Raw genomic sequence first — 55,750 nt, forward strand, 5'->3', positions numbered from 1 at the left:
CTCGTCCTTGTACTTGTTGTAGATGTACTCCGAGGCAAAGTGGTTCTTCACCACCTTGTCCTCCATAACCCCCATCCGCGTCTCCTCAACCGCAAGCTTCGCCAGCGGTATCCGCGCGTTCGCCGCCGCCAGGGCCGCACACCGGAAAATCAGATCAACACGGTCCTGGGAGAACTCCGCGTACTGCCTCTGCGCGTTCCGGACCTTGGAGACGAGGGCGTCGAGATCGGCGAGGGTGGAGATGGGCATGGCTTTCGGCTCCGCTGAAGGGAGGCGCCCCGTCTGGCGGCGCGGGTTGGTTGGCCGGACTATGGGGTGGGCCGGGGGCCGCCCCCATGACTCAGGTCAAGGGTTCGTGTCGTCGCCCGGGCCCTACCGCTTACGGCATAGAAACCGGAACCGCCGAGCCAACGCTGCGTTGCGAAGCGTGTAGCTGCGCGAAGCGTGTGCCTCCTGCCTGCCTTCGGATTCGGGAACCTCATCATGACCGACACGCGACACCGGCCCTTCCTGCTGGCCATGGCGATCCTGCTTGCCCTGATCGGCTTGGGGGTCGGCGGCGCCGGGGTGTGGCTGATCGCGCTCGGCGGCTCCTGGTATTATCTCGTGGCCGGCCTCGGTTTCCTGGCGACCGCCGCCCTGCTCGTGCGCGGCAAGGCGGCCGCGCTGTGGGTGTACGCGCTCGTGGTGCTGGGCACCCTCGCGTGGGCGGTGTGGGAGGCCGGGCTCGACTGGTGGCCGCTGGCCGCGCGCGGCGACGTCGTCTTCGTGCTCGGCGTCCTGCTGCTGCTGCCCTGGGTCACCCGCGGCCTCGGCCGCGACGACCCGTTGCGCCGGCCGGGCGAGCTGCCGCGGCCGGTCACCCCGTTCCGCCGCTCCGGCCTGGCGCTGACGGGGGCGCTGGCGGTCGCCCTGGTGGTCGCCGCGGTGTCGTGGTTCGTCGACCCTCACGACGTCGTCGGCACCGCCCCGGCGCCCCGCGCCGAGGTCGCCGGCGACGCCCTCGGCGTCCCGCCCGGGGAATGGCACGCCTACGGGCGGACCGCCTACGGCCAGCGCTATTCGCCGCTGGCGCAGATCACGCCGGAGACCGTTTCCGGGCTCCAGGTGGCCTGGCGCTACGACACCGGCGAGGTGGGCCGCCAGCCCGGGGACCCCGTCGAGACCACCTTCGAGGTGACGCCCCTGAAGATCGGCGAGCGCCTCTTCCTCTGCACGCCGCACCAGAAGGTCATCGCCCTGAACGCCACCACCGGCGAGGAGATCTGGCGCTACGATCCGGAGATCCGCGACCGGCTGGCGCTGCAGCACCTGACCTGCCGCGGCCTGTCCTATCAGCCGGCCTCCGCCGCGACCGTGACCGCCTCGCCGGTGCCCGGCCCGGCGGCCGAGGCCCGGGTGGAGGCGGCCCGCGCCGCCGTGCCCGACCTGCCGGTCGCCGCACGGAACGCCGGGCGGATGGCGGACTGCGGCGCCAAGCTCTTCATGCCGACGGCCGACGGCCGGCTGATCGCGCTCGATCCCGACAGCGGAGCGGTGTGCTCCAACTTCGGCGGCGGCGACGGGCAGATCAACCTGTGGGCCAACATGCCCAACGTCCGCCCGGGCGCCTACTATTCCACCTCGCCGGTGGCGGTGGTCGGCAACCTCGTCATCGTCGGCGGCACGGTGCTCGACAACGTCTCGGTCGACGAGCAGTCGGGGGTCATCCGCGCCTTCGACATCGCCACCGGCGACCTCGTCTGGAACTGGGATTCCGCCAGGCCGCAGCAGACCGCGCCGGTCGCCCCGGACGCCACCTACACCGCCAACTCGCCCAACAGCTGGTCGATCTTCAGCGTCGATGCGGCGCTCGGCATGGTCTACGTGCCGCTGGGCAACCAGCCGCCGGACCAGTGGGGCGGCAACCGCAGCCCGGCGGTGGAGCGGACCTCCTCCTCGGTGGTGGCGCTCGGCGTGGCGACCGGCGAGGAGCGCTGGATCTTCCAGACGGTCCACCACGACCTCTGGGACTACGACGTGCCCTCGCAGCCGACCCTGATCGACCTGCCGATCGGCGGCGAGATCGTGCCGGCCCTGGTGCAGCCGACCAAGCAGGGCGAGCTCTACGTGCTCGACCGCCGCACCGGCCGTCCGGTCCTGCCGGTGACCGAGGTGCCGGTGCCGCAGGGTGCCGCCGAGGGCGACCACACCGCCCCCACCCAGCCGGTGTCGGCCTTGTCCTTCGACCCGCCGCCGCTGAGTGGGGCCGACATGTGGGGGGCCACCCTGTTCGACCAGCTCGCCTGCCGCATCCAGTTCCACCAGCTGCGCTACGAGGGCCGCTACACCCCGCCCTCGACCCGGGGGTCGATCGTCTATCCCGGCAATTTCGGTGTCTTCAACTGGGGCGGCATCGCCGTCGACCCGCGGCGCCTGATCGCCTTCACCACCCCGGCATACCTCGCCTTCACCTCGGAGCTGGTGCCGCGCGCCGATGACGAGACCCTGTACGTGCAGGGGGAGAACCGGCCGGAAGGCAGCCTGCCGGCCCTCAACGAGAACTTCGGCGCGCCCTTCGCCGCCAAGCTGGCGCCGCTGCTGTCGCCCCTCGGCATCCCCTGCCAGGAGCCGCCCTGGGGCTACGTCGCCGCGGCGGACCTGACGACGGGCGACATCCTGTGGATGCACAAGAACGGCACGGTGCGCGACCTCGCCCCGCTGCCGGTGCCCTTCCGGATGGGCGTGCCGGACCTCGGCGGCCCCATCGTCACCGCCGGCGGCGTCGCCTTCATGTCGGGCACGCTCGACTATTTCGTGCGCGCCTTCGACGTGACCACCGGCGAGCAGCTGTGGGAGGACCGGCTGCCCGCCGGCGGCCAGGCGACGCCCATGACCTACGAAGGCGCCGACGGCCGCCAGTACCTGCTGGTGGTCGCCGGCGGCCACGGCTCGCTGGGGACGAAGATGGGGGATTCGGTGATCGCCTACGCGCTGCCGCGGCCGTGACGCGGGCCGGGACGGTGCGGCGGCGAGAGCCGGCCGCACCGCCGTGTCCTACTGCTCGCCGCGGCGCAGCCGGTCCAGCACCACCGCGACGATGATGACGACGCCCACCGCCAGGATCTGGTAATAGGCGGAGATGCCCAGCATGTTCATGGCGTTGGACAGCATGCCGAGGATCAGCACGCCGTAGAAGACGTGCAGCATGCCGCCGCTGCCGCCGGTCAGGGCGACGCCGCCCAGCACGACGGCGGCGATGGCCTGCAGCGTCAGGCCCGGTTCGGCGGTCGGCTGGGCGGCGCCGATCCACGCGGTGAGCACGAGGCCGGCGACGCCGGCGACGAGGCCGCTGAAGCCGTAGACCAGCATGGTGTAGAACGCTACGTCGACGCCCGACTTCAGGGCCGCCGACCGGTTGGAGCCGATCGCGTAGATGTAGCGCCCCAGCACGGTCCGGCGCAGGATGACGGCGCCCAGCAGCAGGACCGCCGCGGCGATCACCGCATTCACCGGCACCCCGGCGATGCTGGCGAAGCCGATCCGCTCCGTCAGCTCGGGCGGAATGTCGTAGATCGGCACGCCGTTCGCGAGGATCAGCGCCAGCGCCTGGGCGACCGACGCCATGCCGAGGGTGACGATCAGGGGCGACGTCCGGAGATAGGCGATGATGGCGCCGCTGATCAGGCCGGTGCCCAGCCCGATCACCGCCATCAGCGCGACGCCGCCCTCGACGCCGATGACCGGCATGGCCAGCACGCCGGCGACGCCGGCCAGCGACATGATCGACGACATCGACAGGTCGAGACCGCCGTTGATGATGGTGTAGGCCTGCCCGACGGCGAGGATCATGAGGGGGGCGAGCTGGCTGGCCAGGTTGGCGATGTTGCTGCCCGAGATGAACTTCGGCTCGACGGCGCTGACGCCGAGAACCAGGGCAAGGATGAAGGCGGGAAGGATGGCGTCGGCCATCTCGAACCGCCGGCGGCTCTCGCGGGCCTGGACCAGCGGCAACGCTCTGGAGCGCATCATGGGATCATCCTGCATGAGGGTTAGGCCGAGGCGGCGGACGGCGGGTCGTCGTCCGCCGCCGGCTTCCTGCCAAGGACGTCCGCCACGATCGCGGGCTCGTCGTCGAGCGTGGGCGGGCTGTAGACGTTCACGATGTGGCCGTCGATGATGGTGTAGACGGCGTCGCACAGGGCGATGGTCTCCGCGAGATCGCTGGACACCAGCAGCACGCCCAGCCCCTCGGCGGCGCGTTCGCGGATGAGGTCGTGGATGTCGCGTTTGGCGGCGATGTCGACGCCGGCGGTGGGGTCCTCCAGCACCACCAGCTCGGCGCCGCGTTCGAGGCAGCGGCCGAGGATGACCTTCTGCTGGTTGCCGCCGCTCAGGCTGGTGATGGGGTCGTCGGCGGTGCGGTAGCGGGTGCGCATGCGGGCCAGCTGCCCTTCCGTCCGCCGGCGTTCGGCGGCGTCGCTCAGCACGCCCGCCTTGTGATGGCGGCCCAGCTGGGTCAGCATCAGGTTCTCGCGGATGCTGCGGTTGGGCAGGATGCCGTTGGCCGCCCGTCCGGAAGGCAGATAGGCGATCCCCAGGCGCGCCGCGGCCGCCGGATTGCGGGGCCGGTGCGCGGCACCCCGCCGGGAGATCCCCGCCTCGCCCATCTCGCCCAGCCCGACCACCGCCCGGGCCATCCGTTCGCGGCCGCAGCCGACCACGCCGTAGAGACCGACGATCTCGCCCTGACGCACGCTGATCGAGGCGAGGCGGCCCCGGCGGGCGGGCAGCCCCTCGAAGCGGATGATCTCCGCACCGGGGCGGGCGACCCGGGCGGTGGCGACGGCGGCGCGATGCTCCCCCGTCAGCTTGGCGATCACGAACTCGGCGTCGATCTCCGGCGTCAGGGCGAAGGAATCGACGAGGCGCCCGTCCTTCATCAGGCTCACCTGGTCGGCCACCTCGACGACCTCGTCCACGTGGTGGGTGACGAAGATGACGGCGGCGCCGTCCGCCTTCACGCGGCGGATGATGGCGAGCAGCTTCTCCTTCTCGGCGACGCCCAGCATGGCCGTCGGCTCGTCGAGGATCAGCAGGCGCGGCTGCTGCGCCAGGCCCTTGACCACCTCGAGCAGCTGCTGGTTGGCGACCGACAGGGTGCGCACCGGGGCGTCGAGGGCGAAGGCGAGGCCGAAGCGGTCGAGCAGGGTGCGGCAGAGCGCCTCCTCGTCGCGCCGGCGCAGCCGGGCCAGCGGGTGGCGGCGCCGTTCCATGCCGAGGCAGATGTTCTCGCGCACCGTCAGGTGGGGAATGAGGGACAGCTCCTGGAACACCATGGCGACACCGTGGCGCCGGGCCTGCGCGGTGCCGCGCAGGGCGACCGGGGAGCCGTCGATCAGCACCTCGCCCTCGTCGGGCCCGTAGAGCCCGCCGAGGATCTTGCCGACGGTCGATTTGCCGGCGCCGTTCTCGCCCAGGATGCAGTGCACCCGGCAGGCGTGGAAATCGATGGAGACGCCGTTGAGGGCCCGCGTCGGGCCGAAGCTCTTGCTGACATTCCGCACCGCCGCCACGGGGGGCGTGGCGGCGGTCGGGGGAGGCGGGTGGGGCATCGAGGGTCCTCCTGGTTGCGCGCCGCGGCCGGGGTGTCGCACGTGATCGTCGCGGCGCACCGTCACAGGGCGGCGGTCGCCGTCACCTCGAACAGGAACGGCTCCTGCACCAGCCGGTCGACGATCAGCAGCGTCGCCGGCGGGTAGGCGCCGTCCGGGAACATCCCCGGGAACGCCCGCCGCCGGTATTCCATGAGCTTCGGGATGTCCTGGGAGTGCACGAGGTAGTAGGTGAGCTGGACGATGTTGCCCCAGCCGGCGCCGCAGCCCTTCAGGACCGCCCCGATGTTGGCGAACACCTGCTCGCACTGGCGTTCGAAGTCGCCGGCGCCCACCACCTGGCCGTCGGCCGAGGTCGAGAGCTGGCCGGAGATGAACAGGAGCTCCGATGCCCGGACCCGGGCCACCTGCGAGTACTGCCCGAGCGGCTTGCCGGTTCCCTCGGGATTGACGATGCGGATTTCGCTCATGCCCTGACTCCGATTGTATACTCGTAGGCAGAAAAGCGCCCGGTCCTTCGCCCGGGCTCGGGCCGGGCGGCGGCGGCGGCGGGAGTGGCCGGCGCCGCTGCGGCGCGGCTCACGCCAACGTCTCGCTCGGAGCGCGGACCACGGCCTCGACCTCGATCAGGAATTCCTCCTTCACCAGGCGGTCGACGATCAGCAGGGTGTTCGGCGGGAACAGGGGGCCTTTGAATATTTCGGGAAAGAGCGCCGCCCGCAGCGTCATGAAGTGTTCGATGTCCTGTGCGTGGACGAGGAACGTGGTGAATTTGACGACGTCGTCGTATCCACAGCCAAGGCCCTTCAAAACATCGCCGAGATTGCCGAAGACCTGATGAAACTGGGCGGCAAAGTCATTCTTTCCGGCGACACTGCCGTCCGCGGCAACGGACAGTTGGCCAGCAACGAAGAAGAGAGGGCCGCTCGGAACATGCGTTGCGTGTGAATACAGCCCCTGGGCGGGGCATGCGCCGTCCGGATTGACGTAGCTGATCTGGGTGCTCACGAATTCGTCTCCTTGATTACCCTCCGGGGCGGCCCATTCGCGGGCGCCGCCCAAACCTGACTTGCATCGTAAGGTTCATCGTGTATGATGCGCAACAGGAAATTGGATACACGTATTCTGTTCTGCGCGCGGCCGGTACGCCGGCTCGGCCGACCGGGCGCCGGTCGCCCGGCCGCAGGCGCGATCCAGCCTCGGAGTGAACGATGTCTCTCAAGGAATTCACGTTGGACGTCAGGGGGGTGAAGGCGCAGTGCTGGGAGGGCGGCGAGGGCTTTCCCGTGCTGCTGTTCCACGGCTCGGGCCCGGGGGCGGCCTCGCTCGGCACCTGGCGCTTCGTCTTCGAGCCGCTGATGGAGCGGTTCCACGTCTACTGCACCGACCTGATCGGCTTCGGCCAGTCCGGGCGCAAGCCTGAGCCGCCCTATTTCGACCTGGACCTGTGGCAGGCGCAGGCGGAGGCGCTGCTGGACGCCGTGCCCGGCGATGCGGTCGGCGTGGTCGGCCATTCCATCTCCGGCACCATCGCCATGCGGCTGGCGGCGCGGTCGCGCCGGGTCGTCAAGCTGATGACGACCGCGACCATGGGCGCGAGCTTCCTCCAGACGCCCTACACCGGCATGTGCTGGACCTTTCCCGAGACCAAGGAGGACCTGCGGCGCACGCTGATGGCGCTGATGCACGACCATTCCGGGATCACCGACGACCTTCTCGAGTCGCGCCTGAAGATCCTCCACGACGGCGTCTACGGGCCCTATTTCCGCAGCATGTTCGCCGGCGACAAGCAGGCCTACATCGAGGCGGCCACGGTGTCGTCGGAGGATCTCGCGCGGATCACCTGCGAGGTGATGATGATCCACGGCCGGAACGACCTGCTGTTCCCGGCCGAGGTCACGACGACGGCGCTGTCCCAGCGCCTGCCCCAGGCGGACGTCCTGCTGCTCGCCCGGTGCGGCCATCTGCCGGCCATGGAGCATCCCAAGCAGGTGGCCGGCGCCATGCGCACCTTCTTCGGCTGACCGGCCGAAGCCACGGATACCCGATCGATTCAAAAGGCGGAGCGAACAATGGCACGAGTTGTCACGGCGATCAGCATGTCCCATGCGCCGGGCGCGGTGGGATGGGCGGATTCGCCACCGGCCGATCAGCGCCAGCGGCTGGCGCAGATCCACGAGTCCCTGCGCCAGCGTCTGGCCGACGCCCGGCCCGACGTGATCGTCGCCTTCCTCGACGACCATTTCGAGAACCACTTCCGGACGCTGATGCCGACCCTGTCGATCGGCGTGGCGCCATCGCACAGCGGTCCGGCCGACTACATGATGGAAGCCCTGAAGTTCGACGAGAAGGTGGTCCTGCCCGGCTGCCCCGAACTGGCCGAGGAGATGCTGCGCAAGCTGGTCCACACCGGCTTCGACGTCGCCCGCATGGGCGAGATCGAGTACGGGAACAACCTGCTGGTGCCGCTGAAGTTCATCCGCCCGGAGTTCGACATACCGGTCATCCCGCTGTTCATCAACGTGTTCTCGCCGCCGCTCATGCCCTACGACCGGGCCTACGCGTTCGGCGCCGCGGTGCGGCGGATCGTCGACGAGATGCCCGACGACCTGCGGGTGGCGTTCCTGGCGACCGGCGGCCTGTCGCACTGGCCGCCGGTGTGGACCGAGGGCGCCCCGGAGGACGACGCCTTCCTGCAGCGCATGAAGCGCTACCAGAGCGAGGGCAAGGCCGTCCTCGCCGAGGACCCCGGCCTCTACTCCGACCTGGCCGGCTACGAGATCGACATGATGAACCGCAAGCAGTGGCCGCTCGGGTTCCAGCATCCCCTGGTCAACGAGCACTGGGACCGCGAGATGCTGGACGGCTTCGCCAAGGGCGACGTCGCCTACATGCGGGCCCTGACCTACGAGGAGGTCGAGGAGCGGGGCGGCCACGGCGGCCACGAGGTGCTCAACTGGGTCGCCCTGATGGGCGCCATGAACGGGGCGCCGGCGGCCATGGTCGCCTACGAGTCCGTGGTCGAGTGGATCACCGGGATGAGCTACGTCGCGTACGACGCGGCCGCGTGACCCTCCTGCCCGCGGGGCATGACGACGGGGGGCGGGACCATGTTCCGCCTCCTTTTTCATGCCCGCGCGTCCGTTGAGTCCATCGAGCCCCGGAGCCGATCGTGTCCGACAAACCCTCGTCCGCCGTCCCGCTGCTGGTGGCCGGCGCCTATTTCATGGAGATGCTGGACGGCACCGTGATCACCACGGCGCTGCCGCAGATGGCCCGGTCCTTCGGCGCCGACCCCGTCGACCTCAACGTCGGGATGTCCGCCTACCTGCTCACGGTGGCCGTCCTCATCCCGATCAGCGGCTGGCTGGCCGAGCGCTTCGGCGCGCGCCGCGTGTTCACCGCCGCCATCGCCCTGTTCACCGTCGCCTCGGTGCTCTGCGGCCTCAGCGACAGCCTGTGGACGTTCACGGCCGCGCGCGTCCTGCAGGGCGTCGGCGGCGCCCTGATGGTGCCGGTCGGGCGCCTCGTGGTGCTCGGCGGCACCGGCAAGCGGGATCTCGTGCGCGCCGTCGCCATCATCACCTGGCCGGGTCTGGTCGCGCCGATCCTGGGGCCGCCGGTCGGCGGCTTCATCACCATATACGCCTCCTGGCGCTGGATCTTCTTCCTGAACGTGCCGCTCGGACTGCTGGGCCTGGCGCTGGCGCTGCATCTGATCCGGACGACGGCGCCGCCGGCGCCGCGCCCCTTCGACTGGTGGGGATTCCTGCTGGTCGGCTTCGCCTGCCTCGGCCTGACCTACGCTGTCGAGCTGCTGGGGCAGCAGGCGGCGGGCGGATGGGCGGTGCCGCTTGCCCTGCTGGCGGCCAGCCTGATCGCCGGGGTCGCCAGCGTCCGCCACGCGCGGCGCGCCCGCCACCCGCTGATCGCCTTCGACGCGCTGCGCATTCCCACCTTCGCGGTGACGATCTGGGGCGGTTCGGCGTTCCGCATCGCCATCAACGCCATTCCGTTCCTGATGCCGCTGATGTTCCAGCTGGCGTTCGGCCTCGACGCCTACCAGGCGGGGCTGCTGGTCCTGGCGATCTTCGCCGGCAATCTGGCGATGAAGCCCGGCACGACGGCGGTGCTGCGCCGCTTCGGGTTCCGGACGGCGATGATCGTCAGCGGCCTGGCCAACGTGGCGACCATGTTCGCCTACGCCCTGTTCACGCCGCAGACGCCGACCGCGGTCGTCGTGCTCCTCCTGTTCGTCGGCGGGATGGCCCGTTCGATGCAGTACACCTGCGTCAACACCATCGCCTTCGCCGACGCCCCGAAGGACGGCATGAACGGTGCCAACACGCTCTTCACCATGGCCCAGCAGGTGTCGCTCGGCCTCGGCATCGCCGTCGGCGCCGTGGCGCTGCGGATCGCCGACGCCGTGGCACCGGCCGACGCGCTGGCCCGCTTCCACGTCGCCTTCGGCCTGGTCGGCGTGATCGCCCTGGTCGCCCTGATCGACGTGCTGCGGCTGGCGCCGGACGCCGGGGCCGCCGTCAGCGGCCATCGGCGCTACGCCGCGACGGAGTAGGGCACGCGAAAGGGGCGTGCCGGGCTGGCCGGCACGCCCCGTCCGGTCGGCGCGACCGGTCGCTGGCCGATTACTGGCCGGTCACTGGCCGGTCATTGGAACGCGTCGATCGACCAGTCGGCCGGCGGCACGTCGGTGAGCTGGTAGGGATAGTGCGGCGCGGTCTCCTTGGTCAGCACCTGCTGCGGGATCACCAAGGTCGGATAGGGCGAGCTCTTCACCTCGGTGAGGTTGGGCATGTCCAGCCCGTCGGCCTTGCGGATCGCGTACTGGACCATCAGGCGCCCCATCAGGATCGACGGCTCGGTGCTCTCGCCCAGCAGCGTGCCGTCCTCGAGCATCGGGAAGATCTTGGGAACGACGGTGCTGGACACGACGCCGACGTCCAGCTTGCGCTGCTTCACCGCCTGGGCCGCGCCCATGCCGAGGGTGATCTGGGGAGTGAAGAAGAACTTGGCGTCCGGATTCTTCTGCAGGAGGTCGGAGGCCTGGGACAGGGCGTAGGAGATGCTGATGGCGCCGCCGACCGGCCCCTCGACGACGGAGAGGCCGGGGCAGGCCGCGGCCGCCTCCTTGAAGCCCTCGGCGCGCAGATGCGCCCATTCGGCGCCGGCCGGGCCGGGGATCGACAGCGCCTTGGCCTCGCCCGCGCCCTTGCGGGCGCACACGAACTCGCCGAGGCCGCGGCCGATGCTGGTGTCGTCCTGCACGACGCCGAAGTCGACGGCCTTGCTGTTCACCGGGATGCCGCCGGCGACGACCATGATCCCCGCCTTCTTCAGCGAGGACAGGATGGGATCGTAGCCGTCGTAGGCGGCCGGACCGAGGACCAGGACGTCGATGCCCTTGGTCTTCATGGTCTGGATCTGGGAAAATTGCTGGGACACGTTGCCGTAGGCCCCGGCGACGGAGATCTGGACCACTTCGGCGCCCGACCGCTTCGCCTCGTCGGCGATGCCGTAGGCCATCCCCTTCCAGTAATCGTCCTGGAGATGGACGACGGTGACCCCGAAGCGCAGCGGCTTCTTGGCGGTGACCGGCTCGATCAGACCGAGGAAGCGGTCGGGCTCGGCGGCCCGGGCCGGCGCCGCCGCGAGCGTCGCGGCGAGGATGCCCAGCGCGGCCAGCGCACCGGCGGTGCCGTCCTTCAGTCCGCGGAACTTGACATGCGACCACATTGACGGAACTCCCTGTGATTCTTATGGCTGCATACCTGGATACAATTATCCTATTATCTCGCAGGCGCCAACAGGAATCGGCGTGCGCCGGCGCGCCGCCGTCCCGCGCGCGAAGCGGAAACGACGAACGCGGCCGCCGAATCAACGGCGGCCGCGGCGGCGGCGCATGGGGGGCGGGCGGCGGCGGGAGGGCGTCAGCCGGCGAGGGCCTGCTGCTCCTGCCGATGCCGGAGGAAGTTGATCACGCCGATGGAGGCGGTCGCCACATGGTGGCTGAAGGTGCGTTCGGCGAGGACGCTGTTGTGCGACCGCAGGGCGGCGACGAGCGCCAGGTGCTCGGCGCCCTCCATCTCCGCCCGCTCGTAGACGCGGTTGTAGAGCAGGAGATACGGCCGGACGGAGGCGCGGATCCGCCGGATCTCGGCGACGAGGCGCCGCCGTCCGCTGGACACGCAGATCAGGTCGTGGAACTCGTCGTGCAGACGCAGCCACTGCTGCGCGTCGGCGGACACGCGCTCCATGCGCTCCGCCAGGGCTTCGAGCTCCTCGAGCTGGGCGTCGGTGATGCGCTCGGCGGCGCGGCGGGCCGCCAGCCCCTCGAGAGCGGCGCGCATCTCGAACAGCTCCTCGACGTCCTCCGGCTCCAGCGGCGTGACGATGGCGCCGCGGTTGGGGCGGTTGGTGACCAGGCCTTCCGTATCCAGTTGCACGATGGCCTCGCGCACCGGCATGCGGCTGATGCCCAGGATACCGGCAATCGCCGCCGGATTGAGCTTCGTTCCGCCCGCAATGCTGCCATCCACGATGCGGTCGCGGATGTACTGGTAGGCGCGCTGCTGGGCGGAATGATGGGCGTCATCCTCACGGAAGGGCACCAAATCTCTCCTTTTCGAACCGAAGGCGGACGGTGTCACGCCGGTCCGCCGGCATTGGATGGTGATATACTCTTTCACCGTGCGATTGGGAAGACCCAAGCGGAAACGCTGTGCCGGAGCGGCGGCGGGCCCGGGGAGTGCCACCATGCGGCGCAGATGCGGGTGACGGCAACGCCGCAGGTTGGTCATTGACAGCGGGCGCCGGCCCGTGTTGTATCCAATTATACACGGATCAACGATGGAGCCGAAGGCATGAACGCCCTAGCCCCGCCGGGAGCGGCCACCTGGGATCGCGAGGAGATCTCGCTGGGCCTCAGCCCGCCGATCAGCCACTACACCGACGCGGTGCGGTTCGGGAACCTGCTGTTCGTGTCGGGGATCGCCCCCCTGGATGGCGATCTCAACGTGGTCGGCGCGGACGTGGTGGAGCAGACCCGCCACATCTTCACGGTCCTGGGCCGCATCCTCGACAGGGCCGGCGCGACGTTCGGCGACGTGCTGCGGGTGACGGTGTACCTCGTCGACGTCGCCGACCGGACGAAGATCAACCCCATCCGCCAGGAGCATTTCGGCGCCCACCGGCCGGCGAGCACGCTGATCGGCGTCCGCGAACTGGCGATCCCGGGCATGAAGGTGGAGATCGAGGCGATCGTCGGCCTGCGCCATGGCTGAGACCGGCCGAGGAGGGGACATGGACATGGAACGGACGTCGTCGGACAGGCGCGGCACGGTGCTGTTCGGCAAGGTGTTCGACGGCACGCTGGACCCGCCGCTGGACGACGGCGCGGTCGTCGTGGAGGGCGAGCGCATCGCCTGGGTGGGGCCGCGGGAGCGGCTGCCCGAGCGCTACGCCACGCCCGACCACGCCCGGATCGACCGGCCGGGGCGCAGCATCACGCCCGGCCTGATCGACGGGCACACCCACATCTCCTTCGGCAACGCCCGGTCGGAGGAGGAGCTCGCCCTCTACACGCCGGTGGAATACCGGGCGATCAGGGCCGCGGTGAACGCCCGGCGGGTGCTCCAGGCGGGCGTCACCAGCGCCTTCGACGCCGCGAGCACCTACGACGTCGCCGTGAACGTGCGCGACGCCATCGACGCCGGTCTGGTGGAAGGGCCCCGTTTCGTCGCCTCGGGCAAGCAGCTGACCACGCACCAGGGGCTGGAGGATTCCTTTCCCAACAACCTGGCCTGGCCGCCGGGACAGGCGGCGGTGCTGATCAGGAACCGCGACGATCTGGTGGAGGCCGTCCGCTACCAGGTGAAGGACCGGGTCGACTGCATCAAGGTCTCCGGCTCCAACGACCTGATGATCACCCCGGACTCCCTGGACGGGGCCGCCTTCACCCTGGAGGAGTTCCGGATCGTCGCCGACGAGACGCACCGTCTCGGCCGCATCTGCTCGGTGCACGCGCGCTCCCGGGACGCCTGCCGCGACGCCTCCAAGGCCGGCTTCGACGTCCTGTTCCACGCCTCCTACATCGACGACGAGGGCATCGAGAACTGCCTGAGGCAGGACCTGACCATCACGCCGACGCTGACCTTCCTCGCCAACATCGTCGACGCCGCCGAGGGCAGCCACGCCTCGTCGGCGGCCGACGGGGTGAAGCGCGAACTGGAGGCGGCGGTGGAGGCGCTTCCCCGCGCCTACAAGGCGGGCGTGCCCCTCGTCTGCGGCTCGGAGTCGGGCTGGTGCTACGTGCCTTACGGGGACTGGCACGCCCGCGAGCTGCAGCTCTTCGTCGAGCTGCTCGGCATGACGCCGCTCCAGGCGATCCACGCGGCGACCTTGGCGGCGACCCGCTGCCTGAAGCGGTTCGGCCATGACGTGGGCAAGCTGGAGGCCGGCCGCTACGCCGACCTGCTCGTCATCGACGGCGACGTCGGCGCCGACGTCACGCTGTTCCAGAAGAAGAGCCGGATCGACGCCATCCTCAAGGGCGGACGGCCGGTCGACCGCACGCCGCCGCCCGAACCGAGGGAGTGGTTCTTCGAGCGCCACAAGCTGTTCCTCGACGGCCGCCTGCGCTACGACGAGGCGACCGGCAGAGGGTACGTGGCCCGGCGCTGACGGCGTGACGGGGCGCGGGTTCAGTAGCCCCGCCCGCGCTCCACCAGATGGGTCAGCGGCTCGCCCGCCCGGTGCCGGCGGATGGCGTCGGCGACGTGGTCGGCGCAGGGGCCGGGGTGGGTGACGCCGGCGACGTGCGGCGTCACGCGCACCTTGGGATGGCTCCAGAAGGGATGGCCGGGGGCGAGCGGCTCGTCCTGGAAGACGTCGAGGCTGGCACCGGCGAGGTGGCCGCTGTCGAGGGCCGCCAGCAGGTCCTCCTCGACCAGGTGGCCGCCGCGGGCGGCGTTGACGACGACCGCCCCCGGCGGCAGGGCGGCGAACGCCCGGCGGTCGAGAATGCCGCGGGTCTCCGGCGTCAGCGGCAGCAGGCAGACCAGCACGTCGCTGCGCGCCAGCAGCGTCGCCAGCCCGTCCGCCCCGTGCCGCGTCTCCACGCCGGCCAGCGTGCGCGGCGTCCGGCTCCAGCCCGTGACGGCGAATCCCAGCGCCGTCAGCGCCCGCGCCGCCGCCGTTCCCAGCTCGCCGAGGCCGAGAAGGCCGACCCGCACCGTCGCCGCCGGCCGGTGGCCGAGCGGCCGCCACACGCCGTCGCGCTGCTGGGCGGCGTAGGCGTCGGCCTTGCGCTGCCAGCGCAGCACCTCCATGGCGACGTAGCCGGCCATGTCCTCGGTCAGGCCGGCCGCCACCATCCGCACCAGCGGCAGCGGCGGCAGGGTGGGGTCCTGCAGCAGCGGCTCCACCCCGGCGCCGAGCGACAGGATCAGGCGCAGGTTGGGCAGGCCCGCCAGCAGCCCGGGCGGCGGCTTCCACACCAGGGCGTAGGCGATGTCCGCGGGATCGCCGAGGTCGGGCCAGACCCGCACCTCCAGGTCGGGCAGGCGGTGGCGCAGTTCCGCGGTCCAGGCCGCGGCGTCGTCGGAGGCGGAGCAGAAGAGCAGGGTGGTGGCCATCGGTCGCGGTTCTCGGGGGCACTTGCGGACGGCGCCAGTTTCGGCCATGTCCTGTGCGATGCGCCAGCGCCGAATGTCCCGCCTCGTCCTCCTCAACAAGCCCTACGGCGTGCTGCCGCAGTTCACCGACCGTGCGGAGGGGCGGCCGACCCTGGCCGACTGGGTGCCGGTCAAGGGCGTCTACCCCGCCGGCCGGCTCGACCGCGACAGCGAGGGGCTGCTGGCGCTGAGCGACGACGGCGCGCTGATCGCCCGCATCGCCGATCCCCGGCACAAGCTGCCCAAGACCTACTGGGTGCAGGTCGAGGGCGTGCCCACCGACGAGGCGCTGGAGCGGCTGCGCCGCGGCCTCGTCCTGAAGGACGGGCCGACCCTGCCGGCCGAGGCGTGGACGATGGCCGAACCCGCCGGCCTGTGGCCGCGCGACCCGCCGATCCGCCAGCGTGCCGCCATTCCCACCGCGTGGATCGGCCTCACCCTGCGCGAGGGGCGCAACCGCCAGGTCCGCCGCATGACCGCGGCGGTCGGTTTCCCGACCCTGCGCCTGATCCGCTGGGCGATCGGCGACTGGACCTTGGACGGGCTGGCGCCCGGCGCCTGGCGGGAACTGGCGGTGCCCGGCCCGGGCGGCGGGGAAGGGACGGCGCCGCGACGGCCGGCGGCCGGCGGCTCAGCCCGACGCCGCCGCTGACGGGGCCGTCCGTCCCGGCGCCGTCGCGGCGTAGGGCACGGTGAAGGAGAAGGTGGCGCCGTGGCCCGGCGCGCTTTCCACCCAGATGCGGCCGTGCAGGTGCTCGATGATGCGCTTGCAGATGGCGAGGCCGAGGCCGGTCCCCTGGGGCTTGTCGGTCATGGGATCGCCGACCTGGCGGAAACGGTCGAAGACGACGGCCTGGTGCTCCGGCGCGATGCCGGGGCCGTCGTCGGTCACGTCGACCCGGGCGGCGCCGGCGTCCGCCGTCACCCGCAGGGCGACGCGGCGGCCCGGCGGGGAGAACTTGGCGGCGTTCGACAGCAGGTTGACCGCCACCTGCACCAGACGGTCGGCGTCCCCTTCCACCGGCGGCACCCGGTCGGGGATCGTCACCTCCAGCGCCACCCCCTTGTCGCGGAAGAGCTGGCCGGTGGCCGCGGCCGCCTGCTCCACCGCCGCGGCGAGGTCGACGGGGCCGATCGCCCATTCCACCTCGCCCGCCTCGATCTTCGCCATGTCGAGCACCTGGTTGATCAGACGGGTCAGGCGCTCGCTCTCCTTGATGATGGTGTTGAGGAACTCCGCCCGCTGCTCCGGCTCGATGTCGGGATGGTCGTAGAGGATCTCCGACAGGGCGCGGATCGAGGTCAGCGGCGTGCGCAGCTCGTGGGTCACCGTCGACAGGAACTCGTCCTTCAGCCGGTCCAGCTCCTTCAGCCGGTCGTTGGCGGCGCGCAGGGCGGCCGACGTCCGCTCCAGCTCCGCCGTCTTGTGCTCGAGCTGGCGGCTGTACTCGATGACGTGGCTGGTCTCGTCCAGCATGCGCATCAGTTCGGGCATGCTCACCTCGGCGCCCTTGACCGCCGAGGCCAGGGCGACCCGGGCCGAGGCGGCGCCGATGGCGCCGGCCAGTAGCCGCTCGGCGAAGCGCACCAGCTCGGCCCCGGCACGGCGCTGCGGCTGCAGGGGCTGCTGGCTGCGGGCGGCGTACTGCTCGAACGCGGCCTCGGCGCGCTGCGGCCCGACGAAGCGGGCGACGATGCGCTTCAGGTCGCCCACCGTGGCGCTGCCGCGCCACTGGCCGATGCCGGCGAACGCCGCCGCGTCGCCCTGCTGCTCGTAGACCTCGACGAAGGCGGTGGCCTGGGCGCGCTCGCCCGGCGTCGGCCGGTCGAACAGCGACACCGCGACGTACAGGCCGATGTTGAACAGCATGCTCCAGAACAGCGCGTGGGTCAGCGAATCCATGCCGTCCAGCCCGAACAGGGCGTAGGGGCGCAGCAGCTCGACGCCCCAGGGGCCGGCCTCGATGAAGGAGGCGGGCAGCCAGCCCGAGCGGGCGAAGCTGGGCAGCAGCAGGGTGTAGGTCCAGGTGAGGATGCCGGCTCCCAGCCCCGCCAGCGCGCCGCGCCGCGTCGCCCCGGTCCAGTAGATGCCGCCGATCAGCGGCGGCGCGAACTGCGCCACCGCGGCGAAGGAGATCAGGCCGATCGCCACCAGCGCGTAGGCGGAGCCGGCGAAGCGGAAATAGGCGTAGCCGAGCAGCAGGATGGCGACGATGGCGACGCGCCGGATGGTGAGCAGCAGGCGCGAGACGTCGCTGGCGCGCTCCAGCTCGGCGCGGCGGAAGCGCAGCAGGGCCGGCATGATGAGGTCGTTGCACACCATGGTCGAGAGCGCCACGGTCTCGACGATGATCATGCCGGTCGCCGCCGACAGGCCGCCGATGAAGGCGGCCAGCGCCAGCCAGCGCTGGTCGGCGGCGAGCGGCAGCGCCACCATGAAGACGTCGGGATCGACGCTGTGGCCGGGGAAGCGCAGCAGCCCGGCGACCGCCACCGGCAGCACGAACAGGTTGATCAGCACCATGTAGAGCGGGAACAGCCAGAGCGCCCGCGTCAGGTGGCGCTCGTCCACGTTCTCGATCACCATCACCTGGAACTGCCGGGGCAGGCAGAGGACGGCGGCCATCGACAGCAGCGTCATCGTCACCCAGGTGCCGTCGCCGAGCGCCGGCGCCGCGGTGAACAGGCGGGCGATCTCCGGATGGGCGGCCCCCCGCTCGAAGAGGACCGCCGCCCCCTCGTGCAGGCTCCACACCACCATGACGCCGACGGCCAGGAAGGCCAGCAGCTTGACCAGGGATTCCAGGGCGACCGCCGCCACCATGCCCTCGTGGTGCTCGGCCGCGTCGATGTGGCGGGTGCCGAAGACGATGGCGAAGGCCGCCATCACCACCGCCACGTAGAAGGCGTTGTCCAGCGCCACCGGCAGGGTCAGGCCGCCGGTCAGACCGGTGGGGTCGGCGCCGGTCAGCACCGCGAAGCTGACCGACACCGCCTTGAGCTGCAGGGCGATGTAGGGGGTGATGCCGACCACCGCGGTGGCGGTGACTAGCCCGGCCAGCCCCTGGCTCTTGCCGTAGCGCGAGGCCAGGAAGTCGGCGATCGAGGTGATGCGCTGGACCTTGGCGATCCGCAGGATCTTACGCAGCACCAGCGGCCCCAGCACCATCAGCAGGGTCGGGCCGAGATAGATCGGCAGGAAGCCGATGCCCAGGCTGGCCGCCCGGCCGACCGAGCCGTAGAAGGTCCAGGTGGTGCAGTAGACCGCCAGCGACAGCGCGTAGACCGAGGGCGAGGCGATGACGCTGCGGCCGGCGTCGGCGCGCCGGTCGGCCCAGTAGGCGATGGCGAACAGGCCGAGGAGATAGGCGAAGGACGCGGCGACGACCGGCTGCCAGCCCATGGACATCACCCTCCGCGGTCGCGCTCCAGGTGCAGCGCCAGCAACCCGACGACGGCCGCCCAGACGCCGAGGATGTACACGTAGAGGAGGGGCCAGCCGAACAGCGTGTCGCCGGCACCGAAGACGCGCAGCAGCGGCGGGTTGAAGAGGATGGCGCCCAGCAGGAACAGCGCCACCACCCGGTCCGCCCCCGGCCGGACCCGCCGGCCCCCGGTGGCGGGCGGGTCGCCCGGACGGTCGCCCGCCGCCCCGGCCATCAGAACACGCGCTCCCGCTGCGCCAGCTCGACCAGGATGTTGGCGGCGCGGATGGCGTCGTCGAGCGTGCGCACGTCGCGTTCGCGCAGCATGTCGATCATCCGCACGAACACGGCCGCGGTGACCAGGCTGTCGCCCAGCGCGGTGTGGCGGTCGACCACCCGCACGCCCAGGCGCTGGGCGATGCCGTCCAGGGTGTGGTCGCCGTCGACCCCCTGCAGCATGCGCGACAGCAGCATGGTGTCGAGCACCGGGTTGTCGAACCGCACCCCGGCCTGGCGCTCCTTCATCTTCAGGAACTTCAGGTCGAAGGCGGCGTTGTGGGCGACGATCACCGCCCCCGACACGAAGGCGCGGAACTGCGGCAGCACCTTGTCGATGGTCGGCCGGTCGACCACCATGTCGTCGGTGATGCCGTGGAACTGCACGGATTCCGGCGGGATGCGGCGCTTCGGGTTGACCAGCGTGCTGAAGGTCTCGCCGGTCAGGATGCGGCGGTTGACGATGCGCACCGCGGCGATCTGGATGATCTCGTCGCCGCCCGACGGCGACAGGCCGGTGGTCTCGGTGTCGAACACGACGTAGTGCAGCGCCTCCAGCGGCGTGCTGCCGAGCCCGCTGGTCGCCAGCGGCTGGTGCATCAGCCCGAAGTCGAAGAACTCGGCGCGGGCCGGCGGCCGGCTCCGCTGGGCCGCCGCCGAGGGCGGCGACAGGGCGGGCGGCAGCGGCAGCCGCAGGCGGGCGACGCCGTCGCGCCCGGCCACCGCTTCGCTCCACATCTCCGAGCGGTGGTGCTGCAGCACGTCGGCGACGGTGAGGCCGCCCAGCGCGTCGGCCAGCGGCTGGTCGAGCCAGCCGTCGACCGTGCTGCTCGGCAGGAGCACGCCCTCCCAGGCGATGTCGACGTAGACCCAGCGTTCGGCGCTCTCGGCGGAGAGGTCGAAGGACGTCGCGCCGGTGCGGGCGTGGATCTGCCCGATCAGGTGGTCGAGCAGGACGACGAGGCTGTAGCTGTCGCCGTGCAGCCATTGCGGCAGGCCGGTCGGCGTCACCGCATAGCCGTCCCGCGGCGCGACGCGGTGACGCACCAGGTTGAGCAGGTTGGCGCTGTGCACGTCGCTCATCGGCCAGGTGCCGGTCACCACGCTGCGGTACTCGCCGGTGATGCGCTCCAGCCGGTCGGACAGGGCGCCGGTGGCCTCCAGGAGGACCGCCTCGAAGGCGGCCCGCTCCTGCGGCCCGAGGTCCGGGGTGTCGGCCAGCGTCTCCAGGGCGGCGCGCAGGTTGGCGACGGGGCCGCGGAACCCCTCGGTGGCCTCGCGCAGCAGGCGGTCGCGCTGGCCCAGCGCCGCCAGCTCGCGGGTGGCGTCCTCCAGGGTCAGGACGTAGCCGGTGACGGCGGGCGGCGCCCCGCCCTCGCCGTCCTGGAGCATCACGCTCATGCGGCCGGTCAGCAGGATGCGCCCGTCGGTGGTGCCGCCGACGAACTGCGCCGTGGTGCCGTGGGCGTGGGTCAGGTGCCGGCCCTCGCGCACCCGCAGCGTGAGGCGCTCCAGCGTGTGGTCGACCGGCTCCGGCAGCAGGAAGTGGAGGAGGTTGCGGCCGAGCCCGAGATCGCCGGTGAGGTGCAGCAGGTCGAGGGCGGTCTGGTTGTAGAGCAGGATCTGGTGCTTCAGGTTGCAGACCAGCACGCCCTCGTGCAGGTCGCGCAGGATGGCGCCCAGGCGGGCCTTCTGCTCCTCCGCCTCGGCGGTCGACTCGGCGACGGCGCGGTCGATGTCGCGGCGGGTGGCGACCAGCCGGTCGGCGAGGTCGTTGAGGGCGACGGCGATGGGCGCCAGGTCGGCGTAGCGCTCCACCGGGATGTGCGCCCCGGCGCCGGCGTGGGCCAGCACGCGGGCCTCGCCGGCGAGCGCGTTGCCGGCGCGCAGGAGGAAGCGGTCGATCACCACCCACAGGAAGCCGAAGCCGGCGATCAGCGCCAGCGTCATCGCCGAGGCGTAGGCGACCAGCGGGTTCGGCTGGGCGTCGCGCATGGCGATGGCGCCCAGCACCGCCAGCAGGACGAGCAGGGCGCCGATGCCGCGGACGGCGAGCGGGATGAAGCGACGGGAGGCGGGTGGCGGCCGGCGCGCCGGCGGTGCCGGCGGGTCGGCCCCCGGCGGGGCCGGCGGGGCCGGCGCGGTCACGGGAGCGCTCCCTCGGGCTGCAGGTACTTGCGGACCGTGGCGACGAGATCGCGCGTGGAGAAGGGCTTGGTGACGTAGTCGGTGGCCCCCAGCGCCAACCCCTTCTGCCGCTCGACGTCGCGGCTCTTGGCGGTGAGCATGATGATGGGGAGGCTCTTCCAGCGCGGGTCGGCGCGCAGCGACTGGCAGACGTCGAAGCCGTCGCGCTTGGGCATCATGGCGTCGAGCAGGATCAGGTCGGGCGCCGCCTCCGCCACCGCCGCGATCGCCTCCTCGCCGTTGCGGGCGATGCGCACCGCGTATCCCGCCTTCTCGAGGAGCACTTGCAGGGACATGACGATGCTGGGCTCGTCGTCGGCCACGAGAATGGTCGGCTTCATGACGGCGGTCCTCCGGTGCGTCGGTCCTTGCGGCCGATCATTGTTTGTTTGGGAAGGCAACACAGTGTCCGCATGTTACCGTTCCGGGTAACGGCAGATCAAGCCACACCCCGCCGGTTGCCGGGACCGCCGGCCCGCCCCGGTCAGCGCGTGCCGAGGACGATGGGGGAGAGGCCGAGCTCGCGCTTCAGCGCGTCGGCGGTCCGTGCGGCGTCGCCGCGCGACTGGTAGCCGCCGACCCGCACCGCGGTCCAGGCCCGCTCCGACCCGTCCACCCAGTCCATGGCGAAGGCACGGTAGCCGCGGTCGGCGAGGCGCCGCACCAGGGTGTCGGCGTTGCGCGCCTCCTGGAAGGTGCCGACCTGCACGACGAAGCGGCCCGACGCCGATGCCGGGGGGGCGCTCCGGCGGGGGGCCGGGGCCGCCGCCGCCGCCGCCGCCGGTGGCGGAGCGGGCGCCACCGACAGCGCGGCCTGAAGCTCGCCCGTGGAGGACGGTGCCGCGGCCGGCGCGCCACCCTCGGCCTCCATCTCCTCGTCGCCGGCGAGCTCCTCGTCGGCCGCCAGCTCCTCCAGCGGCGGCTCCGTCGGGGCCTGCACGGCGGCGGCCGGCGGCGGGGCGGTGTGGGCCGGCGCCGCCGGCGGGACTTGGGCCGGGACTTGGGCCTGGGCGGGGGCCTGGGCGGGGGTCTGGGCCTGGGCGGGGCCATGGGCGGCCGGCATCGCCGGCACGGTCCCGGCGCCGGCGGGCGGGGGCGGCACCTCGGCGGCGGCCGGCGCCTCGTCCGGCGGCGGTTCGGTCGGGGCCGGGCGCAGCAGGAGCGGCGGCGGTTCGTCCGACGACGCGCCGCCGCGCGCCGGGATCACCGTCGTTCCGACAGCCGCGAGGCGGGAGGCGGCGGGCGCCGGAGGAGCGTCGGGCGCCGGGGCGGCGGTTTCGGCGACGACGGCGGGGGAGGGCGCGACCGGCGTGCCGTCCCTGCCGTACGAATCGAGCAGGATGACGCCGAGCCCGACGCCGGCGGCCGCGAACAGCGCCACCGCGATCTTGCCGAACGGGATCGTTCGTGCCGGCTCGACCGGCTCGTCGTCCTCGTCGTCGGCCGGCTCGTCCTCGTCGCCGAGCCGGCCGCCCTTGAGATCGTCGTTGATGGCCCGCAGGAGCTGCGCGATGTCGTCCTTCTCCGCGGCGGCGGCGTCCATCGTCTGGTCCTTGGTCACGGCAGGGGGTTCACCCGATCTGTCCCGGATGTCCGCCGGCGGATCCACGCGCGGAGCCGCGAACGGAACAGGACCGTTCTACTCCATTCCGGCGAGTCGCGAAACGGCCGATGCGCCGTGGGCGCGTGAGAAAGAACGGACCGCTCAGCCCTGCGCCGCCGGTTCCTCGGCGGTGGCGGGGCGGCGGCGGATCGCCGGCAGGTGGAGCAGCAGGGCGGCGGCGACGTAGACCGACGAGAAGGTGCCGAGCAGGATGCCGAAGGTCAGCGCCAGGGTGAAGTTGAACAGCGCGCTGCCGCCGAACAGCAGCAGCGGCAGGATCGCCAGCAGGGTCGTGCCGGAGGTGAGGACGGTGCGCGACAGGGTCTGGTTGACCGCCTGGTTGATCACCGACGCCATGTCGAGCTGCTTGTGGCGCCGCATCATCTCACGGATGCGGTCGAACACCACCACCGTGTCGTTGATGGAATAGCCCGCCAGGGTCAGCAGCGCCGCCACCGCGGTCAGGTCGAACTCGAGCTGGAAGATGGTGAAGAGGCCGAGGGTCACGATGACGTCGTGCGCCGTGCAGATCAGCGCCGCCATGCCGAACTGCCACTCGAAGCGGAAGGCGACGTAGGCGGTGATCGCCAGCACCGCCAGCACGGTGGCGAGGATGCCGTCCTGCAGCAGCTCGCCGCCCACCTTCGGCCCCACCAGTTCGACCCGGCGGTACTCCCAGCCGCTTCCCAGCACGCCGCGCACGGTTTCGATGGCGGCGCGGTTGGCCGCCTCGCCGCCCTCCTGCTGCTGCACCCGGATCAGGATGTCGCGCGGGCCGCCGAACTCCTGCAGCTCCACGGCGCCGAGATCGGCGGCGGTGAGGCGCTGGCGCAAGCCGCCGACGTCGATGTCGTGGTCGGCCTTGGCCTCGATCAGGATGCCGCCGGCAAAGTCGATGCCGAGGTTCAGACCCTGCACCGCCAGCGACCCGATCGTGAGGACGAACAGCGCGATCGAGAACGCGTACGCGAACTTCCGCTTGCCGATGAAATCGAAATGCGGATTGTCGGAGACGAGGCGCAGCAGACGCATCGGTGACTTCCTGGGGTTGGAGCCGGTGGGCCGATCCGCCTGGGCTTAGCGGCTTTTGCCGCGCCGGGCAAGGGCACATGCGGGGCGGCCGCCCCGGGGGCCGATCAAGGTGTTAAATCTGTTGAACGTGCTTTAGCGATGTGTGAAATATCCGGCCGGTTGCACACCAGTGTCGCGCGGTTGGCGGGCAATTCCACATGGACGTCCGTCCCCCTGGGAACGGACGCTTGTCCCCGCCAAGGTGACGCTCCCATAATGCGCGCCCGTTGCGTCAGCGGATCGGAGCCGGAAGCGGCATGACATTCGACCAGGTCTTCGTGCTCGTGCTGCTGGTGGCGGTTCTCGTCGCCTTCATCCGCGAGTGGGTGCCGCCCGACATCGTCGCGCTGGCGACCACGGCGGCGCTGCTGGCCGCCGGCGTGCTGACCACCGACGAGACCCTGGAGGTCTTCTCCAATCCCGGGGTGATCACGGTCGGGGCGATGTTCGTCCTGTCGGCGGCGCTGGAGCGCACCGGCTGCATCGAGGCGCTGGGCGACGCCGCCACCCGCTGGGTGGGGCGGACGCGCCGGCTGGCGCTGCTCGGCATCGTCGGGCTGGCGGTGGCCGTGTCGGCCTTCATCAACAACACGCCGGTGGTGGTGATCCTGACGCCGGTGGCGATCCGGCTCTGCCACCACATCAAGATCGCCCCCTCGAAGATGCTGATCCCGCTGTCCTACGCGGCGATCTTCGGCGGCACCTGCACCCTGATCGGCACCTCCACCAACCTGCTGGTGGACGGCGTGGCGCAGCGCCTGGGGCAGCCGGCCTTTGGGCTGTTCGAGATCGCCCCGCTCGGCGCCATCATGGCGGTGCTCGGCATCGTCTATCTGCTGCTCTTCAGCGACCGCCTGCTGCCCAGCCGCGAGACGGTGGCCTCGCTGATGGACGGGCTGCCGCAACGCCAGTTCCTGACCGAGATGATCGTGCTTCCCGACGCGGCGGTGATCGGCAAGTCGCTGGAGGAGGCGAAGCTGACCAAGCTGGAGGGGGGACGGGTCATCGACGTCGTGCGCGGCGACGACAGCCAGCGCCGCCAGCTCCCGGCGGTGCGCCTCCAGGCCGGCGACCGGCTGGTCATCAAGACGGCGGTGGAGGGGCTGATGGGGCTGCGCGAGCGCGCCGGCATCGGCTTCGATCCCGACGACCGCTTCCAGGAGGTGGCGACCCGGCGCACCGTCCTGGTCGAGGGCATCGTCGGCCCGCGCTCCAGCTTCGTGAACCACCGCCTGTCGGAATTCAACCTGCGCCGGCGCTACGGCGTCTACATCATCGCCGTCCACCGCCAGGGGGAGAACCTGCGCGGCAAGTTCGAGGACGTGCGGCTGGAGGTCGGCGACACCGTGCTCCTGGAGGGGCCCGGCGACGGCATCCGCCGGCTGGTCGATTCCGGCGACCTCATCAACCTCACCCAGCCCGAACACCATCCCGTGCGCACCGACAAGGCGTGGATCGCCGTGGCGGCGGTGCTGGCCGTGGTCGTGCTGTCGTTCCTGGAGGTGATGCCGATCGCCGGGCTGGCGCTGATCGCCGCCGTCGCGGTGGTGCTGCTGGGCTGCATCCCCCACTCCGAGCTCTACAAGTCGGTGGAGTGGCGCATCCTCTTCCTCATCTTCGGCATGCTGCCGCTCGGCATCGCGTTGGAGAAGACCGGGGTCGTCGAGCTGCTGGCGGTGGGGGTGACCGACCATCTCGGCCATTTCGGCCCGCGGGTGGTGCTGATGCTCCTCTACCTGCTGGCCATGGTCCTCACCGAGGTCGCCAGCAACAACGCGGTCGGCGTGCTGCTGACCCCGATCGCCATCGGCATCGCCCACCAGCTCGGCGTCGACCCGCGGCCGTTCATCATCACGGTGATGTTCGCCGCCTCCGCCGCCTTCTCCACCCCCATCGGCTACCAGACGCACCTCTTCGTCTACGGCGCCGGCGGCTACAAGTACCTGGACTTCGTGCGCATCGGCCTGCCGCTCAATCTCGTCTTCTGGATCGTCGCCAGTCTGCTGATCCCGGTGTTCTGGCCGTTCTGAGCGCTCAAGACCTTGGTTGAGCCGAGTTTCTAGAAAACGAAGATTGGAAGATTTGAAGATCAATATTATAATCTTCCGATCTTTCAATCTTCGTGTTTTTCATCCGAACGTCCGCCGGTGGGCCGGGTCAGCCGCCGCTCACGGCCGTCATCACGAACACCTCGGCGTCCGGCGCCAGCGGGGTGTCGAGGGTGGCGCGCTCGCCGGCGACGAAGACGTTGATGTGGCGGCGGATCGCCGGCGTCGAATCGCAGAGGCGGTCGCGCATGCCCGGCCAGCGCTCGTCCAGCGCCTCCATCAGTTCGGCGACCGTCGACGCGGAAACGTCGAGGCGCCGCACCGAGCCGGGGAACAGGCTGACCAGCGGCGCCGGCAGGTGGACGAGCACCATCGCCTATCCTCCCACCGCGAGGGTCTCCACCGAGAGGATGGCCGGCAGGTCACGGGCGATGCAGCCCCAGCGCTCGCCCTCGTCGGCGCTGGCGTAGAGGGCGCCGCCGCCGGTGCCGAAGTAGATCCCGGCGGGGCTCAGCCGGTCGGTCGCCATGGCCTGGCGCAGCACGCCGACATAGGCGTTCTCCTGCGGCAGCCCCTCGCGCAGCGCCGCCCAGGTGGCGCCGCCGTCGCGGGTGCGCCACACCGCCACCTTGGCGTCGGGAACGAACCGGCCGACGGAATCGCCGTTGAGCGGCAGCAGGTAGAGCGTGTCCGGGTCGTGCGGGTGGGCGGCGGCCGGGAAGCCGAAGCTGGAGGGCAGACCGGCCTCGATGCTCGTCCATTCCCGGCCGCCGTCGTCGCTGCGGTACATGCCGCAGTGGTTCTGCTGGTAGAGACGGTCGGGACGGCCCGCCGCCATCGCCAGGCTGTGCACGCATTGGCCGTGGTCGGGATACCGCTGGCCTTCGGGGAGGTAGTCGCACCGCGTGCCGCGGTTGCGCGGCTCCCACGTCGCCCCGCCGTCGGCGCTGTGGAAGACGCCGCCGGTGGAGATGCCGACCCAGATCCGCCGCGGGTCGTCCGGGTGCAGCAGGATCGAGTGGAGGATCAGGCCGCCGCCGCCCGGCTGCCAGTCCGGCCGTGAGGGATGGTCGCGCAGGCCTGCAACGTGGCTCCAGGACCGGCCGCCGTCGGCGCTGCGGAACAGGCCGGCCGGCTCGACGCCGGCGTAGAGGACGCCGTGGCCGGCCGCCAGGCTCCACACGGCCTTGACCGGAGCCTCGCCGGCCGGGTACGCCAACCCCTCGCTGGAATGGCTCCAGGTGGCGCCGAAATCGTCGGACCGCCAGACGGCCGGCCCGAACCATTCGTTGCCGCCGCCGGCGTAGAGGACGCCGGTCGCCGGGTCGGCGACGGCGTGGTTGACCGGCCACGTCTCGCAAAACGGGCCGCGCAGCGTCCACCGCGCCCGTCCGGCGTCACTGTCGAGGACGAAGGCCCCCTTCTTGGTTCCCACGAGGATGAAAACCCGTTCCGCCATGCCGTCCTCCCTGTGCGGCGTTTTGTCCCTTCCGGGGGACTGGACAGCTACGTTGATATCAACATTATTAGGTCATGTCAAAAGAACGCGGGTCGCCCGTTCCCTATGAAACCACCTTGCTGGTGCGCGACAGCTGCCTGTGTCTCCACGCGCAGCGGGCGGCGCGTGCGCTGGCCCGCCGCTACGACGAGGCGCTGCGACCGGTCGGCTTGACCAACGGCCAGTTCTCCCTGCTGATGTCGCTGAACCGGCCGGAGCCGCCGGGGTTGGGCAGCGTCGCCGCGCTGCTGGCGATGGACCGTACGACGCTGACGGCGGCGCTGAAGCCGTTGGAGCGGCGCGGCCTGATCACGGTGGCGGTGGACCCGGCCGACCGCCGCGGCCGCCTGCTGGCGCTGACCGACGCCGGGCGGGCGCTGCTCGCCCGGGCGCTGCCGCTGTGGGAAGCGACCCAGGCCGCCGTCGGACGCCTGCTTGACGAGGGCGGGCCCGACCGCGTGCGCGCCGACCTGCTGGCCCTGTCCTGAGCGCGCCCGGTCCCGGTCAGCCCAGCCGGACGCGGTCGGCCGGCGTCTCGACCGGCCGGTAGCCGGCGTGCTCCGGGATGCGGAACACCGGCCCCGCCGCCGTCTCCACCAGCCGCGGCAGCACGAGCACCGGCGGTGCGCGCCGTGCCGCGGCGACCGCCGCGGCGACCGTCGCACAGGCGGCCAACCGCAGCAGGTTCATGCGCGTCGCGAAGACGAGCCGCAGGTCCCCCGCGTCGTCCGCCCCGACCAGGCGGCGCGGCGTGTCCCAGCGCCAGGCCACCGCCTCCGCGCCGTCCACGCGGGCATCCTGGCCCGTCGGCGCCGCCGCCAGAAAGAACACGGTGTCGAAGCGGCGGCGGAGCGTCTCCGGCGTCTGCCAATGGGCGAAGGGCACAAGCGCGTCGACGTCGGGCACCAGCGCTTCGCGCCGCATCGCCTCGGCGAACGGCAGCGCCGGGTCGATGCGGGCCGTGCGCGCCGGCTCGACCGGCGCACCGGTCGCCCGCTCCCGCGCCAGCAGGATCCCGCACTCCTCCCAGGTCTCGCGGACGGCGGCGATGCGGCGCGCCCGGTCCACAGCGGGGGGCAGGTCGGCCCAGGCCGGGTCGTGGTCGGCCGGATCGAGGCATCCCCCGGGAAACACCGTGGCCCCGGCGGCGAAGCTCAGGGCGGCGTGCCGTTCGATCGTCAGGACCTCGAGCCCGTCGGCGCCGTCGCGCAGCAGGATGAGGGTCGCCGCCGGACGCGGGTCGGCCGGCGATGCGGTGGCGGGGTCGTCGCGCAGCGCGCTCACCCCCGGTAGGGGTGTTCGGCGATCCAGTGGCGGGCGATGTCGATGCGCCGCGTCACCCACACCCGGTCGTGGGAGGTCACGTAGTCGAGGAAACGGGCCAGCGCCGCGGCCCGCCCGGGACGGCCGACGAGGCGGCAGTGCAGGCCGACCGACAGCATCCGCGGCCGCTCCGCCCCTTCGGCGTAGAGCACGTCGAAGCTGTCCTTGAGGTAGGCGAAGAACTGGTCGCCGCTGTTGAAGCCCTGGCTCGTCGCGAACCGCATGTCGTTGGCGTCGAGCGTGTAGGGCACGATCAGCTGGGGCCGGCCGTGGCTGGCGTCCCAGTAGGGCAGGTCGTCGGCGTAGGAGTCGGCGTTGTAGAGGAAGCCGCCCTCCTCGGCGACGAGGCGCCAGGTGTTGGGGCTGCAGCGGCCGAGGTACCAGCCGAGCGGCCGCTCGCCGGTGACGCGGGTGTGGACCTCGATGGCGCGCAGCATGTGCTCGCGCTCGACCTCGGCCGGCAGGTGCTGGTAGTCGATCCAACGCCAGCCGTGGGTGGCGATCTCCCAGCCCGCCTCCCGCATCGCCGCCACCGCCTCGGGATTGCGCTCCAGGGCCATGGCGACGCCGTAGACGGTGACCGGCAGGCGGCGCTCGGCGAACATGCGGTGCAGCCGCCAGAAGCCGGCGCGCGAGCCGTACTCGTAGATCGACTCCATGTTCATGTGCCGCATGCCCGCGATGGGCTGGGCGCCGACGATCTCCGACAGGAAGGCTTCCGAGGCGGCGTCGCCGTGCAGCACGCAGTTCTCGCCGCCCTCCTCGTAGTTGATGACGAACTGCACCGCGATGCGCGCCCCGCCCGGCCAGTTGGCACGGGGCGGCTCCGCGCCGTAGCCGATCATGTCGCGGGGGTAGGCGGGGGGCGGCGGCGTCTGGCTCATGACGGGGCGGTCTCGTCCGACGGTTGGTCCGGAATCTGGTAGCGCAGGATAACCGGCATTTAAAGGCTGCGGAATACCAATGGTGATCTACGGACGGCGAACGGCCCGGCAATCTGTTGTCTTAAGAATTTGTCAGAGGGGCGCCGGATGACAGAGATCAGTTCCAAGTGCAAGGATGGAGCGACAGCAATGTATGACAACGTAGATAATAATATGTATATGAACACATTATATGGAATATCAGTGATATAACTCTGAATTATTTTCAATAATTTCTCGCGCGACCAAAATTTAACCATCTATATATTACTGATATCCACGAACTGCGCAGTAATATTGTCGCAGCCAAGTTCGCCAGCTTTTTCATCAAAATAGAGCTGAGGAGGCCACTTCATGTGGTGTTCTATTGTTCGTGATAATGATAGCACAGTAGTTCGCGCCCAGTCTGCTAATTTTATGAATCCAAGAGACGCCGCCCAGTCAATTCCATGCATCTCACTCTTCTTAATTCCGGCTGCCCGTACGGCTTCCAGAACTCGCCGTCGCCATTGACTGCGCTTGGAGGGAACTGGAACAAAATGAAAAACCTCGTTACGCACATTCGAGAGAACTGCGATTTGATAAAGGAACTTTGTATCGCATAATTCCGGAACTTGCAACACATACGCAAATTCTTCAACTTTCTGTCGACAAAAAGGTGAAATTGCTACTGTATAGCTTGATTCTATTAAGTCTTCTTGCCTGGTTATTAGGTGAATCCGGCCAAGAATTGAGTTAAGCAGGCAGTCTGCTGCCGTGCAATATATTCCAACCACAGAAGGAACCAGGGGGGAAATACAAGAAGTTCTTGTTGCCGCGTCGTTGGCTGCTAATCTGTGAAGTCGCGTTGCAGCATCCCAATGGCCATGTGTGATGTCTGAGAACATTTTCACATTGTCTTCAGACTTATAAGCATCAACAGGTAGATGAATTCGACGAAACGCAACTCGTGGTCGTTGCGGGGGCTTGATCTCTTCTGACATGATATTCTCCCATCATCTTCTCTGCTGATGCCTATGATAAAATGTCCCAGAGGCATTTGAAATATTGCTTTTTTTGCCCACGTTGAATGACTTTCTGTAAAAAATCGTTCCCAACAATTGAAAATATCCAGAGTGGTTTATCTTCTCTAGGGTTCCGTGCGTTTAACAAGAAACGCGCGGAACCCAATGTCTTTGTCCGACGAGTGGAATCACGCTTTAAATTGATTTCGATTTTGCGCGATCCGCTCTAGATGTTATTGCGTGGCTAGTTTGATTGTTTGGGTGAATAGGTTAGCGTCATGGTTCATAACGGCGCGGTCTCGTCCGACGGTTGGTCCGGGATCTGGTGGCGCAGGATAACCGGCATCTGCAGCGCGCTGAACAGCAGAGTGAGCGGCAGGATGCCGAACACCTTGAAGTTCACCCAGTCGTCGGTGGACAGGCTGCGCCACACCACCTCGTTCAGCACCGCCAGCGCCAGGAAGAACCAGGCCCAGCGGAAGCCGAGGATGCGCCAGCCCTCGTCGCGCAGGTTCATCACCGTGCCCAGCAGGTGCTTGAGCACGTTGCGGCGGAACAGGTGGGCGGTGAACAGGACGGTGGCGAACAGCAGGTTGACGAGCGTCGGCTTCAGCTTGATGAAGAGGTCGTCGTTCAGCCACAGGGTCAGCCCGCCGAAGATCAGCACGAAGGCGCAGCCGACCACCGGCATCACCGGCACCTTGCGCTCGACGTGCCAGGAGAGGGCGAGCGCCACCATGGTGGCCACCATGAACACCGCGGTGCCGGTCATGATGCCGAAACGGGCGTTGGCGAAGAAGAAGGCGGCGAGGGGGCCGGCTTCGATCAGGAGGCGGGCGAACGGATTCATGGTCCTTCACATAGCCCGTCCGACGGCGGGCGAAAAGGGTGAAGGCGCATCAGAACAGCACCGACAGGCGGATCGAGCCGTAGGCGGTGATGCCGTCCTGCTCGTCGAACTCCGGCGAGGTGAAGCTCTGGGCGTACGACAGGGCGACCGCACCCCAGCGCGCGGTGAGACCGACCTGGGCGCTGCCGACCAGCGGAATGCGGTCGACGCTGTGGCTCGACCGGAAGGTGTTGCCGTCGAGGAAGATGTTGCGCGCCACCGCCCGCGCCTCGGCGGAGGCGTAGACGTACCAGGAGAAGGGGGCGGGGCGGTCGGCGTCCTGGAAGGGGATGGAGGCGGTCGGCCGGGTCACCAGGGCGCCCACCGGCGGGCCCATGTTCTGCCCCAGCCGCACCGTGAAGCCGGCCCCGGCGTAGGTCAGCACGTTGCCCGCCGCCCCGGCGGCGTGGGGCGAGAGATCCACCTCCAGCGGGCCGAACGGCGCCGGCTCGCCGCGCCAGACGTGCTCGTAGCTGAGGATGAGGCCCGGCTCGTTGTCGATCTGGTTGTGCCAGCCCTCGGGGTGCGTGGCGCCGGGCACGATGCTGTGCACGAGCTTCTGCGTCGGCTCGGCGAGCGAGGCCGGGCCGACCATGCCGACATCGATGTCCAGCCGGTCCACCGCGCTCGGCGTCGTCTGCAGCAGCGACAGCCGGCCGTACAGCCAGCCGGCATAGGGACGGTCGTCCTCGATCAGGTCGCGGCGGGTCAGGTCCTCGGGCGTGTAGATCGTCTGCCCCAGGGCGAAGCCGTAGCGCCGTCCCGCCCGTTCCCCCGGCGGCGTCAGCCGGTCGGCCAGCCAGTCCAGCACGCCGAGCGACGGCTTCTCGTCGGAGAGGTAGTAGAACTGCGCGCCGTTCGTGTAGTAGCGGTCGGTGCCCGAGAACAGGTCGTTGTCGAGCCAGAAGCCGAACACGTCCTGCGCCGCCGCCGGAGCGGCACCGCCCACCGCCACCGCGATTCCCAGCGCCGCCGTCAGCCGCCGCACCGCCATGCCACCGTCTCCCGTCTCGTTCACATCGCTCTGCGAAATGGGAGGCGGCAGGGGCGGATGCAAACCGGTTCGGCACACCTCACCAAATGACCACGACGCCAAAGGACTGGAACACAGGATCATTGGTGATCAACGGCATCGATTCGATCCGACTCTGGGCCGCAAGCATGCGGTCGAACGGGTCCCGATGCCGTGCATCCAAACTCCCGGCGAGCACCGCGTGAGCCAGTGTGATGTCGAGAAGCCCGATGTGACTGGAGAGGAGGAACCCGTCCAATCGGCGGACCAGATCATCCGCTCCAGGCAGTTTGCCGATGCGCACCTTGGTGGCGATTTCCCAGCTGCTCGCGGCGCTGGCCATCACCATGTTGTCGCCGTTCCCGATCGTGTCGCGGGCCGGACGCGACAGTCTGGGGTCGTCCAACAGCCACCAGAGCAGCGCGTGCGTGTCGAGAAGGACCCTCACCGCTCCCACGCCGCCGTTTCATCGTCGGGCAGTGGGTCGAAGAAAGAATCGGGTACAGAGAACTGGCCCTTGGCGACGCCGGGAATGCGCTTGGCCGCCGATCGGCCAGCGGGCACCAGCCGGGCGACCGGCTTGCCGTCCCGGGCGATGACGACATCCTCGCCATGCCCCACCTGCTCCAGAAGGCGCTCCAGTTGGGTTTGCGCCTCTTGGACCGTCACCATCTTGCCCATGGCCGACTCCATGCCCGATCCGAAGAAGGTGATGCGACGCATGGAGATGGTCAACGGGCATCGCCGATCTCCTACTGGAACGCCACCTCGGCGAAGCTGCGCAGCTTGCGGGAATGCAGGGTCTCCAGCCCGTTCTCGTGCAGCAGTTCCATGGCCAGCACGCCGATCTTGAGATGCTGGTCGACCCGCTCGCGGTAGAAGTGGTCGGCCATGCCGGGCAGCTTCAGTTCGCCGTGCAGCGGCTTGTCGGAGACGCACAGCAAGGTGCCGTAGGGGACGCGGAAGCGGAAGCCGTTGGCGGCGATGGTGGCGGATTCCATGTCGAGCGCGATGGCCCGGCTCTGGCTGAAGCGCTGCAGGGGCTCGCGGTGGTCGCGCAGTTCCCAGTTGCGGTTGTCGATGGTCGCCACGGTGCCGGTGCGCATCAGGCTCTTCAGCGCGTAGCCCGACAGGCCGGTGATGCGCTCCACCGCCGTCTCCAGGGCGCGCTGCACCTCGGCCAGCGCCGGCACCGGCACCCAGGTCGGCAGATCGGCGTCGAGCACGTGGTCGTCGCGCACGTAGCCGTGCGCCAGCACGTAGTCGCCGAGGCGCTGGGTCGAGCGCAGGCCGGCGCAGTGGCCCAGCATGATCCAGGCGTGCGGGCGCAGCACGGCGATGTGGTCGGTGATGGTCTTGGCGTTGGACGGGCCGACGCCGATGTTGACCAGGGTGATGCCGTTCCCGTCGGGCCGCGTCAGGTGGTAGGCCGGCATCTGCGGCAGGCGCAGCCGGCGGGTCAGCGTCGCCTCGTCGGGGCGGGCGTCGGGATGCAGGTTGCGGTTCGGCGTGACGAGGTCCGACGGCTCGACGAAGCTGTCGTACTGGCGCCGGTAGGCGGCGGCGTCCGGGTCGTCGGTCGGGCTCATGATCTCGTGGGCGAGCTTGATGAACTCGTCCACGTAGAACTGGTAGTTGGTGAACAGCACGAAGTTCTGGAAGTGCTCGGGCGACGTCGCCGTGTAGTGCTTCAGGCGGTGCAGTGAGTAGTCGACGCGGGGTGCGGTGAACAGGGACAGCGGGCGCGGGGCGTCGGCGTCGCAGGTGCCGTTGACGATGGTGTCGTCCATGCGCGCCAGGTCCGGCAGGTCGAACAGGTCGGGCAGGCGCATCAGCCGGTCGCGGGTCAGGTCGCCCTCGACGTAGAGGCCGTCGGGGAAGGCGAAGTGGATGGGGATCGCCTCCTCGCTCACCCCGACCTCCAGCGGCACGCCGTGGTTCTTCAGCAGCAGCCGGAACTGCTCGCGGTAGTAGCCGGCGAACAGGTCGGGGCGGGTCAGGGTCGTCGTGTGCACGCCCGGCCCCTCGACGAAGCCGTAGGACAGGCGGGTGTCGACCGTCGCCACCGTGTCGGTGGTCAGGGTGACGTAGGGATAGCCGGCGTGCACGCGCGCCGGCGGGTCCTCGCCCCGGGTGAAGGCGGTGAAGCGGGCGCGCAGCCAGGCGGCGTTGCGGTCCCAGATGGCCCGCACCTGCGCCAACGCCGCGTCGGCGTCGTCGAAGCGGCCGAGCGGGCCCGGCGGCAGCGGGCCCGGCGGCAACGCTCTGGGCGGCGAGTGGGCGGGATCGGTCATGACGGCTCCGGTGCTCTGCGGGTCCCTTCGGCACCAAACACATGGCACACCGCTCCGCCGCCGCAAAGGGGCACGGAAAACGTGTCCGACCCCGCGCGGACGCATCCGGACATGTTCGTCGGGCAGACTATCGTCGTCCTTTACGAAAGGTCGGGGATCGCGGCATGATTCGGCGCATGCGTCGACCGGGCCGGCCGCCGGACGCGGACCGGCCGTCCCAAGGGAGGAGATCAAGGCATGAGCTGTACCGTCACCCTGACCGTCAACGGCAAGACGGTCACGCGGGAGGTCGAGGAGCGCACGCTGCTCGTCCACTTCCTGCGCGAGCATCTCGGCCTCACCGGCACCCATGTGGGCTGCGACACCAGCCAGTGCGGCGCCTGCGTCGTCCATGTCGACGGCCGCTCGGTCAAGTCCTGCACCATGCTGGCCGCCCAGGCGGACGGCAGCGCCGTCACCACCATCGAGGGTCTGGCGGCGGCCGACGGCACCCTGCACCCGATGCAGGAGGCGTTCCGCGAGCACCACGGCCTGCAGTGCGGGTTCTGTACGCCCGGGATGGTGATGAGCGCCATCGACCTGGTGAAGGCCAACCCCACGCCCAGCGAGGCCGACGTCCGCGAGGGGCTGGAAGGCAACATCTGCCGCTGTACCGGCTACCACAACATCGTCAAGGCGGTGCTGGCCGGCGCCGAGACGATGCGCGCCGGCGCGCCGGCGACGGCCGAGGCGGCGGAATAACGACAACCGGTTCGATGGGAGGAACTCTGCAATGGCGAACCCCACCGGCATCGGCGCCAGCGTGCGCCGGCGCGAGGACAAGCGCTTCCTGACCGGCCGCGGCACCTACACCGAGGACATCAAGCGGCCCAACCAGACCCAGGCCTACCTGCTCCGCTCGCCGCACGCCCACGCGCGCATCCGCGGCATCGACACCGCGGCCGCGGCGGCGGCGCCCGGCGTGGTGGCCGTGTTCACCGGCGCCGACATGGCGGCCGACGGCGTCAACGGCCTGCCCTGCGGCTGGCTGATCCACAACAAGGACGGCTCGCCGATGAAGGAGCCGCCGCACTTCCCGATCGCCCGCGACAAGGCGCGCTACGTCGGCGACCCCGTCGCCGTGGTGATCGCCGAGTCGACCGCCCAGGCCAAGGACGCGGCCGAGCTGATCGAGGTCGACTACGAGGAGCTGCCGGCCGTCGCCTCCCTGCGCGCGGCGCTGGAGGCCGGAGCGACCGCGGTGCACGACGAGGTCGCCGACAACGTCTGCTACGACTGGCATCTCGGCGACGCCGCCGCGGTGGACGCCGCCTTCGCCCGGGCGGCCCACGTCACCAAGCTCGACCTCGTCAACAACCGCCTCGTCCCCAACGCCATGGAGCCGCGCGCCGCACTCGGCGAGTACGATCCGGCGAGCGGCGAGCACACGCTGACCACCACCTCCCAGAACCCGCACGTCATCCGCCTGCTGATGGGCGCCTTCGTGCTGGGCATCCCCGAGCACAAGCTGCGCGTGGTGGCGCCCGACGTCGGCGGCGGCTTTGGCTCGAAGATCTTCCACTACGGCGAGGAGGCCATCGTCACCTGGGCGGCCAAGAAGGTCGGCCGGCCGGTGAAGTGGACCGCCGAGCGCTCGGAGAGCTTCCTGTCCGACGCCCACGGCCGCGACCACCTGTCCCACGCCGAGCTGGCGCTGGACGAGGACGGCCATTTCCTGGCCCTGCGCGTCTCCACGGTGGCGAACATGGGGGCGTACCTCTCCACCTTCTCCACCTCGATCCCGACCTATCTCTACGCCACCCTGCTGGCCGGCCAGTACAAGACGCCGGCGATCTACGCCGAGGTGAAGGCGCTGTTCACCAACACCGCCCCGGTCGACGCCTACCGCGGCGCCGGCCGCCCCGAGGCCTGCTACCTGATCGAGCGGCTGGTCGACACGGCGGCGCGGGAGATCGGGATGGACCGCACCGAGATCCGCCGGCGCAACTTCGTACCCAAGGAGGCGATGCCCTACGCCACGCCGGTGGCGCTGGAGTACGACACCGGCGACTTCGCCAAGAACCTCGACATGGCCCTGCCGATCGTCGACTACGCCGGCTTCGCCGCCCGCAAGGCGGAGTCGAAGGCCCGCGGCAAGCTGCGCGGCATCGGCTTCGCCACCTACATCGAGGCGTGCGGCATCGCGCCGTCCAACGTCGCCGGCGCGCTCGGCGCGCGGGCCGGCCTCTACGAGTCGGCGGAGGTGCGCTTCCACCCCACCGGTTCGGTGTCGGTGTTCACCGGCTCCCACAGCCATGGCCAGGGGCACGAGACGACCTTCGCGCAGATCGTCGCCGACCGCTTCGGCATCCCCATCGAGAACGTGGACATCATCCACGGCGACACCGCCAAGGTGCCCTTCGGCATGGGCACCTACGGCTCGCGCTCGCTGGCGGTCGGCGGTTCGGCGCTGGTCAAGGCGATGGACAAGGTCGAGCGCAAGGCCAGGAAGATCGCCGCCCACCTGATGGAGGCGGCCGAGGCCGACATCGAGGTCAAGGACGGCCGTTTCACCGTCGCCGGCACCGACAAGAGCGTCGGCATCGCCGACATCTCGCTCGCCGCCTACGTCCCCCACAACTTCCCGCTCGACGAGCTGGAGCCGGGGCTCGACGAGCAGGCCTTCTACGACCCGAAGAACTTCACCTATCCCAACGGCTGCCACGTCTGCGAGGTGGAGATCGATCCCGAGACCGGCGTCACCGAGGTGGTGGCCTTCACCGCCGTCGACGATTTCGGCCGGGTCATCAACCCCCTCATCGTCGAGGGGCAGGTGCACGGCGGCATCGTCCAGGGCATCGGGCAGGCGCTCTACGAGAACTGCGTCTACGACGAGAGCGGCCAACTCCTGACCGGGTCCTACATGGACTACTGCATGCCGCGGGCCGACGACGTGCCGTCCTTCACGGTGAGCTACCACGAGGACCAGCCCTGCACCCACAACCCCCTGGGCGTGAAGGGCTGCGGCGAGGCCGGCACGATCGGCGCCTCGGCCGCCGTGATGAACGCGGTGATCGACGCGCTGGCCGAGCACGGCATCACCCACCTGGAGATGCCCGCCACCCCGGAGAAGGTGTGGCGCGCCATCAACGAGTCCCGTCCCGCCATGGCGGCCGAGTGAGGGAGGAGACCCCATGTACGCCTTCGAATACCGCCGCCCGACGTCGCTCGCCGACGCCGTCGCCATCCTCACGCAGTCGGAGGACGCCAGGCCGCTGTCGGGCGGCATGACCCTGCTGCCGACCCTGAAGCAGCGTCTCGCCCAGCCGGGCGAGCTGGTCGACCTGTCGCACGTGCCCGAACTGACGGGCGTGCGCGAGGAGGGCGACGGCCTCTACGTCGGCGCCTTCACCCGGCACGTGGAGGTCGCCACCAGCGACCTCGTGCGCCGGCGCATCCCGGCGCTGGCCGACCTGGCGGAGAGCATCGGCGACCGCCAAGTGCGCAACCGCGGCACCATGGGCGGCTCCGTCGCCAACGCCGACCCGGCTGCCGACTACCCCGCCGCCGTGGTGGCGCTCGATGCCACGGTGAAGACCGACCGGCGCGAGGTCGCCGGCGACGGCTTCTTCACCGGCCTGTTCGAGACGGCGCTGGAGCCGGGCGAGCTGGTGGTCGGCGTGCGCTTCAAGGTGCCGGACAAGGCGGCCTACGCCAAGTTCCGCCACCCCGCCAGCCGCTACGCCCTGGTCGGCGTGTTCGTGGCGCGTTTCGGGGCGGCGGTGAGGGTCGCCGTCACCGGCGCCGGGCCGTCCGTGTTCCGCGTGCCGGAGATGGAGGCGGCGCTGGCGGCCGACTTCCGGCCGGACGCGCTGAACGGCATCGCGGTGGAGGCCGACGGCCTCAACGGCGACATCCACGCCGGCCCCGACTACCGCGCCCACCTCGTCGGCGTCATGGCGAAGCGCGCGGTGACGGCCGCGTCCGGCTGAGCGGTCGCGGCGGACCCCCACCCAACCCTCCCCCACTGACGCGGGGGAGGGCTTCTTTCCTCCCCCCGCGCAAGTGGGGGAGGTCAGGAGGGGGGGCCGCCACGATCACTCCCTTGCCTTTGCCACGGTGACGGTTACCTTCCCCTCATGCCCACATCCCTTCCCACCTCGGTCGACGCCACGCTGGAGCTGCTGGCGCGCGGCGACTACGTCGGCGACCGGGCGCTGGCCACGGCGCTCTACCTCGCCCTCAAGCTGAAGCGCCCGCTGTTCCTGGAGGGCGAGGCGGGGGTCGGCAAGACCGAGATCGCCAAGGTGCTCTCCCGCACCCTGGGGCGCCGGCTCGTGCGCCTGCAGTGCTACGAGGGGCTGGACGTGGCGGCGGCGGTCTACGAGTGGAACTACGCCCGCCAGATGATGGAGATCCGGCTGGCCGAAGCCTCCGGCGACCGCGACCGCGACGCCCTGGCGGCCGACCTGTTCTCCGACCGCTTCCTCATCAAGCGGCCGCTGCTCCAGGCCCTGGAGCCCGACCTCGCCGGCGCCCCCGTCCTGCTGATCGACGAGCTGGACCGCACCGACGAGCCGTTCGAGGCCTATCTCCTGGAGGTGCTGTCGGACTTCCAGGTGACGATCCCCGAGTTCGGCACCATCCGGGCGCCGGAGCCGCCGGTGGTCATCGTCACCTCCAACCGCACCCGCGAGATCCACGACGCGCTGAAGCGCCGCTGCTTCTACCATTGGGTCGACTTTCCCGACTCGGCCCGCGAGCGGGAAATCCTGCGGGTCAAGGCGCCGGGGGCCGACGCGCGGCTGGCGGCGCAGGTCGTCGGCTTCGTCCAGGCGCTGCGGGCCATGGACCTCTACAAGGCGCCGGGCGTGGCCGAGACCCTGGACTGGGCGCAGGCCCTGGTGGAGCTGAACCAGCTCGAGCTCGACCCCGCCACCATCAACGACACGCTCGGCACGCTGCTGAAGTACCAGGACGACATCGCCCGCATCCAGGGCAGCGAGGCGGCCCGTCTGCTCGCCCAGGTTAAGACCGAGCTGGCCGCCACCCGGGCGCCATGAGCGCCCCCGCCTCGCCGGTCGGCGACGCGCGCCTCGTCGCCAACCTCATGCACTTCGCCCGGGCGCTGCGCGCCGCCGGCCTGCCGGTGGGGCCGGGCAAGGTGCTGCAGGCGGTCGAGGCGGTGGAGGCGGTCGGCCTCGGCAACCGCCGCGACTTCTACTGGGCGCTGCACGCGGTGTTCGTCAACCGGCGCGACCAGCGGCCGGTGTTCGACCAGGCCTTCCACGTCTTCTGGCGCAACCCCGACCTGCTGAAGCGCATGATCGGCATGATGCTGCCCGGTCTGCGCGCGGTGCCGCCGTCCGATGCGAAGGCGCTGTCGCGCCGGGTCGCCGAGGCGCTGCGCGGCCCCGGGGACGGTGCGGAGGAGGCGCCGGAGAAGACCGAGGTCGAGCTCGACGCCGCCTTCACCGTCTCCGACCGGGAGGTGCTGCAGGCCAAGGACTTCGAGAAGATGTCGGGCGACGAGCTGGCCGAGGCCAAGCGCCTGCTGGCCCGCCTCGCCCTGCCGATCGCCGAGGCGGCGACGCGCCGCCACCGTCCCGATCCGCGCGGCCCCCGGATCGACCCGCGCGCCACCCTGCGGCGCATGCTGCGCAGCGGCGGCGACGTCGCCGACCTCGCGCGCCGCCGCCGCCGCACCCGGCCGCCGCCGCTGGTGGTGCTGTGCGACATCTCCGGCTCGATGGGCCGCTACTCGCGCATGCTGCTGCACTTCCTGCACGCGCTGACCAACGACCGCGACCGGGTGCACAGCTTCGTGTTCGGCACCCGGCTCAGCCACATCACGCGCCATCTGCGCCAGCGCGACGTCGACGTGGCGCTGGACGCCGTCTCCGCCGCGGTGCCGGACTGGTCCGGCGGCACGCGGATCGGCGCCACCCTGCACGAGTTCAACCGGGTCTGGGCGCGCCGCGTGCTGGGGCAGGGGGCGGTGGTGCTGCTGATCACCGACGGCCTCGACCGCGACGCCGGCGAGGGGCTGGCGGCCGAGGCGGAGCGGCTGCACAAGAGCTGCCGGCGCCTGATCTGGCTGAACCCGCTGCTGCGCTGGGAGGGGTTCGCGCCGAAGTCCTCGGGCGTGCGGGCCCTGCTGCCCCACGTCGACGAGTTCCGCCCGGTGCACAACCTCGACAGCCTGGCCGCCCTCGCCAAAGCGCTGGAGCGCGAGGGGCCGCGCCAGGACGCGGCCTTGCGGCGCTGGGTGCGGGGGGCGTGAGGGGCGTGGTCGCCCCCCACCCAACCCTCCCCCACTGACGCGGGGGAGGGCCTAGTTCCTCCCCCCGCGCAGTGGGGGGAGGTCAGGAGGGGGGACCGCCGCGACCACCCCCGTCACCGCGCCTCCAGCCCCATGAGCGAGCGGGCGAACTGGTCGGCGTCGAAGGGGCGCAGGTCCTCCACCCCCTCGCCGACGCCGATGGCGTGCACCGGCAGCTTGAACTTCTCCGCCAGCGCCACCAGGACGCCGCCGCGGGCCGAGCCGTCCAGCTTGGTCAGGATCAGCCCGCCGACGCTGACCATGTCGCGGAACACCTCGACCTGGCTGTGGGCGTTCTGGCCGGTGGTGGCGTCGAGCGTCAGCAGGGTCGTGTGCGGCGCGGTCTCGTCCAGCTTCTTGATGACGCGGACGATCTTCTTCAGCTCGTCCATCAGGCCGGCCTTGTTCTGCAGGCGGCCGGCGGTGTCGATCAGCAGCACGTCGACCCCTTCGCGCCGCGCCCGCTCCAGCGCCTCGTAGGCGAGGCCGGCGGCGTCGGCGCCGGTGTCCTTGGCGACCACCGGACAGCCCGTGCGCTCGCCCCAGATCTTGAGCTGGCTGACCGCGGCGGCGCGGAAGGTGTCGCCGGCCGCCAGCATGACGCTCCTGCCCTCGTCGCGGAACTGGCGGGCCAGCTTGCCGATGGTCGTCGTCTTGCCCGTGCCGTTGACGCCGACCACCAGGATCACGTGCGGCTTGGCGCCCGTGTCGATGGTCAGCGGCTTGGCCACCGGGCCGACGATCTTCGCCACCTCGGCGGCCAGCGCCCGCTTGACCTCGTCGGGCGTCACCTCCTTGCCGAAGCGGGTGCGCGCCAGCTCCGCCGTCATCTTGGCGGCGGTGACGGGCCCGAGGTCAGCGGTGATCAGCAGCTCCTCCAGCTCCTCCAGCGCCTCGTCGTCGAGCTTGCGCTTGGTGAAGATGCCGGAGATGCCCTCGGTCAGCCGCGACGACGACTTGGACAGCCCGTCGCGCAGGCGCGACAGCCAGCCCTTCTTCGGCGCTTCGGCCGTTGGCTGGGCCGGCGCTGCCGCCGGTGCGGCGGCGGGCGGCGGCGGCTCCTCCGCCTCGTCCTCCGCCATCTCGGCGTCGGAGGGGGCGATCGGTTCCGGCGGCGGCGTCTCGACAGCGGGGGCGGGCGGCAGGTCCTCGGGCAGCTCCGGGGTCTCCGGGTGCACCTCGGGTTGCGCCGTCTCCGGCGTCACGGTCTCCGGCGTCACCGTCTCCGGCGTCTCCGGCGCGGCGGCCGGCGCCGCCGGGCGGTCGTCGGCCGGAGTCGTCTGCTCCTCGGGCTTCTTGCGGCCGAACCAGCGCAGGATCATGGGCGCTCCGAACTCCCTGTATCGGCGGTCTCGACGGGCCGGCCGACCAGCCGCTCGCCGTCGCGGCCGACGATCGCGGCGCGGACCAGCGTGCCGGGCGCGAAGGGCCGGCCCAGGCGGATCTCGGCGAAGTGCTCGGTGCGGCCGAGGTCGTCCTTCTCCACCAGCACCGTCGCGCTGCGGCCGACCTGCGCCTCCAGATGGCGCCGCACCGCCGCGGCGCCGGCCTCGCGCAGGCGCGCCGCGCGCTCCTTGCGGCGGGGGGCGTTGTCCTGCGGCATGCGGGCGGCCGGCGTGCCGGGGCGCGGGCTGTAGGGGAAGACGTGCAGCCAGGTCAGCCCGCAGTCCTCGACCAGCGCCAGGCTGTTGGCGAACATCGCCTCGTCCTCGGTGGGGAAGCCGGCGATGAGGTCGGCGCCGAACACCATGTCGGGGCGCAGGGAGCGCACCCGCTCGCAGAAGGCGACCGCGTCGGCGCGGCTGTGGCGGCGCTTCATGCGCTTGAGGATGAGGTCGTCGCCGGCCTGCAGGGACAGGTGCAGGTGCGGCATCAGCCGCGGCTCCTCGGCGATCAGGCGCCAGAGATCGTCGTCGATCTCGATGCAGTCGAGCGAGGAGAGGCGCAGGCGCGGCAGCTCCGGCACGCAGGCGAGCAGGCGGCGCACCATCTGCCCGAGCGTCGGCGTCCCCGGCAGGTCGGGGCCGTAGCTGGTGATGTCGACACCGGACAGCACCACCTCGGTGTAGCCGGCCGCCACCAGCGCCCGCACCTGGTCGACCACGGCGCCGATCGGCACCGAGCGCGAGGGGCCGCGGCCGTAGGGGATGATGCAGAAGGTGCAGCGGTGATCGCAGCCCTGCTGCACCTGGACGAAGGCGCGGGCGCGGTCCTCGAAGCCGCCGATCAGATGCCCGGCGGTCTCCTTCACCGACATGATGTCGTTGACCAGCACCTTCTCGGCCGGGGCCAGGCCCCAGCTCTCGGGCTGCAGCTTCTCCTGGTTGCCCAGCACCTGGTCGACCTCGGCCATGGCGGCGTAGCGCGCGGGGTCGATCTGCGCCGCGCAGCCGGTCACGACGATGCGGGCGGTCGGGTTCTCCCGGCGCAGCTTGCGGATGGTCTGGCGCGCCTGGCGCTCGGCCTCGGAGGTGACGGCGCAGGTGTTGACGATGACGACGTTCTCGAGACCGGCGTTGCGGGCGTGCGCCCGCATGACCTCCGACTCGTAGCTGTTGAGGCGGCAGCCGAAGGTGACGATCTCCGGGTCCCTGGGCGGCGCGGTGATGGTGCTCATGGCGATCCCAGCCCGGCCGCCAGGCGGCCGGTGAAGGCGACGGCGACCGGACCGGTCATCAGCACGCGGCCGGCGTCGGTCCATTCGATGGTCAGGGTGCCGCCGTCCAGCACCACGTCGGCCTTGCGGGCGGTCAGGCCGCGCCGGGCCGCCGCCACCAGGGTGGCGCAGGCGCCGGTGCCGCAGGCCCGGGTGATGCCGACGCCGCGCTCCCACACCCGCATGCGGATGTGCGAGCGGCCGAGCACGCTGGCGAACTCCACGTTGGTGCGCTCGGGGAACAGGGGATGGTGCTCCAGGCCCGGGCCGATGCGCGCGACGTCGACCGCTTCGGCGTCGTCGACGAAGAAGACGCAGTGCGGATTGCCCATGTTGACCGCCACCGGGTCGGCGACGCCGTCCTGGGCCAGCGGCAGATGCAGGGTGTCGACGGCACGGGCCAGCGGGATCTCGCCCCACTCCAGCCGCGCCGGGCCCATGTCGACCGTCACCGACTCCGGCCCCGCCCGCCAGGCCTCCAGCGGGCCGCACAGGGTCTCGAAGCGCACGTGGTCGGCGCCGGTCTCCTCCATCAGCAGCCAGGCGACGCAGCGCGCGGCGTTGCCGCAGGCCTCCACCTCGCCGCCGTCGGCGTTGCGGATGCGCATCAGCGCCAGCGCGTCGGCGCTGCGCGGCGGCTCCACCACGATGAACTGGTCGCAGCCCACGCCGGTCTTGCGGTCGGCGATCGCCCGCACCCCGGCCTCGGCCGGAGCGAACGGCTCGGTGCGGGCGTCGACCACGACGAAGTCGTTGCCGAGCCCGTGCATCTTCAGGAAGTCGCGCGTCATGACCGCCGTTATATGGCGTCGCACCCATCCAAGTCCATGCCAAGTCCGTGGGGGCAACGCGGCGGCGGCGCGCTCACGCCTCGCGGAACACCAGGAACTTGGAGGCGGTGAAGTTGAACACCATGCCGGCCAGCGAGCCCGCCGCCACCGCCAGCTCGGGGTGGGCGATGAAGGGCGCGCCGTAGGCGATGCAGCCGGCGTAGGCCATGTAGTTGAGGACGCCGCCCACCGAGTTGGCGGCGATGAACTTGGCCCACTGCCGCCACAGCGGCTCGGGGCGGGCGTTGCGGAAGGTGAAGGCGCGGTTCAGTGCCCAGGTCGCCGTCGCCGCGGCGAAGAAGGAGGGCACCCGCGCCGCCAGGAAGCCGGCCTGGCCCATCGCCTCCAGCCCGAGCCCGTGGAGCAGCGCGTAGAGCGCCGCCACGTCCACCAGCAGTCCGGCCACCCCGACGGCGCCGAAGGCGCCGACCTGCCGGGCCAGCCGCGGGAGGCGTCCACCGGATGCCGTCACCACCGCACCTCGTCCCTGGCGGCCGCCGTCTCCGTGCCGCGCGGCGCGGGCAGCGTGCCCGGCGCGGGGATGGTGAGGTAGCGCAGCCGCTTGATCTCGTGCCGCCCGCGGGTGACCGTATCGAGGATCAGCCCGCAGGCGAGGGCCAGCATGCCCGTCAGCACCAGCCCCGTCGCCAGCACCGCCGTCGGCAGCCGCGGCACCAGCCCGCTCTCCAGATAGGTGGTGACCAGGGGCAGGGCGAGGACGACCGCGAGCGCGCTCAGCGCCGCCGCGACGCCGGCGAAGAAGGGCAGGGGCCGCTCCTCCTTCACCAGGATGAGGATCGTCTTGAGGATGCGGAAGCCGTCGCGGAAGGTGCGCAGCTTGCTGGCGGAGCCGGCCGGACGGTTCTTGTAGGGGGTCTTCACCTCGGCGATGGGCATGCGCAACTCCAGCGCGTGCACCGTCAGCTCGGTCTCGGTCTCGAAGCCCGAGGCGAGCGCCGGGAAGGTCTTCACGAAACGGCGCGAGAAGACCCGGTAGCCCGACAGCATGTCCTGGATGCGGTTGCCGAAGATGCCGGAGACGATCCCCGTCAGCAGGCGGTTGCCGAAGCGGTGGCCGGGACGGTAGGCGGCGACGATGTCGGTGACGCGCGCCGCGTTGACCATGTCGAGCTGGTCCTCCCACAGCCGCTGCACCATCAGCGGCGCCGCGGCGGCGTCGTACGTGTCGTCGCCGTCGACCAGGACGTACACGTCCGCCTCGACGTCGGCGAACATGCGGCGCACGACGTTGCCCTTGCCCTGCAGCGGCTCGTGCCGCACCACGGCGCCGGCCGCCCGCGCCGCCTCCGCCGTGCGGTCCGTGGAATTGTTGTCGTAGACGTACACCGTGGCGCCGGGGAGGGCGGTGCGGAAGTCGCGCACCACGGTGCCGATCGCCGCCGCCTCGTTGTAGCAGGGCACGAGCACGGCGACCGCCGGCGCCCGACCGGCACAGGCGGGCCCGGCGGCCGCGGCAGGTCCGGCGGCAGGCGAGGTCGCGCGGTCGACGGTGGCGATGGTCATCTCTCGGGCACCCGGCGGCAGGGCGGTGTCGGGAATTAACAGCACATCGGCCGCCTTCATTCCATAACGAACGGCCCGGACCCCGCCGGCCGGGGACCGCCGCGCCGCTCGAACCGGTGCGGGCGGTTCGCTTCCGCCGTGCGGAAACGGGCCGAACCTGCCTCTGGCATCGGCGGCCTCAGTCTGCTATTCACCGGAGTCCTATCGGCGCTTTGCCGAAATTTCGCGCGCGACAGGTATTGCGATGGAAAAGTTCACCGTACTCACGGGCGTTGCCGCTCCGCTGCCGATGATCAACGTCGACACCGACATGATCATCCCCAAGCAGTTCCTGAAGACCATCAAGCGGACGGGCCTGGGCAAGCACCTCTTCGACGAGATGCGCTACACCCCCGACGGCAAGGAGGTCGACGGCTTCGTGCTGAACCGTCCCGCCTATCGCGGCGCGAAGATCCTGGTGGCGGGCGATAATTTCGGTTGCGGGTCGTCCCGCGAGCACGCGCCGTGGGCGCTGCTCGACTTCGGCATCCGCTGCGTGATCGCGCCGAGCTTCGCCGACATCTTCTTCAACAACTGCTTCAAGAACGGCATCCTGCCGATCAAGCTGCCGAAGGAGCAGGTGGACCTGCTGCTCGACGACGCCGCGCGCGGCGCCAACGCGGTGATCACGGTGGACCTGGAGAAGCAGGTGATCACCGGCCCCGACGGCGGCTCGATCCCCTTCGACGTGGACCCGTTCCGCAAGAACTGCCTGCTCAACGGCCTCGACGACATCGGCCTGACGCTGCAGCAGGTCGCGGCCATCGACAGCTTCGAGGCCGGCCGCCGCACGCAGCAGCCCTGGCTGGCGATGTGAGCGCCCGAGGCGCCCGCATCCAATCACCGACCACACCTTAGAGACACCAAGAAAGCGGAGCCCGCGTAAGATGGCCGCCCCCAAGAAGATCCTGTTCCTCCCCGGCGACGGTATCGGCCCGGAAGTCATGCGGCAGGTGCGCCGCGTCATCGACTGGATGGACCGCAAGCGCGGCGTCCCGTTCGACGTGACCGAAGGCCTGGTCGGCGGCGCCGCCATCGAGGCCCACGGGGTGCCGCTGTCGGACGAGACGCTGGCCGACGCCAAGGCGGCGGACGCGGTCCTGCTGGGCGCGGTCGGCGGGCCGAAGTGGGACAACGTCGCCTTCGAGATCCGTCCCGAGGCCGGTCTCTTGGCCCTGCGCAAGGAACTGGGCCTGTTCGCCAACCTGCGCCCGGCGGTGGTCTTCGACGCGCTGATCGACGCCTCGACCCTGAAGCCGGACGTCATCCGCGGCCTCGACCTGATGATCGTGCGCGAGCTGACGGGCGGCGTCTATTTCGGCGAGCCGCGCGGCATCGAGGACCTGCCCAACGGCGAGCGCCGCGGCATCAACACCCAGGTCTACACCACCAGCGAGATCCGCCGGGTCGCCGCCGTGGCCTTCGAGCTGGCGCGCAAGCGCGGCAAGAAGCTGCACTCGGTCGAGAAGGCGAACGTCATGGAGTCCGGCCGCCTGTGGCGCCAGGAGGTCATCAAGCTGCACGAGGAGCAGTTCTCCGACGTCCAGCTCGAGCACATGTACGCCGACAACTGCGCCATGCAGCTGCTGCGCAACCCGAAGCAGTTCGACGTCATCGTCACCGACAACCTGTTCGGCGACATCCTGTCGGACGAGGCGGCGATGATGACGGGGTCGCTCGGCATGCTGCCGTCGGCCTCGCTGGGCGCCGCCGACGCCCAGGGCAACCGCAAGGCGCTGTACGAGCCGGTGCACGGCTCGGCGCCCGACATCGCCGGCAAGGACCTCGCCAACCCGATCGCCACCCTGCTGTCGTTCGCCATGGCCCTGCGCTATTCGTTCGACCGCGGGACGGACGCCGACATGATCGAGAAGGCGGTGCAGAACGTGCTCGCCGGCGGCATGCGCACCAGCGACATCATGGCGCCGGGCATGGCCCGCTGCTCGACCACGGTGATGGGCGACTCGATCCTGCGCGAGCTGGACAAGCTGGCGTCCTGAGCGGCGCGTCGGATCACGAAGAGGCCCCCGTCCCGGCCGGGACGGGGGCCTCTTCGCCGTTCCGGGCCGCGGCCGCGTCAGTCGCCGTGCTCGGCCGCGGACTCGGGGCCGCGGCCGCCGTGGCTCGCCTGCCCGCCCTTGCGGCCGGCCTCGGCCGCCAAGGACGGGTTGCGCGAGAAGCTGCGGGCGGCCGCCGGCACGCTGCGCCCGCCCTTGCGGCCGGCGGCGGCCGCCAGAGCCGGATCCTTCGAGAAGCTTCGCTTGGCGGCCGGCACGCTTTCCCCGCCCTTGCTGGCGATCTCCCGCTGCCGGTCACGATCCATCGACGCAAAGCCACGGTTCGACGTGCGTCCACCGTCTTTGGAAGCCATCTCCCACCTCCACCTTTGCCACGCTCCCGAAAACCGTTGGCGCGGTGAAGTGGTTCCGTTCCTCTCGCGAGGGGGCCTCAGCGCCGCGCCGCGCCGGGCAGCCGCCGCGCGCCGCCCAGCGAGCGGATGGGCTGGGCGGCTTCCTGGCGGCGCCGGTCGAACTGGTCGAAGATGCGCAGCAGGTGGCCGGACGTGTCGTCGCCGTAGCGCACATCGACGCGGGCGCGCCCCAGTTCGCTCGCCAGGTCGTCGCGCAGATGGCCGAACATCGCCTCGAACAGCGAATCGAAGTGGCCGTCGGTGAACTCGAAGCGGGTGTCGCGCAGGGCCTCCGTCATGCGGCGGACGAAGGACTGGCGCTGGAAGTGGAACTGCTTGAAGCGCAGCAGGACGCGCACGAACATGGCACCGGTCACCGCCGGCAGGGTGGCGTGGCGGCGGATGCGCTCCCACACCTCGCCGTCGCGGTCGGTGCCGACCTGGCGGAACACGGCGACGGCGTCCTCGTTCATCGCCTCCCACTCCTTCTCGTAGAAGAGGGCGGCGAGCGTGCTCTGCAGCCCGGGCGCGACGACGCGCGGGAACACCGCGCCGGTGAGCGGATCGAACTCCTCGGGCAGCGTGCCGAGCACGGAGGAGAAGATCAGCCGGGTCACATAGTCCCGGCGCCGCCCGCCCTCGGTGAACGCGCCGGCGGCGCAGGTGGCGCACGCCGGCGCGCCGTCGGTCCCACCGGTGTGGGCCGTCCGGGAAGGCCCCCGGTGCGCCAGGCAGCTGTGGCAGGTGCGGGCGAACAGCGGCAGCACCCGCGGCCACTGCTCCATCATCGTCGCGAAGGCGCGCGCCATCTCGTCGCGCGAGATCGCGCCCTTGGTGGCGAGGTGCGGCTCGACCGCCTCCTGGAAGGTGCGCATCAGCGCCTTGGCGGTGTCGTGGTGCCGAACGAACGGTGGCGTGTCGGAAATGTCGGCCATGCTGCGTCTTGCGTCCCGTCGCCAGGATGCCGCAACGACGGTGCCCCTTCAAGCCAAGAACGACGAATTTATCGCGATTTTTATGCATCCGGGGCGCCGACCGTCCGGCACCGCCGCAGCTTGCCACAGCGCCGGCGGCATCCCGTGTGACGGCCGTCACAGCCGTTCCCCCCGGGCAAAAAAACGCCGCGCCCCGGGGTGGGGTGCGGCGATTCGAGTATAGGGAGGAAACGCCCGGCACACGTGCCGTCGTCGAAAGACACACTACCGGCCTCCGTCTTAGGGAGGTAATACCAATTCGGCATATGTGCGGTGCAGCACGCGCATGTGCACCGGCCGGCCGCCGGCCGGGACGCGCCGGATTCCGCCCGGCCCCGCGTCGGCCGCAATGATTGTATGCAGCGCGTGCAGCTGCGCCACCCAACAAAACGCTTGCCCGCCCCGCGCCGCCGTGCTTTGTATGCCAAGATCTGGTATGCCAGATATTAGATACCGCGTAACGCTGCCGTCCGAGGGGCCCGAAGCCACGGCTCGATGGCACCGGCGGCGGCGCGAGTACCATTTTTGGTTGAACATGGACGCCGTCGGCGACGACGCGTCCGATCGACACCGCAGACGAGAGCGAACGGGGTGACGGCACCGGCTCGACGCCGCCCCGAGACAAGAAGCCGGAAACGAAGCACCGCCTGACCCAGAGACAAGCACCGCAACCAAGGAGAAGGCAAATGCACCAGGCCCCTAGGGAGGGTACCAAGGGCCCCTTCGGCGGCCGGTGGCTCCAGCTGTTCATTGGGGTCATCTGCATGTCGATGATCGCGAACCTGCAGTACGGCTGGACGCTTTTCGTCGCGCCGATCAACGAGAAGCATGAATGGGGCCGCGCCGCCATTCAGGTCGCCTTCACCATCTTCGTCGTCACCGAGACCTGGCTGGTCCCGGTCGAGGGGTGGTTCGTCGACAAGTTCGGCCCGCGCATCGTCGTGCTGATCGGCGGCATCCTCTGCGCCGTCTCGTGGACCATCAATTCCTTCGCCGACTCGCTGTTCCTGCTGTACGTCGGTGCGGCCGTCGGCGGCGTCGGCGCCGGCAGCGTCTACGGCACCTGCGTCGGCAACGCGCTGAAGTGGTTCCCCGACCGCCGCGGCCTGGCGGCCGGGCTGACCGCCGCCGGCTTCGGCGCGGGATCGGCGGTGACCATCGTCCCCATCGCCAACATGATCGAAGCCTCGGGATACGAGGCCACCTTCCTGACCTTCGGCCTGGGGCAGGGGCTGATCGTCTTCGCGCTGGCCTGGCTGCTCGCCTCGCCCAAGGCCGGGCAGGTGCCGGAGATCACCAAGGGCGCGGTGAACCAGACCCGCGAGAGCTACACCCCGGCGCAGATGCTGCGCACGCCGACGTTCTGGGTGATGTACGTCATGTTCGTCATGGTCGCCGCCGGCGGTCTGATGGCGACCGCCCAGCTCGGCCCGATCGCCAAGGACTTCGGCCTCGACCACACGCCGGTCAGCCTCCTCGGCCTGACCCTGCCGGCGCTCACCTTCGCGCTCTCCATCGACCGCGTGCTCAACGGCCTGACGCGTCCCTTCTTCGGCTGGGTGTCGGACAACATCGGCCGCGAGAACACCATGTTCATCGCCTTCGCCCTGGAGTGCGTCGGCATCCTGGCGCTGAACGAGTGGGGCCACCACCCCGTCGCCTTCGTCGTCCTGACCGGTCTCGTGTTCTTCGCCTGGGGCGAGATCTACAGCCTGTTCCCGGCCTGCTGCGGCGACACCTTCGGCTCGAAGTTCGCCACCACCAACGCCGGCCTGCTGTACACCGCCAAGGGCACGGCCTCGCTGGTGGTGCCCTTCGCCAACGTCGCCGTGTCGGCCACCGGCAGCTGGCAGGCGGTGTTCGTCTTCGCCGCCGCGGTCAACGGCATCGCCGCCCTCATGGCGGTCTTCGTGCTGAAGCCGATGCGCCAGCGCCAGGCCGCCACCACGCCGCTCGCCGGCAAGCTGGTGGTGGAAGCCGCGGAGTAACGCGATCGGGAGCCGTGGGCGCCGGTCCGCCAGACGCTGCGGACCGGCGCCCGCCGATCGGTCGGAGGCGCCGCACCGGTCCCGGTCGGCGCCTTCGCCGTCACTGCGCCAGCTTCGCGCGGACCAGCGCCTTGGTCTCGTCGAGGCCGTAGAGCTCGATGAAGGAGCCCATGCGCGGCCCCGTGCTCTGCCCCAGCAGTACCTCGTAGAGCGCCCCGAACCACGCCCTGAGCTCGGCGAAGCCGTGGCGCTTGCCGACCTCGAACACCTCGTTCTGGATGGTCGCCGCGTCGGCACCGGCCGGCAGGCCGTCGAGCGCCGTCACCAGGTCGGCCAGAGCCGCGCGCTCCTGCTCGGTCGGCGCGCGGAAGGCCTTCGTCGGCTTCACGAAATCCTGGTAGTAGCGGACGGCGTAGCCGGCCAGCGTGTCGAGGAACGGGCTGTTGGCCGGCGTCGCCTCCGGCGCGTAGCGGGAGATGAAGCCCCACATCACCTCCTTGGTCTCGGCGTTGGCCACCCCGGCGAGGTTCAGGAGCAGGCCGAAGCTGAGGTCGGCGCGGACCTCCGGCGGGGTGCCGCCGTGGATGTGCCAGGCCGGGTTCTCCAGCCGCTTGGCCGGCTCCTCCGCCGGGAACTTGGAGGTGAAGGCGATGTACTCGTCCACCGCCCGCGGGATGACGTCGAAGAACAGCCGCTTGGCCGTCCTCGGCTTCTGGAACATGTAGAGGGCCAGGCTCTCCGGCGGGGCGTAGGCCAGCCACTCCTCCACCGTCAGGCCGTTGCCCTTGGACTTGGAGATCTTCTGGCCCTTGTCGTCGAGGAAGAGCTCGTAGTTGAACCCCTCCGGCGGCGTGCCGCCGAGGATGCGGACGATCTTGCCGGCCAGCTCCACCGAGGGGATCAGGTCCTTGCCCGACATCTCGTAGTCGACGCCCAGCGCGTACCAGCGCATGCCCCAGTCGGGCTTCCACTGCAGCTTGACCGCACCGCCGGTCACCGGCGTCTCGACCTTGCGGCCGTCCTCGTCCTCGAAGACGATGGTGCCGGCATCCGCGTCGCGCTCCAGGATCGGCACCTGCAGGACGCGGCCGGTGGAGGGCGAGACCGGCAGGAACGGGCTGTAGCTCTGCTGCCGCTCCTCGCCGAGCGTCGGCAGCATCACCGCCATGATCTCGTCGTAGTGGCGCAGCACCTTCAGCAGCGCCTCGTCGAAGCGGCCCGAGGTGTACCAGTCGGTGGAGGACTGGAACTCGTACTCGAAGCCGAAGCCGTCGAGGAAGGCGCGCAGGCGCGCGTTGTTGTGGGCGCCGAAGCTCTCGTGCGTGCCGAACGGGTCGGGCACCCGGGTCAGCGGCTTGCCCAGGTGCTGCGCCACCATCTCCCGGTTGGGGATGTTGTCCGGCACCTTGCGCAGGCCGTCCATGTCGTCGGAGAAGCAGAACAGCCGGGTCGGCAGGTCGCTCATGGACTGGAAGGCATGGCGCACCATGGTGGTGCGCACCACCTCGCCGAAGGTGCCGATGTGCGGCAGGCCCGAGGGGCCGTAGCCCGTCTCGAACAGGACGTAGCCTTTGGCGGGCGGCGTCTTGGCGAAGCGCGCCACCAGCTTGCGCGCTTCCTCGAACGGCCACGCCTTCGCCTGCAGTGCCAGTTCCCGTTCGCTCGTCATCGCCCGCGATCCTTTTCCATTTCCCTCGTCCACCGGACGCGCGACCCTAGGGCGGTTGGGCGTGGAGGTCAATTCCGCGCGAGGACGGGCGCAAGGACGTGGGGGAGCGGGCATGGACGAGGCGTGGAGCCGCCTGCGGCGGCCGGGCCGACGGGCCGCGGCGGTGCTGGCGCTGCTGGCCGGCATGGCCCTGCTGGTCGCCGTCGAGACCGTGGCGGCCGAACGCGCCGACGGCTACCTCGGCACGCTCCAGGAGCGCGCGCTCGCCACCTTCGCCGCCGCCCGCGGCCTGAACGCCGCCCTGTCGGTGCTCGCCTCGACGGACGTCTCCATCGTCGTGGCGCAGATCGGGCCGGGCCAGGTGCTCGATCCCCTCGACGACGTGGTCGAGCAGTTCTCCGCGGTCATGCTGGGGGCGGTCGCCGCCATCGCCGTCGAGCGCCTGGCGCTGCAGATCGTCGGCGACCTGCCGGCCCTGCTCCTGCTGGGCGTGCCGCTGGCGGGGGTGCTGGCGCTGCGCCTGGGGCGGGGCACGCTGGGCACGCCCGCCGGGCGGGCGCTCCTGGCGGTCCTGGTGCTGGCGACGGCGGCCAAGGTCGTCGTGCCGCTGGCCCTGCTGTCGGTGGAGACGGTGTCGCGGGCCTACCTGCAGGAGCGCTACGCCGCGGCCCAGGAGCGCATCGCGCTGTTCGCCGCCAGCGAGCCGGGGCCCGAGGCGCTGACGGAGGACGGCGGCCTGCTGGAGGCGATGCCGGGCCGCGCCGACCTGGAGGACTGGGTGCGGCGCATCTGGCGCGACGGCCGCGCCATCCTCGACGCCATCGTCGCCCTGATCGCCATCTTCCTGGTGGAGACGGTGCTGCTGCCGCTCGGCGTGGCGTGGCTGCTGCTGCGGGCCGTGTCGGCGCTGCTGCGCCGCATCCTGCGGGCGGGCGGCGGAGGGCAGGCATGACCGAAGGCGGACTTGCCCGGCGCCGCCGTCTCGGCGACTGTGGCGCGCCGCGTCAACCGGGGGCCGCACGTCATGGGCTGGATCTTCCTGTCGGTCGCCATCGTCTTCGAGGTGACCGGCACCGTCTTCCTCAAGATGTCCGACGGCATGAGCCGGCTGTGGCCGAGCGTCGTCGTGCTCGGCTGCTACGCCGTGTCCTTCACCCTGCTGGCGCTGACCCTGAAGACGCTCGAGGTGGGCATCGCCTACGCCATCTGGTCGGCGGTCGGCACCGCCGCCATCGCCGTGCTCGGCATCATCGTGTTCGGCGAGTCGGTCAGTGCCGCCAAGGTCGCCGGGCTGGCCCTCATCGTCGCCGGGGTGGTCAGCCTCAACCTCGCCGACCGGGCGCTGTAGGGACGCCGACGGCCGTGCGGTCGGAGGCGATTGATAATCGTTCGCATTTGCCGTAGGGTGACGGACGATCTCCGCCCCCGACGTGGCCCGACACCGTGACCGACGACACCGGCAAGCTGGCGCTGTTCCTGGCCCACCGGGCCGCCCTGGTCGACTACGCCACGCCCATCGTCGGCGACCGGACGCGGGCGGAGGACGTGGTGCAGGAGGCGTTCCTTCGCTTCGTGGCCGCCGCCGGCCGCGCCGAGGCGGCGATGGACCAGCCCCTCGCCTATCTCTACCGGGTCGTGCGCAACCTCGCCCTCGACTGGACGCGGCGCCGCTCGCTGGAGCACCGGCGCCGGGACGCCGAGCCCGCGTGGTGGATGGTCCCCGCCGCACCGCGAACGCCGGAGCAGGAGATGCAGCACCGCCAGGACGTGGAGCGGCTGGCCGCGGCGCTTGCCGAACTGTCGGCGGATGCCCGCATGGCGGTGGAGATGCACCGGTTCGGCGGCTACACGTTGGAAGAGATCGCCGAGCACCTCGGCGTGTCCGTCACCACCGCCCACCGTCTCGTCCGCAACGCCGTGGTGCGCATCGCCGGCCGGCTCGACCCCGGCGCAGGAGACGGACCGTGACGCGGAGCGCGGGGTGATCATGGCCGGCGACGAAGCCCATATCCGGAACGTCGAGGACGCCACCGACTGGCTCCTGCGTCTGCGCGACGCGCCGCAGGACGAGGCGCTGCGCGCCGAGTTCGAGCGCTGGCTGGCGGTCCATCCCGACCGCCGGCGCGCCTGGAAGCAGGCCCGTGCGGCATGGCAACTGCTCGGCGAGGTGCCGCCGGAAACCACGGCCCACTGGCCGCACTTGCCGGCACCGGCACCGGGACCGGCGCCCCTCCGCCCGCGCCGTGCCGCGCCGTGGCTGGGGCTGGCGGCCCTGGCCGCCTGCCTCGTCCTGGTGCTGGCCCCGTCGCTGGAGCGGCGCCTGCGGGCGGAGCACAGCACGGCCGCCGCCGCGGAACGGGTGGTGCTGGCGGACGGCAGCACGGTGCACCTGGCGCCGCACAGCGCCGTCGACGCCCGCTTCACGGCGGAACGGCGGACGGTGACCCTGCTCGGCGGCGACGCGTTCTTCGAGGTGACGGCGAACCCCGACCGCCCGTTCACGGTGGAGGCCGGCGGCCT

General features: G+C 70.8%; 53 protein-coding genes (1 of these 53 cut by a window edge). 21 read left to right on the plus strand and 32 right to left on the minus strand.

Annotated features, from left to right (window positions below; all coding sequences use genetic code 11):
• Positions 1–249, minus strand: a 249-nt coding sequence (locus ACSBPG_RS19220; protein WP_435538814.1) for a hypothetical protein, incomplete at its 3' end; no start/stop codon positions are given.
• 234 nt (positions 250–483) lie between these two features.
• Between ACSBPG_RS19220 and ACSBPG_RS19225 the strand changes: the two genes are divergently transcribed.
• Positions 484–2,988, plus strand: a complete 2,505-nt coding sequence (locus ACSBPG_RS19225) for a membrane-bound PQQ-dependent dehydrogenase, glucose/quinate/shikimate family (protein ID WP_435538815.1) — start codon at positions 484–486, stop codon at positions 2,986–2,988.
• 48 nt (positions 2,989–3,036) lie between these two features.
• Here the strand turns inward: ACSBPG_RS19225 and ACSBPG_RS19230 are convergent, their stop codons facing one another.
• The 4 genes from ACSBPG_RS19230 to ACSBPG_RS19245 all read right to left on the minus strand — a co-directional run bounded on the left by ACSBPG_RS19230 (position 3,037) and on the right by ACSBPG_RS19245 (position 6,602).
• Complete coding sequence (locus tag ACSBPG_RS19230) at positions 3,037–4,011, minus strand: ABC transporter permease (protein ID WP_435538816.1); 975 nt, start codon at positions 4,009–4,011, stop codon at positions 3,037–3,039.
• A 20-nt stretch (positions 4,012–4,031) separates the two neighbouring features.
• Positions 4,032–5,594: a sugar ABC transporter ATP-binding protein gene (locus ACSBPG_RS19235; protein ID WP_435538817.1), complete on the minus strand. Its 1,563-nt coding sequence runs from the start codon at positions 5,592–5,594 to the stop codon at positions 4,032–4,034.
• A 62-nt stretch (positions 5,595–5,656) separates the two neighbouring features.
• Positions 5,657–6,064, minus strand: coding sequence for a RidA family protein (locus ACSBPG_RS19240; RefSeq protein WP_435538818.1), 408 nt, complete (start codon positions 6,062–6,064; stop codon positions 5,657–5,659).
• Between the two features lie 109 nt (positions 6,065–6,173).
• Positions 6,174–6,602: a RidA family protein gene (locus tag ACSBPG_RS19245; protein WP_435538819.1), complete on the minus strand. Its 429-nt coding sequence runs from the start codon at positions 6,600–6,602 to the stop codon at positions 6,174–6,176.
• 203 nt (positions 6,603–6,805) lie between these two features.
• Here ACSBPG_RS19245 and ACSBPG_RS19250 point away from each other — a divergent pair, with 203 nt between their 5' ends.
• The 3 genes from ACSBPG_RS19250 (at position 6,806) to ACSBPG_RS19260 (ending at position 10,170) form a co-directional block, all read left to right on the plus strand.
• The gene (locus ACSBPG_RS19250; protein ID WP_435538820.1) at positions 6,806–7,618 is read left to right on the plus strand and encodes an alpha/beta fold hydrolase; all 813 of its coding nucleotides are present in this window, start codon (positions 6,806–6,808) and stop codon (positions 7,616–7,618) included.
• Between the two features lie 48 nt (positions 7,619–7,666).
• Positions 7,667–8,665 (plus strand): hypothetical protein, encoded by a 999-nt coding sequence (locus tag ACSBPG_RS19255; RefSeq protein WP_435538821.1) that lies wholly within the window; start codon positions 7,667–7,669, stop codon positions 8,663–8,665.
• A 101-nt stretch (positions 8,666–8,766) separates the two neighbouring features.
• Entirely contained in the window at positions 8,767–10,170 is a 1,404-nt protein-coding gene (locus ACSBPG_RS19260) for an MFS transporter (protein ID WP_435538822.1), read from the plus strand.
• Between the two features lie 92 nt (positions 10,171–10,262).
• Here the strand turns inward: ACSBPG_RS19260 and ACSBPG_RS19265 are convergent, their stop codons facing one another.
• Together ACSBPG_RS19265 and ACSBPG_RS19270 are read right to left on the minus strand one after the other, a co-directional pair.
• On the minus strand, positions 10,263–11,348 hold the full coding sequence (locus ACSBPG_RS19265; protein WP_435538823.1) for a substrate-binding domain-containing protein: 1,086 nt from the start codon (positions 11,346–11,348) through the stop codon (positions 10,263–10,265).
• A gap of 194 nt (positions 11,349–11,542) precedes the next feature.
• Positions 11,543–12,223, minus strand: coding sequence for a GntR family transcriptional regulator (locus ACSBPG_RS19270; RefSeq protein ID WP_435538824.1), 681 nt, complete (start codon positions 12,221–12,223; stop codon positions 11,543–11,545).
• Positions 12,224–12,475: 252 nt separating this feature from the next.
• Here ACSBPG_RS19270 and ACSBPG_RS19275 point away from each other — a divergent pair, with 252 nt between their 5' ends.
• A complete protein-coding gene (locus tag ACSBPG_RS19275; protein WP_435538825.1) occupies positions 12,476–12,895 on the plus strand; it encodes a RidA family protein in 420 nt (139 codons plus the stop codon).
• A 19-nt stretch (positions 12,896–12,914) separates the two neighbouring features.
• Entirely contained in the window at positions 12,915–14,294 is a 1,380-nt protein-coding gene (locus ACSBPG_RS19280) for an amidohydrolase family protein (RefSeq protein ID WP_435538826.1), read from the plus strand.
• Between the two features lie 20 nt (positions 14,295–14,314).
• On the opposite strand, the gene ACSBPG_RS19285 is transcribed toward ACSBPG_RS19280, so the two are convergent.
• The gene (locus tag ACSBPG_RS19285) at positions 14,315–15,247 is read right to left on the minus strand and encodes a 2-hydroxyacid dehydrogenase (protein ID WP_435538827.1); all 933 of its coding nucleotides are present in this window, start codon (positions 15,245–15,247) and stop codon (positions 14,315–14,317) included.
• Positions 15,248–15,320: 73 nt separating this feature from the next.
• Between ACSBPG_RS19285 and ACSBPG_RS19290 the strand changes: the two genes are divergently transcribed.
• Positions 15,321–15,938: a pseudouridine synthase gene (locus ACSBPG_RS19290; protein WP_435538828.1), complete on the plus strand. Its 618-nt coding sequence runs from the start codon at positions 15,321–15,323 to the stop codon at positions 15,936–15,938.
• On the opposite strand, the gene ACSBPG_RS19295 is transcribed toward ACSBPG_RS19290, so the two are convergent.
• From ACSBPG_RS19295 to secF, 6 genes are all read right to left on the minus strand, one after another.
• Complete coding sequence (locus tag ACSBPG_RS19295; RefSeq protein WP_435538829.1) at positions 15,918–18,689, minus strand: ATP-binding protein; 2,772 nt, start codon at positions 18,687–18,689, stop codon at positions 15,918–15,920. The genes ACSBPG_RS19290 and ACSBPG_RS19295 overlap by 21 nt on opposite strands.
• A gap of 5 nt (positions 18,690–18,694) precedes the next feature.
• The gene (locus ACSBPG_RS19300) at positions 18,695–18,946 is read right to left on the minus strand and encodes a hypothetical protein (protein ID WP_435538830.1); all 252 of its coding nucleotides are present in this window, start codon (positions 18,944–18,946) and stop codon (positions 18,695–18,697) included.
• Entirely contained in the window at positions 18,946–21,135 is a 2,190-nt protein-coding gene (locus tag ACSBPG_RS19305) for an exonuclease domain-containing protein (RefSeq protein WP_435538831.1), read from the minus strand. The genes ACSBPG_RS19300 and ACSBPG_RS19305 overlap by 1 nt, the downstream gene beginning before the upstream one ends.
• Positions 21,132–21,515 (minus strand): response regulator transcription factor, encoded by a 384-nt coding sequence (locus ACSBPG_RS19310; RefSeq protein ID WP_435538832.1) that lies wholly within the window; start codon positions 21,513–21,515, stop codon positions 21,132–21,134. The genes ACSBPG_RS19305 and ACSBPG_RS19310 overlap by 4 nt, the downstream gene beginning before the upstream one ends.
• A 143-nt stretch (positions 21,516–21,658) precedes the next feature.
• Complete coding sequence (locus ACSBPG_RS19315) at positions 21,659–22,735, minus strand: SPOR domain-containing protein (RefSeq protein WP_435538833.1); 1,077 nt, start codon at positions 22,733–22,735, stop codon at positions 21,659–21,661.
• A 144-nt stretch (positions 22,736–22,879) separates the two neighbouring features.
• Positions 22,880–23,809 carry a protein translocase subunit SecF gene (gene secF / locus ACSBPG_RS19320; RefSeq protein WP_435538834.1) on the minus strand — a complete coding sequence of 310 codons (930 nt, stop codon included), beginning with the start codon at positions 23,807–23,809 and terminating at the stop codon, positions 22,880–22,882.
• Positions 23,810–24,105: 296 nt separating this feature from the next.
• Here secF and ACSBPG_RS19325 point away from each other — a divergent pair, with 296 nt between their 5' ends.
• Complete coding sequence (locus ACSBPG_RS19325; protein WP_435538835.1) at positions 24,106–25,878, plus strand: SLC13 family permease; 1,773 nt, start codon at positions 24,106–24,108, stop codon at positions 25,876–25,878.
• A 127-nt stretch (positions 25,879–26,005) separates the two neighbouring features.
• Here the strand turns inward: ACSBPG_RS19325 and ACSBPG_RS19330 are convergent, their stop codons facing one another.
• A complete protein-coding gene (locus ACSBPG_RS19330) occupies positions 26,006–26,269 on the minus strand; it encodes a MoaD/ThiS family protein (protein WP_435538836.1) in 264 nt (87 codons plus the stop codon).
• A gap of 3 nt (positions 26,270–26,272) precedes the next feature.
• On the minus strand, positions 26,273–27,355 hold the full coding sequence (locus tag ACSBPG_RS19335; protein WP_435538837.1) for a WD40/YVTN/BNR-like repeat-containing protein: 1,083 nt from the start codon (positions 27,353–27,355) through the stop codon (positions 26,273–26,275).
• A 74-nt stretch (positions 27,356–27,429) separates the two neighbouring features.
• Between ACSBPG_RS19335 and ACSBPG_RS19340 the strand changes: the two genes are divergently transcribed.
• Positions 27,430–27,882 carry a MarR family winged helix-turn-helix transcriptional regulator gene (locus ACSBPG_RS19340; RefSeq protein ID WP_435538838.1) on the plus strand — a complete coding sequence of 151 codons (453 nt, stop codon included), beginning with the start codon at positions 27,430–27,432 and terminating at the stop codon, positions 27,880–27,882.
• Between the two features lie 16 nt (positions 27,883–27,898).
• Here ACSBPG_RS19340 and ACSBPG_RS19345 read toward each other — a convergent pair whose 3' ends face one another.
• From ACSBPG_RS19345 to ACSBPG_RS19380, 8 genes are all read right to left on the minus strand, one after another.
• Entirely contained in the window at positions 27,899–28,678 is a 780-nt protein-coding gene (locus ACSBPG_RS19345; RefSeq protein ID WP_435538839.1) for an NUDIX hydrolase, read from the minus strand.
• Positions 28,675–29,601, minus strand: a complete 927-nt coding sequence (gene puuE / locus ACSBPG_RS19350; RefSeq protein WP_435538840.1) for an allantoinase PuuE — start codon at positions 29,599–29,601, stop codon at positions 28,675–28,677. The genes ACSBPG_RS19345 and puuE overlap by 4 nt, the downstream gene beginning before the upstream one ends.
• Before the next feature lie 299 nt (positions 29,602–29,900).
• Positions 29,901–30,623: a hypothetical protein gene (locus tag ACSBPG_RS19355; RefSeq protein WP_435538841.1), complete on the minus strand. Its 723-nt coding sequence runs from the start codon at positions 30,621–30,623 to the stop codon at positions 29,901–29,903.
• 304 nt (positions 30,624–30,927) lie between these two features.
• Entirely contained in the window at positions 30,928–31,494 is a 567-nt protein-coding gene (locus ACSBPG_RS19360) for a septation protein A (protein WP_435538842.1), read from the minus strand.
• A 49-nt stretch (positions 31,495–31,543) separates the two neighbouring features.
• Positions 31,544–32,527: a lipid A deacylase LpxR family protein gene (locus ACSBPG_RS19365; RefSeq protein WP_435538843.1), complete on the minus strand. Its 984-nt coding sequence runs from the start codon at positions 32,525–32,527 to the stop codon at positions 31,544–31,546.
• A 79-nt stretch (positions 32,528–32,606) separates the two neighbouring features.
• Positions 32,607–32,993 carry a type II toxin-antitoxin system VapC family toxin gene (locus tag ACSBPG_RS19370; protein WP_435538844.1) on the minus strand — a complete coding sequence of 129 codons (387 nt, stop codon included), beginning with the start codon at positions 32,991–32,993 and terminating at the stop codon, positions 32,607–32,609.
• The gene (locus ACSBPG_RS19375) at positions 32,990–33,280 is read right to left on the minus strand and encodes a type II toxin-antitoxin system Phd/YefM family antitoxin (protein ID WP_435538845.1); all 291 of its coding nucleotides are present in this window, start codon (positions 33,278–33,280) and stop codon (positions 32,990–32,992) included. Before ACSBPG_RS19375 ends, ACSBPG_RS19370 begins: the two co-directional genes overlap by 4 nt.
• Positions 33,281–33,297: 17 nt before the next feature.
• The gene (locus ACSBPG_RS19380) at positions 33,298–34,839 is read right to left on the minus strand and encodes an AMP nucleosidase (RefSeq protein ID WP_435538846.1); all 1,542 of its coding nucleotides are present in this window, start codon (positions 34,837–34,839) and stop codon (positions 33,298–33,300) included.
• A gap of 237 nt (positions 34,840–35,076) precedes the next feature.
• Here ACSBPG_RS19380 and ACSBPG_RS19385 point away from each other — a divergent pair, with 237 nt between their 5' ends.
• The 5 genes from ACSBPG_RS19385 to ACSBPG_RS19405 all read left to right on the plus strand — a co-directional run bounded on the left by ACSBPG_RS19385 (position 35,077) and on the right by ACSBPG_RS19405 (position 41,101).
• On the plus strand, positions 35,077–35,580 hold the full coding sequence (locus tag ACSBPG_RS19385) for a (2Fe-2S)-binding protein (protein WP_435538847.1): 504 nt from the start codon (positions 35,077–35,079) through the stop codon (positions 35,578–35,580).
• Positions 35,581–35,611: 31 nt separating this feature from the next.
• Positions 35,612–37,999, plus strand: a complete 2,388-nt coding sequence (locus ACSBPG_RS19390) for a xanthine dehydrogenase family protein molybdopterin-binding subunit (protein ID WP_435538848.1) — start codon at positions 35,612–35,614, stop codon at positions 37,997–37,999.
• A 13-nt stretch (positions 38,000–38,012) separates the two neighbouring features.
• Complete coding sequence (locus ACSBPG_RS19395; protein ID WP_435538849.1) at positions 38,013–38,810, plus strand: FAD binding domain-containing protein; 798 nt, start codon at positions 38,013–38,015, stop codon at positions 38,808–38,810.
• A 147-nt stretch (positions 38,811–38,957) separates the two neighbouring features.
• Positions 38,958–39,881 carry an AAA family ATPase gene (locus tag ACSBPG_RS19400; protein WP_435538850.1) on the plus strand — a complete coding sequence of 308 codons (924 nt, stop codon included), beginning with the start codon at positions 38,958–38,960 and terminating at the stop codon, positions 39,879–39,881.
• Positions 39,878–41,101 (plus strand): vWA domain-containing protein, encoded by a 1,224-nt coding sequence (locus tag ACSBPG_RS19405; RefSeq protein ID WP_435538851.1) that lies wholly within the window; start codon positions 39,878–39,880, stop codon positions 41,099–41,101. Before ACSBPG_RS19400 ends, ACSBPG_RS19405 begins: the two co-directional genes overlap by 4 nt.
• Before the next feature lie 113 nt (positions 41,102–41,214).
• Here ACSBPG_RS19405 and ftsY read toward each other — a convergent pair whose 3' ends face one another.
• From ftsY to ACSBPG_RS19430, 5 genes are all read right to left on the minus strand, one after another.
• Positions 41,215–42,462: a signal recognition particle-docking protein FtsY gene (gene ftsY / locus ACSBPG_RS19410; protein ID WP_435538852.1), complete on the minus strand. Its 1,248-nt coding sequence runs from the start codon at positions 42,460–42,462 to the stop codon at positions 41,215–41,217.
• Complete coding sequence (gene mtaB / locus ACSBPG_RS19415; RefSeq protein ID WP_435538853.1) at positions 42,459–43,757, minus strand: tRNA (N(6)-L-threonylcarbamoyladenosine(37)-C(2))-methylthiotransferase MtaB; 1,299 nt, start codon at positions 43,755–43,757, stop codon at positions 42,459–42,461. Before mtaB ends, ftsY begins: the two co-directional genes overlap by 4 nt.
• Entirely contained in the window at positions 43,754–44,587 is an 834-nt protein-coding gene (gene dapF, locus ACSBPG_RS19420; protein ID WP_435538854.1) for a diaminopimelate epimerase, read from the minus strand. Before dapF ends, mtaB begins: the two co-directional genes overlap by 4 nt.
• 73 nt (positions 44,588–44,660) lie before the next feature.
• Positions 44,661–45,098: a GtrA family protein gene (locus ACSBPG_RS19425; protein WP_435538855.1), complete on the minus strand. Its 438-nt coding sequence runs from the start codon at positions 45,096–45,098 to the stop codon at positions 44,661–44,663.
• On the minus strand, positions 45,095–46,150 hold the full coding sequence (locus ACSBPG_RS19430) for a glycosyltransferase family 2 protein (protein WP_435538856.1): 1,056 nt from the start codon (positions 46,148–46,150) through the stop codon (positions 45,095–45,097). The genes ACSBPG_RS19425 and ACSBPG_RS19430 overlap by 4 nt, the downstream gene beginning before the upstream one ends.
• 244 nt (positions 46,151–46,394) lie before the next feature.
• On the opposite strand from ACSBPG_RS19430, the gene leuD reads away from it, so the two are divergent.
• Positions 46,395–47,006, plus strand: coding sequence for a 3-isopropylmalate dehydratase small subunit (leuD, locus tag ACSBPG_RS19435; RefSeq protein ID WP_435538857.1), 612 nt, complete (start codon positions 46,395–46,397; stop codon positions 47,004–47,006).
• A gap of 70 nt (positions 47,007–47,076) precedes the next feature.
• Entirely contained in the window at positions 47,077–48,189 is a 1,113-nt protein-coding gene (gene leuB, locus ACSBPG_RS19440; protein ID WP_435538858.1) for a 3-isopropylmalate dehydrogenase, read from the plus strand.
• Between the two features lie 77 nt (positions 48,190–48,266).
• On the opposite strand, the gene ACSBPG_RS19445 is transcribed toward leuB, so the two are convergent.
• A complete protein-coding gene (locus tag ACSBPG_RS19445) occupies positions 48,267–48,560 on the minus strand; it encodes a general stress protein (protein WP_435538859.1) in 294 nt (97 codons plus the stop codon).
• A gap of 77 nt (positions 48,561–48,637) precedes the next feature.
• Complete coding sequence (locus ACSBPG_RS19450; RefSeq protein ID WP_435538860.1) at positions 48,638–49,534, minus strand: hypothetical protein; 897 nt, start codon at positions 49,532–49,534, stop codon at positions 48,638–48,640.
• Positions 49,535–50,259: 725 nt separating this feature from the next.
• On the opposite strand from ACSBPG_RS19450, the gene oxlT reads away from it, so the two are divergent.
• A complete protein-coding gene (gene oxlT / locus ACSBPG_RS19455) occupies positions 50,260–51,561 on the plus strand; it encodes an oxalate/formate MFS antiporter (protein WP_435538861.1) in 1,302 nt (433 codons plus the stop codon).
• A gap of 100 nt (positions 51,562–51,661) precedes the next feature.
• Here the strand turns inward: oxlT and ACSBPG_RS19460 are convergent, their stop codons facing one another.
• Positions 51,662–53,230, minus strand: coding sequence for a lysine--tRNA ligase (locus tag ACSBPG_RS19460; RefSeq protein ID WP_435538862.1), 1,569 nt, complete (start codon positions 53,228–53,230; stop codon positions 51,662–51,664).
• Positions 53,231–53,342: 112 nt separating this feature from the next.
• Between ACSBPG_RS19460 and ACSBPG_RS19465 the strand changes: the two genes are divergently transcribed.
• From ACSBPG_RS19465 to ACSBPG_RS19480, 4 genes are all read left to right on the plus strand, one after another.
• Positions 53,343–54,182: a hypothetical protein gene (locus ACSBPG_RS19465; protein ID WP_435538863.1), complete on the plus strand. Its 840-nt coding sequence runs from the start codon at positions 53,343–53,345 to the stop codon at positions 54,180–54,182.
• Between the two features lie 12 nt (positions 54,183–54,194).
• A complete protein-coding gene (locus tag ACSBPG_RS19470) occupies positions 54,195–54,578 on the plus strand; it encodes a DMT family transporter (protein WP_435538864.1) in 384 nt (127 codons plus the stop codon).
• A 95-nt stretch (positions 54,579–54,673) separates the two neighbouring features.
• On the plus strand, positions 54,674–55,198 hold the full coding sequence (locus ACSBPG_RS19475) for a sigma-70 family RNA polymerase sigma factor (protein ID WP_435538865.1): 525 nt from the start codon (positions 54,674–54,676) through the stop codon (positions 55,196–55,198).
• Positions 55,199–55,217: 19 nt separating this feature from the next.
• Positions 55,218–55,750 carry the 5' portion of a FecR family protein gene (locus tag ACSBPG_RS19480; protein ID WP_435538866.1) on the plus strand. 442 nt of this gene lie beyond the right edge of the window, so 533 of the gene's 975 nt are visible here — the first part of the coding sequence; its start codon is at positions 55,218–55,220; the stop codon falls past the right edge of the window.

The organism is Azospirillum sp. ST 5-10 (assembly GCF_051225715.1).
Taxonomy (GTDB): Bacteria; Pseudomonadota; Alphaproteobacteria; order Azospirillales; family Azospirillaceae; genus Azospirillum.

Bases quoted from the DNA above. Each gene is read 5' to 3' on its own strand.
- ACSBPG_RS19225 (WP_435538815.1), top strand. From the start codon at position 484: ATGACCGACACGCGACACCGGCCCTTCCTGCTGGCCATGGCGATCCTG.
- ACSBPG_RS19230 (WP_435538816.1), bottom strand. From the start codon at position 4,011: ATGATGCGCTCCAGAGCGTTGCCGCTGGTCCAGGCCCGCGAGAGCCGC.
- ACSBPG_RS19235 (WP_435538817.1), bottom strand. From the start codon at position 5,594: ATGCCCCACCCGCCTCCCCCGACCGCCGCCACGCCCCCCGTGGCGGCG.
- ACSBPG_RS19240 (WP_435538818.1), bottom strand. From the start codon at position 6,064: ATGAGCGAAATCCGCATCGTCAATCCCGAGGGAACCGGCAAGCCGCTC.
- ACSBPG_RS19250 (WP_435538820.1), top strand. From the start codon at position 6,806: ATGTCTCTCAAGGAATTCACGTTGGACGTCAGGGGGGTGAAGGCGCAG.
- ACSBPG_RS19255 (WP_435538821.1), top strand. From the start codon at position 7,667: ATGGCACGAGTTGTCACGGCGATCAGCATGTCCCATGCGCCGGGCGCG.
- ACSBPG_RS19265 (WP_435538823.1), bottom strand. From the start codon at position 11,348: ATGTGGTCGCATGTCAAGTTCCGCGGACTGAAGGACGGCACCGCCGGT.
- ACSBPG_RS19275 (WP_435538825.1), top strand. From the start codon at position 12,476: ATGAACGCCCTAGCCCCGCCGGGAGCGGCCACCTGGGATCGCGAGGAG.
- ACSBPG_RS19280 (WP_435538826.1), top strand. From the start codon at position 12,915: ATGGACATGGAACGGACGTCGTCGGACAGGCGCGGCACGGTGCTGTTC.
- ACSBPG_RS19285 (WP_435538827.1), bottom strand. From the start codon at position 15,247: ATGGCCACCACCCTGCTCTTCTGCTCCGCCTCCGACGACGCCGCGGCC.
- ACSBPG_RS19290 (WP_435538828.1), top strand. From the start codon at position 15,321: ATGTCCCGCCTCGTCCTCCTCAACAAGCCCTACGGCGTGCTGCCGCAG.
- ACSBPG_RS19295 (WP_435538829.1), bottom strand. From the start codon at position 18,689: ATGGGCTGGCAGCCGGTCGTCGCCGCGTCCTTCGCCTATCTCCTCGGC.
- ACSBPG_RS19300 (WP_435538830.1), bottom strand. From the start codon at position 18,946: ATGGCCGGGGCGGCGGGCGACCGTCCGGGCGACCCGCCCGCCACCGGG.
- ACSBPG_RS19310 (WP_435538832.1), bottom strand. From the start codon at position 21,515: ATGAAGCCGACCATTCTCGTGGCCGACGACGAGCCCAGCATCGTCATG.
- secF (WP_435538834.1), bottom strand. From the start codon at position 23,809: ATGCGTCTGCTGCGCCTCGTCTCCGACAATCCGCATTTCGATTTCATC.
- ACSBPG_RS19325 (WP_435538835.1), top strand. From the start codon at position 24,106: ATGACATTCGACCAGGTCTTCGTGCTCGTGCTGCTGGTGGCGGTTCTC.
- ACSBPG_RS19330 (WP_435538836.1), bottom strand. From the start codon at position 26,269: ATGGTGCTCGTCCACCTGCCGGCGCCGCTGGTCAGCCTGTTCCCCGGC.
- ACSBPG_RS19335 (WP_435538837.1), bottom strand. From the start codon at position 27,355: ATGGCGGAACGGGTTTTCATCCTCGTGGGAACCAAGAAGGGGGCCTTC.
- ACSBPG_RS19340 (WP_435538838.1), top strand. From the start codon at position 27,430: ATGTCAAAAGAACGCGGGTCGCCCGTTCCCTATGAAACCACCTTGCTG.
- puuE (WP_435538840.1), bottom strand. From the start codon at position 29,601: ATGAGCCAGACGCCGCCGCCCCCCGCCTACCCCCGCGACATGATCGGC.
- ACSBPG_RS19355 (WP_435538841.1), bottom strand. From the start codon at position 30,623: ATGTCAGAAGAGATCAAGCCCCCGCAACGACCACGAGTTGCGTTTCGT.
- ACSBPG_RS19360 (WP_435538842.1), bottom strand. From the start codon at position 31,494: ATGAATCCGTTCGCCCGCCTCCTGATCGAAGCCGGCCCCCTCGCCGCC.
- ACSBPG_RS19365 (WP_435538843.1), bottom strand. From the start codon at position 32,527: ATGGCGGTGCGGCGGCTGACGGCGGCGCTGGGAATCGCGGTGGCGGTG.
- ACSBPG_RS19380 (WP_435538846.1), bottom strand. From the start codon at position 34,839: ATGACCGATCCCGCCCACTCGCCGCCCAGAGCGTTGCCGCCGGGCCCG.
- ACSBPG_RS19385 (WP_435538847.1), top strand. From the start codon at position 35,077: ATGAGCTGTACCGTCACCCTGACCGTCAACGGCAAGACGGTCACGCGG.
- ACSBPG_RS19390 (WP_435538848.1), top strand. From the start codon at position 35,612: ATGGCGAACCCCACCGGCATCGGCGCCAGCGTGCGCCGGCGCGAGGAC.
- ACSBPG_RS19395 (WP_435538849.1), top strand. From the start codon at position 38,013: ATGTACGCCTTCGAATACCGCCGCCCGACGTCGCTCGCCGACGCCGTC.
- ACSBPG_RS19400 (WP_435538850.1), top strand. From the start codon at position 38,958: ATGCCCACATCCCTTCCCACCTCGGTCGACGCCACGCTGGAGCTGCTG.
- ACSBPG_RS19405 (WP_435538851.1), top strand. From the start codon at position 39,878: ATGAGCGCCCCCGCCTCGCCGGTCGGCGACGCGCGCCTCGTCGCCAAC.
- ftsY (WP_435538852.1), bottom strand. From the start codon at position 42,462: ATGATCCTGCGCTGGTTCGGCCGCAAGAAGCCCGAGGAGCAGACGACT.
- mtaB (WP_435538853.1), bottom strand. From the start codon at position 43,757: ATGAGCACCATCACCGCGCCGCCCAGGGACCCGGAGATCGTCACCTTC.
- dapF (WP_435538854.1), bottom strand. From the start codon at position 44,587: ATGACGCGCGACTTCCTGAAGATGCACGGGCTCGGCAACGACTTCGTC.
- ACSBPG_RS19430 (WP_435538856.1), bottom strand. From the start codon at position 46,150: ATGACCATCGCCACCGTCGACCGCGCGACCTCGCCTGCCGCCGGACCT.
- leuD (WP_435538857.1), top strand. From the start codon at position 46,395: ATGGAAAAGTTCACCGTACTCACGGGCGTTGCCGCTCCGCTGCCGATG.
- leuB (WP_435538858.1), top strand. From the start codon at position 47,077: ATGGCCGCCCCCAAGAAGATCCTGTTCCTCCCCGGCGACGGTATCGGC.
- ACSBPG_RS19445 (WP_435538859.1), bottom strand. From the start codon at position 48,560: ATGGCTTCCAAAGACGGTGGACGCACGTCGAACCGTGGCTTTGCGTCG.
- ACSBPG_RS19450 (WP_435538860.1), bottom strand. From the start codon at position 49,534: ATGGCCGACATTTCCGACACGCCACCGTTCGTTCGGCACCACGACACC.
- oxlT (WP_435538861.1), top strand. From the start codon at position 50,260: ATGCACCAGGCCCCTAGGGAGGGTACCAAGGGCCCCTTCGGCGGCCGG.
- ACSBPG_RS19460 (WP_435538862.1), bottom strand. From the start codon at position 53,230: ATGACGAGCGAACGGGAACTGGCACTGCAGGCGAAGGCGTGGCCGTTC.
- ACSBPG_RS19465 (WP_435538863.1), top strand. From the start codon at position 53,343: ATGGACGAGGCGTGGAGCCGCCTGCGGCGGCCGGGCCGACGGGCCGCG.